Origin of the sequence: Tenacibaculum amylolyticum (genome assembly GCF_964511145.1) — a bacterium.
In the GTDB taxonomy this organism is placed as follows: Bacteria; Bacteroidota; Bacteroidia; order Flavobacteriales; family Flavobacteriaceae; genus Polaribacter; species Polaribacter amylolyticum.
In genome coordinates, this window is the sequence record NZ_CAZEFZ010000033.1 from 115,343 (window position 1) to 165,202 (window position 49,860).

At 31.2% G+C, this 49,860-nt stretch carries 51 protein-coding genes; 27 read left to right on the forward strand and 24 right to left on the reverse strand.

What is annotated here, in order from left to right:
* Positions 1 to 59 precede the first annotated feature (59 nt).
* On the forward strand, positions 60 to 1,787 hold the full coding sequence (rho, locus tag ACKTTC_RS11580; protein ID WP_408039989.1) for a transcription termination factor Rho: 1,728 nt from the start codon (positions 60 to 62) through the stop codon (positions 1,785 to 1,787).
* Between the two features lie 236 nt (positions 1,788 to 2,023).
* On the opposite strand, the gene ACKTTC_RS11585 is transcribed toward rho, so the two are convergent.
* From ACKTTC_RS11585 to ACKTTC_RS11605, 5 genes are read right to left on the reverse strand one after another with little or no spacing between them, the layout of a single operon-like run.
* Entirely contained in the window at positions 2,024 to 2,569 is a 546-nt protein-coding gene (locus ACKTTC_RS11585; protein WP_408039990.1) for a 5-formyltetrahydrofolate cyclo-ligase, read from the reverse strand.
* A 12-nt stretch (positions 2,570 to 2,581) separates the two neighbouring features.
* Positions 2,582 to 3,829: an NAD(P)/FAD-dependent oxidoreductase gene (locus tag ACKTTC_RS11590; RefSeq protein WP_408039991.1), complete on the reverse strand. Its 1,248-nt coding sequence runs from the start codon at positions 3,827 to 3,829 to the stop codon at positions 2,582 to 2,584.
* Between the two features lies 1 nt (position 3,830).
* Positions 3,831 to 4,838, reverse strand: coding sequence for a 4-hydroxyproline epimerase (locus tag ACKTTC_RS11595; protein WP_408039992.1), 1,008 nt, complete (start codon positions 4,836 to 4,838; stop codon positions 3,831 to 3,833).
* Positions 4,839 to 4,841: 3 nt separating this feature from the next.
* Positions 4,842 to 6,416 carry an aldehyde dehydrogenase (NADP(+)) gene (locus tag ACKTTC_RS11600; protein ID WP_408039993.1) on the reverse strand — a complete coding sequence of 525 codons (1,575 nt, stop codon included), beginning with the start codon at positions 6,414 to 6,416 and terminating at the stop codon, positions 4,842 to 4,844.
* A complete protein-coding gene (locus ACKTTC_RS11605) occupies positions 6,413 to 7,333 on the reverse strand; it encodes a dihydrodipicolinate synthase family protein (RefSeq protein ID WP_408039994.1) in 921 nt (306 codons plus the stop codon). Before ACKTTC_RS11605 ends, ACKTTC_RS11600 begins: the two co-directional genes overlap by 4 nt.
* Positions 7,334 to 7,488: 155 nt before the next feature.
* On the opposite strand from ACKTTC_RS11605, the gene ACKTTC_RS11610 reads away from it, so the two are divergent.
* Positions 7,489 to 8,331, forward strand: a complete 843-nt coding sequence (locus ACKTTC_RS11610) for an AraC family transcriptional regulator (RefSeq protein ID WP_408039995.1) — start codon at positions 7,489 to 7,491, stop codon at positions 8,329 to 8,331.
* A 149-nt stretch (positions 8,332 to 8,480) separates the two neighbouring features.
* Here the strand turns inward: ACKTTC_RS11610 and ACKTTC_RS11615 are convergent, their stop codons facing one another.
* Positions 8,481 to 8,846 carry an MmcQ/YjbR family DNA-binding protein gene (locus ACKTTC_RS11615; protein WP_408039996.1) on the reverse strand — a complete coding sequence of 122 codons (366 nt, stop codon included), beginning with the start codon at positions 8,844 to 8,846 and terminating at the stop codon, positions 8,481 to 8,483.
* A gap of 1 nt (position 8,847) precedes the next feature.
* A complete protein-coding gene (locus ACKTTC_RS11620; protein WP_408039997.1) occupies positions 8,848 to 9,459 on the reverse strand; it encodes a DUF4230 domain-containing protein in 612 nt (203 codons plus the stop codon).
* Positions 9,460 to 9,561: 102 nt separating this feature from the next.
* On the opposite strand from ACKTTC_RS11620, the gene ACKTTC_RS11625 reads away from it, so the two are divergent.
* The 6 genes from ACKTTC_RS11625 (at position 9,562) to ACKTTC_RS11650 (ending at position 16,176) form a co-directional block, all read left to right on the forward strand.
* Positions 9,562 to 10,407, forward strand: coding sequence for a helix-turn-helix domain-containing protein (locus ACKTTC_RS11625; RefSeq protein ID WP_408039998.1), 846 nt, complete (start codon positions 9,562 to 9,564; stop codon positions 10,405 to 10,407).
* Between the two features lie 87 nt (positions 10,408 to 10,494).
* A complete protein-coding gene (locus ACKTTC_RS11630) occupies positions 10,495 to 11,049 on the forward strand; it encodes a YbhB/YbcL family Raf kinase inhibitor-like protein (protein ID WP_408039999.1) in 555 nt (184 codons plus the stop codon).
* 124 nt (positions 11,050 to 11,173) lie between these two features.
* Entirely contained in the window at positions 11,174 to 12,310 is a 1,137-nt protein-coding gene (locus ACKTTC_RS11635) for an amidohydrolase (protein WP_408040000.1), read from the forward strand.
* Positions 12,311 to 12,845: 535 nt separating this feature from the next.
* Positions 12,846 to 13,853, forward strand: a complete 1,008-nt coding sequence (locus tag ACKTTC_RS11640; protein WP_408040001.1) for an L-tyrosine/L-tryptophan isonitrile synthase family protein — start codon at positions 12,846 to 12,848, stop codon at positions 13,851 to 13,853.
* Between the two features lie 11 nt (positions 13,854 to 13,864).
* A complete protein-coding gene (locus ACKTTC_RS11645) occupies positions 13,865 to 14,701 on the forward strand; it encodes a TauD/TfdA dioxygenase family protein (RefSeq protein ID WP_408040002.1) in 837 nt (278 codons plus the stop codon).
* Positions 14,698 to 16,176: an FAD-binding protein gene (locus ACKTTC_RS11650; RefSeq protein WP_408040003.1), complete on the forward strand. Its 1,479-nt coding sequence runs from the start codon at positions 14,698 to 14,700 to the stop codon at positions 16,174 to 16,176. The genes ACKTTC_RS11645 and ACKTTC_RS11650 overlap by 4 nt, the downstream gene beginning before the upstream one ends.
* Here ACKTTC_RS11650 and ACKTTC_RS11655 read toward each other — a convergent pair.
* On the reverse strand, positions 16,144 to 16,920 hold the full coding sequence (locus ACKTTC_RS11655; protein WP_408040004.1) for a nuclear transport factor 2 family protein: 777 nt from the start codon (positions 16,918 to 16,920) through the stop codon (positions 16,144 to 16,146). The two genes, ACKTTC_RS11650 and ACKTTC_RS11655, sit on opposite strands and share 33 nt — an antisense overlap.
* Before the next feature lie 313 nt (positions 16,921 to 17,233).
* Here ACKTTC_RS11655 and dmpI point away from each other — a divergent pair, with 313 nt between their 5' ends.
* The gene (gene dmpI / locus ACKTTC_RS11660) at positions 17,234 to 17,434 is read left to right on the forward strand and encodes a 4-oxalocrotonate tautomerase DmpI (protein ID WP_408040005.1); all 201 of its coding nucleotides are present in this window, start codon (positions 17,234 to 17,236) and stop codon (positions 17,432 to 17,434) included.
* A gap of 62 nt (positions 17,435 to 17,496) precedes the next feature.
* Here dmpI and ACKTTC_RS11665 read toward each other — a convergent pair whose 3' ends face one another.
* Genes ACKTTC_RS11665 through ruvC form a run of 5 tightly spaced genes read right to left on the reverse strand, consistent with a single transcriptional unit; the run spans position 17,497 to position 21,404 of the window.
* Entirely contained in the window at positions 17,497 to 18,159 is a 663-nt protein-coding gene (locus ACKTTC_RS11665; RefSeq protein ID WP_408040006.1) for an HAD family hydrolase, read from the reverse strand.
* A 39-nt stretch (positions 18,160 to 18,198) separates the two neighbouring features.
* On the reverse strand, positions 18,199 to 18,948 hold the full coding sequence (locus ACKTTC_RS11670) for a cyclase family protein (protein ID WP_408040007.1): 750 nt from the start codon (positions 18,946 to 18,948) through the stop codon (positions 18,199 to 18,201).
* 14 nt (positions 18,949 to 18,962) lie between these two features.
* Positions 18,963 to 20,105, reverse strand: coding sequence for a radical SAM family heme chaperone HemW (hemW, locus tag ACKTTC_RS11675; RefSeq protein WP_408040008.1), 1,143 nt, complete (start codon positions 20,103 to 20,105; stop codon positions 18,963 to 18,965).
* Complete coding sequence (locus ACKTTC_RS11680; RefSeq protein ID WP_408040009.1) at positions 20,105 to 20,845, reverse strand: DUF3667 domain-containing protein; 741 nt, start codon at positions 20,843 to 20,845, stop codon at positions 20,105 to 20,107. Before ACKTTC_RS11680 ends, hemW begins: the two co-directional genes overlap by 1 nt.
* Positions 20,846 to 20,849: 4 nt before the next feature.
* Complete coding sequence (gene ruvC / locus ACKTTC_RS11685) at positions 20,850 to 21,404, reverse strand: crossover junction endodeoxyribonuclease RuvC (protein ID WP_408040010.1); 555 nt, start codon at positions 21,402 to 21,404, stop codon at positions 20,850 to 20,852.
* Positions 21,405 to 21,626: 222 nt separating this feature from the next.
* Between ruvC and ACKTTC_RS11690 the strand changes: the two genes are divergently transcribed.
* From ACKTTC_RS11690 to ACKTTC_RS11705, 4 genes are all read left to right on the forward strand, one after another.
* Positions 21,627 to 21,968 (forward strand): hypothetical protein, encoded by a 342-nt coding sequence (locus ACKTTC_RS11690; RefSeq protein ID WP_408040011.1) that lies wholly within the window; start codon positions 21,627 to 21,629, stop codon positions 21,966 to 21,968.
* 150 nt (positions 21,969 to 22,118) lie between these two features.
* Positions 22,119 to 23,849 (forward strand): tetratricopeptide repeat-containing sensor histidine kinase, encoded by a 1,731-nt coding sequence (locus ACKTTC_RS11695; protein WP_408040012.1) that lies wholly within the window; start codon positions 22,119 to 22,121, stop codon positions 23,847 to 23,849.
* Positions 23,842 to 24,588 (forward strand): LytR/AlgR family response regulator transcription factor, encoded by a 747-nt coding sequence (locus ACKTTC_RS11700; protein ID WP_408040013.1) that lies wholly within the window; start codon positions 23,842 to 23,844, stop codon positions 24,586 to 24,588. Before ACKTTC_RS11695 ends, ACKTTC_RS11700 begins: the two co-directional genes overlap by 8 nt.
* 483 nt (positions 24,589 to 25,071) lie before the next feature.
* A complete protein-coding gene (locus ACKTTC_RS11705) occupies positions 25,072 to 25,476 on the forward strand; it encodes a DUF1842 domain-containing protein (protein ID WP_408040014.1) in 405 nt (134 codons plus the stop codon).
* A 66-nt stretch (positions 25,477 to 25,542) separates the two neighbouring features.
* Here ACKTTC_RS11705 and ade read toward each other — a convergent pair whose 3' ends face one another.
* The 3 genes from ade to ACKTTC_RS11720 form a co-directional block, all read right to left on the reverse strand.
* Positions 25,543 to 27,165 carry an adenine deaminase gene (gene ade, locus ACKTTC_RS11710; RefSeq protein WP_408040043.1) on the reverse strand — a complete coding sequence of 541 codons (1,623 nt, stop codon included), beginning with the start codon at positions 27,163 to 27,165 and terminating at the stop codon, positions 25,543 to 25,545.
* A 372-nt stretch (positions 27,166 to 27,537) separates the two neighbouring features.
* Entirely contained in the window at positions 27,538 to 29,151 is a 1,614-nt protein-coding gene (gene pckA / locus ACKTTC_RS11715) for a phosphoenolpyruvate carboxykinase (ATP) (protein WP_408040015.1), read from the reverse strand.
* A gap of 88 nt (positions 29,152 to 29,239) precedes the next feature.
* The gene (locus ACKTTC_RS11720) at positions 29,240 to 29,620 is read right to left on the reverse strand and encodes a DUF423 domain-containing protein (protein WP_408040016.1); all 381 of its coding nucleotides are present in this window, start codon (positions 29,618 to 29,620) and stop codon (positions 29,240 to 29,242) included.
* An 81-nt stretch (positions 29,621 to 29,701) separates the two neighbouring features.
* Between ACKTTC_RS11720 and ACKTTC_RS11725 the strand changes: the two genes are divergently transcribed.
* The 7 genes from ACKTTC_RS11725 (at position 29,702) to ACKTTC_RS11755 (ending at position 36,098) form a co-directional block, all read left to right on the forward strand.
* Positions 29,702 to 31,072, forward strand: a complete 1,371-nt coding sequence (locus tag ACKTTC_RS11725) for a saccharopine dehydrogenase family protein (RefSeq protein ID WP_408040017.1) — start codon at positions 29,702 to 29,704, stop codon at positions 31,070 to 31,072.
* A 111-nt stretch (positions 31,073 to 31,183) separates the two neighbouring features.
* Entirely contained in the window at positions 31,184 to 31,930 is a 747-nt protein-coding gene (locus tag ACKTTC_RS11730) for a metallophosphoesterase (RefSeq protein WP_408040018.1), read from the forward strand.
* 50 nt (positions 31,931 to 31,980) lie between these two features.
* A complete protein-coding gene (locus ACKTTC_RS11735; RefSeq protein WP_408040019.1) occupies positions 31,981 to 32,406 on the forward strand; it encodes a hypothetical protein in 426 nt (141 codons plus the stop codon).
* Between the two features lie 24 nt (positions 32,407 to 32,430).
* The gene (locus ACKTTC_RS11740) at positions 32,431 to 33,051 is read left to right on the forward strand and encodes an SGNH/GDSL hydrolase family protein (protein WP_408040020.1); all 621 of its coding nucleotides are present in this window, start codon (positions 32,431 to 32,433) and stop codon (positions 33,049 to 33,051) included.
* A gap of 116 nt (positions 33,052 to 33,167) precedes the next feature.
* Positions 33,168 to 34,382 (forward strand): NADH:flavin oxidoreductase/NADH oxidase family protein, encoded by a 1,215-nt coding sequence (locus ACKTTC_RS11745; RefSeq protein WP_408040021.1) that lies wholly within the window; start codon positions 33,168 to 33,170, stop codon positions 34,380 to 34,382.
* A 107-nt stretch (positions 34,383 to 34,489) separates the two neighbouring features.
* Positions 34,490 to 34,705 carry a hypothetical protein gene (locus ACKTTC_RS11750; protein ID WP_408040022.1) on the forward strand — a complete coding sequence of 72 codons (216 nt, stop codon included), beginning with the start codon at positions 34,490 to 34,492 and terminating at the stop codon, positions 34,703 to 34,705.
* Between the two features lie 223 nt (positions 34,706 to 34,928).
* Complete coding sequence (locus tag ACKTTC_RS11755) at positions 34,929 to 36,098, forward strand: aspartyl protease family protein (RefSeq protein ID WP_408040023.1); 1,170 nt, start codon at positions 34,929 to 34,931, stop codon at positions 36,096 to 36,098.
* 76 nt (positions 36,099 to 36,174) lie between these two features.
* On the opposite strand, the gene ACKTTC_RS11760 is transcribed toward ACKTTC_RS11755, so the two are convergent.
* The 3 genes from ACKTTC_RS11760 to ACKTTC_RS11770 form a co-directional block, all read right to left on the reverse strand.
* The gene (locus tag ACKTTC_RS11760) at positions 36,175 to 36,894 is read right to left on the reverse strand and encodes a tRNA1(Val) (adenine(37)-N6)-methyltransferase (protein WP_408040024.1); all 720 of its coding nucleotides are present in this window, start codon (positions 36,892 to 36,894) and stop codon (positions 36,175 to 36,177) included.
* A gap of 170 nt (positions 36,895 to 37,064) precedes the next feature.
* The gene (gene mnmD / locus ACKTTC_RS11765; protein WP_408040025.1) at positions 37,065 to 37,721 is read right to left on the reverse strand and encodes a tRNA (5-methylaminomethyl-2-thiouridine)(34)-methyltransferase MnmD; all 657 of its coding nucleotides are present in this window, start codon (positions 37,719 to 37,721) and stop codon (positions 37,065 to 37,067) included.
* 4 nt (positions 37,722 to 37,725) lie between these two features.
* A complete protein-coding gene (locus ACKTTC_RS11770; protein WP_408040026.1) occupies positions 37,726 to 38,226 on the reverse strand; it encodes a DUF4920 domain-containing protein in 501 nt (166 codons plus the stop codon).
* Between the two features lie 121 nt (positions 38,227 to 38,347).
* On the opposite strand from ACKTTC_RS11770, the gene ACKTTC_RS11775 reads away from it, so the two are divergent.
* Together ACKTTC_RS11775 and ACKTTC_RS11780 are read left to right on the forward strand one after the other, a co-directional pair.
* Positions 38,348 to 39,406: a branched-chain amino acid aminotransferase gene (locus tag ACKTTC_RS11775; RefSeq protein ID WP_408040027.1), complete on the forward strand. Its 1,059-nt coding sequence runs from the start codon at positions 38,348 to 38,350 to the stop codon at positions 39,404 to 39,406.
* Between the two features lie 83 nt (positions 39,407 to 39,489).
* Positions 39,490 to 40,431 carry a TlpA family protein disulfide reductase gene (locus ACKTTC_RS11780; protein WP_408040028.1) on the forward strand — a complete coding sequence of 314 codons (942 nt, stop codon included), beginning with the start codon at positions 39,490 to 39,492 and terminating at the stop codon, positions 40,429 to 40,431.
* A gap of 28 nt (positions 40,432 to 40,459) precedes the next feature.
* On the opposite strand, the gene ACKTTC_RS11785 is transcribed toward ACKTTC_RS11780, so the two are convergent.
* Together ACKTTC_RS11785 and ACKTTC_RS11790 are read right to left on the reverse strand one after the other, a co-directional pair.
* Positions 40,460 to 40,846: a pyrophosphohydrolase domain-containing protein gene (locus tag ACKTTC_RS11785; RefSeq protein ID WP_408040029.1), complete on the reverse strand. Its 387-nt coding sequence runs from the start codon at positions 40,844 to 40,846 to the stop codon at positions 40,460 to 40,462.
* 11 nt (positions 40,847 to 40,857) lie between these two features.
* A complete protein-coding gene (locus ACKTTC_RS11790) occupies positions 40,858 to 41,580 on the reverse strand; it encodes an SDR family NAD(P)-dependent oxidoreductase (RefSeq protein WP_408040030.1) in 723 nt (240 codons plus the stop codon).
* A gap of 63 nt (positions 41,581 to 41,643) precedes the next feature.
* Between ACKTTC_RS11790 and ACKTTC_RS11795 the strand changes: the two genes are divergently transcribed.
* A complete protein-coding gene (locus tag ACKTTC_RS11795; RefSeq protein WP_408040031.1) occupies positions 41,644 to 41,856 on the forward strand; it encodes a hypothetical protein in 213 nt (70 codons plus the stop codon).
* Here the strand turns inward: ACKTTC_RS11795 and ACKTTC_RS11800 are convergent.
* A complete protein-coding gene (locus tag ACKTTC_RS11800) occupies positions 41,853 to 42,776 on the reverse strand; it encodes an ion channel (protein WP_408040032.1) in 924 nt (307 codons plus the stop codon). The two genes, ACKTTC_RS11795 and ACKTTC_RS11800, sit on opposite strands and share 4 nt — an antisense overlap.
* A gap of 13 nt (positions 42,777 to 42,789) precedes the next feature.
* A complete protein-coding gene (locus ACKTTC_RS11805; protein WP_408040033.1) occupies positions 42,790 to 43,350 on the reverse strand; it encodes a DNA-3-methyladenine glycosylase I in 561 nt (186 codons plus the stop codon).
* 124 nt (positions 43,351 to 43,474) lie between these two features.
* Between ACKTTC_RS11805 and ACKTTC_RS11810 the strand changes: the two genes are divergently transcribed.
* The 3 genes from ACKTTC_RS11810 (at position 43,475) to sppA (ending at position 47,822) form a co-directional block, all read left to right on the forward strand.
* Positions 43,475 to 45,529, forward strand: a complete 2,055-nt coding sequence (locus tag ACKTTC_RS11810; protein ID WP_408040034.1) for a protein-disulfide reductase DsbD family protein — start codon at positions 43,475 to 43,477, stop codon at positions 45,527 to 45,529.
* A gap of 86 nt (positions 45,530 to 45,615) precedes the next feature.
* On the forward strand, positions 45,616 to 46,026 hold the full coding sequence (locus ACKTTC_RS11815; protein WP_408040035.1) for a DUF6146 family protein: 411 nt from the start codon (positions 45,616 to 45,618) through the stop codon (positions 46,024 to 46,026).
* 50 nt (positions 46,027 to 46,076) lie between these two features.
* The gene (gene sppA, locus ACKTTC_RS11820; protein WP_408040036.1) at positions 46,077 to 47,822 is read left to right on the forward strand and encodes a signal peptide peptidase SppA; all 1,746 of its coding nucleotides are present in this window, start codon (positions 46,077 to 46,079) and stop codon (positions 47,820 to 47,822) included.
* A gap of 82 nt (positions 47,823 to 47,904) precedes the next feature.
* On the opposite strand, the gene metK is transcribed toward sppA, so the two are convergent.
* Complete coding sequence (gene metK, locus ACKTTC_RS11825) at positions 47,905 to 49,158, reverse strand: methionine adenosyltransferase (RefSeq protein ID WP_408040037.1); 1,254 nt, start codon at positions 49,156 to 49,158, stop codon at positions 47,905 to 47,907.
* A 282-nt stretch (positions 49,159 to 49,440) separates the two neighbouring features.
* Here metK and trxA point away from each other — a divergent pair, with 282 nt between their 5' ends.
* Positions 49,441 to 49,758, forward strand: coding sequence for a thioredoxin (trxA, locus tag ACKTTC_RS11830; protein ID WP_132792606.1), 318 nt, complete (start codon positions 49,441 to 49,443; stop codon positions 49,756 to 49,758).
* The last annotated feature ends 102 nt before the right edge of the window (positions 49,759 to 49,860 follow it).

Here is a 49,860-nt window from a genome sequence, read left to right on the forward strand (position 1 = left end):
GAAGAATCTAGACGAAATCCCTTTTCTTATAATATACTTTGTAATTTAAAAATATTCTAATGTTCGAAATCTCGGATTTAAAATCAAAAAAATTAGTTGAACTACAGGAAATAGCTAAAGCTATTGGTCTTAAGAAAACAAGCCAATTAAAGAAGTTAGATTTAATATATAAAATCTTAGATACTCAAGCAGAAGCTATAAAGGAACAACCTGTAAAAGAGCAACCTAAAAAGGCTGCTCCTAAGGCGAGTTCTGCTCCTAAAAAAGAAGCAGCGCCTAAAAAAGTACAAAAAGAAGCTGTTAAAAAGGAAGTTACAGAAACAAAAACTGAGAAACCTAAAAGAAAACGTATTTCTAAGTCGGCTGAGAAACCTGCAGCTAGTGCTTCAAGTAACCATAATAATACTTCGAACACTAATACACCAGCTCCAGCAACTACTAAAGAAAATACAGAATCTACTAAGGAAGCTTCTAATAAAGATCATAAATCGCAGCAAAGAAGTCATTCTGGCTCTAGTAATAAAGACGACAAGAGACAGCATAACAACAAAAATCAGCAGCGAAACAACAATAATCAGAACCAACAAAATAGAAATAATAAGCATAACAAAAACCAACATCAGCAGCATAAGCACAAGAGTGGTAATCGTTATCGCGACCCAGATTTTGAGTTTGATGGTATAATAGAAAGTGAAGGTGTATTAGAAATGATGCCAGACGGTTATGGTTTCTTACGCTCTTCTGATTATAATTATTTATCGTCTCCAGATGATATTTATGTATCGCAATCTCAAATAAAACTATTCGGATTAAAAACTGGTGATACTGTACGTGGAAATGTACGTCCTCCTAAAGAAGGTGAAAAATATTTTCCATTAATACGTGTATCTAAAATTAATGGTTTAAGTCCTAATATTGTAAGAGACCGTGTGTCTTTTGAGCATTTAACTCCTTTATTTGCTGAAGAGAAATTTAATTTAGCAGAAAAAGGTAGTTCATTATCTACAAGAATTATCGACTTGTTCTCTCCTATTGGTAAAGGACAACGTGGTATGATTGTAGCACAGCCTAAAACAGGTAAAACTATGTTATTAAAGGATGTTGCAAATGCTATTGCAGCTAATCATCCTGAAGTATACCAAATTGTTTTATTAATAGATGAACGTCCTGAGGAAGTTACTGACATGAAGCGCAATGTACGTGGAGAGGTTGTTTCTTCTACTTTTGATGAGCCTGCAGATAAGCATGTACGTGTTGCTAATATTGTATTAGAAAAAGCAAAGCGTTTAGTAGAGTGTGGACATGATGTAGTAATCTTATTAGATTCTATTACGCGTTTAGCTCGTGCTTATAATACTGTAGCTCCAGCTTCTGGTAAAATTTTATCGGGAGGTATAGATGCTAATGCATTACACAAACCAAAGCGTTTCTTTGGTGCTGCTCGTAATATTGAGAACGGTGGTTCTTTAACTATTATAGCTACTGCACTTACAGAAACTGGTTCTAAAATGGATGAGGTTATCTTTGAGGAATTCAAAGGAACTGGTAACATGGAATTACAATTAGAACGTAATATTGCTAATCGTAGAATTTACCCTGCTATTGACTTAATTAAGTCGAGTACACGTAGAGATGATTTATTATTAGATCCTAAAACTGTACAACGCATGTGGGTATTACGTAAGTATTTAGCTGATATGAATCCTATTGAAGCAATGGAATTTATTCAAGATAGAATTAAGTTCTCTAAGAGTAATGAGGAGTTCTTAATTTCTATGAACGGATAAATAGATAACACTATATCTTATAAAAAAACCACTCGTAATTGAGTGGTTTTTTATTTAAATATTATCTAGTCTCGGAGAAAGTCATTGCAAAGAAGATATTACTTCAGCTCTCTTAAATTATTGTTCGATAAAACTCAAGGCGCACTCAGAGAATGCTTTGTAATGATAAACAACCTTAAGTAGCTAAACAATAACATATAAATTCAAAAGCCATTTCTTTCGAAATGGCTTTCTTATTATGGATAAATGACCTTTTGTAAAGGAATATCGTATTTATCCAACCCTTCAATTGTATCTACTGGACTAAAAAAGTTTAAACCAACAGTGATAACGTCTGCTTTACAGTTACTTAAAAAGCGATCGTAGAATCCTTTTCCATATCCTACTCTGTAATTCTTTTTATCGGAAATTAATAAGGGGACAAATACTAAATCAATTTTGGTTACATCAAAATCTTCTGCTCCTACAGGTTCAGGAATACCATATTCATTGATTTCTAATGTAGTGGATGGTGCAAATATATAATGTTTTAAGCTATTGTCCTTAAAATTACTTTTACTAATTATAATACTTATTTGCCTTTTTCTTAAAAATTCAATAATTGGATACGTATTAATTTCTTTTTGTTTTTCTATAGGGAGAAAAATATGTGCATTCGAAACCCCAGTAAAATCAAGGTCAGAAACTTGGTTATATATCTTATTTTGTAACTGCTCTATTTCTGATTCTGTTAGTTCTTTCCTTTTTTGCTTGTATATTTTTCTCAGTTCTTTTTTATCCATGCTGCAAAAATATTAAGAAAATCTTTCTACGTGAAAAGGCGCTATATCTATACTTGTTTTTTGTTCAGAAACTAATTCCGTAATTAATTTTCCCGTTGCTGGTCCTAAGCTCCACCCCATCATGGCATGTCCTGTAGCAACTAATACATTTGTTATACTAGACAATCTTCCTATATAAGGTAGCCCGTCTGGAGAGCAAGGACGTAATCCACATTCTGCTGCTATTTTTTCCTCTTCCTTAATAGCTAGGTTAGTATAGTAACTTTTAGCAGCATTTGTAATTGCATTCACACGATTTTTATTGATTTTGTGATTAATCCCGCCTATTTCCATAGTTCCTGCAAAGCGTGTAAATCCGTTCATTGGAGTTACTGCTACTTTTGCTTCTAGCAAAATAGAAGGAGTTGTAATTCCTGTATTTGTGTAGGTATCTATTCTATATCCTTTTCCTGCTTGTACTGGAACATTTATTTTTAATTTCTTTAAAAAGTTTTGTGTCCAAGAACCTGTAGCAACTACCAACTCATCGCATGTATGTGTTGTATTATTTGTTATTATAGATGTTAATTTGGTTCCTGACACTTCTACATCTTTCACCTCTTCTCCTAATGCAAATGTTACTCCTTTTGCTACTAAATAGTTTTTCATTTGGTACATAAAATCATTCGGAGTCATATGTCTATCTGTACTATAATGTATTCCTCCTTTTATATCTAAAGAAACATTTGGTTCTAACTTGGTAATTTCTTCCGCAGATAATTCTGATACTTTAAGACCGTATTTCTTTGCTTTTTCAGCAACTTGCAGTTCTTCTTCCCCAGCTTTATCTGTTTTATACAACATTAACAACCCTTTGTCTTTATAGAAAAAATCGAATTGATTTGTACTTTTAATTTCTTCGTATAATGTTCTGCTTAAAATATTGATATCTAATATTGCTGGAATAGATTTTTCTACCCTGTTTGCTGTTGACGCTTGTTTAAACAACCAGGACCATTTTAAAAAATCGTAATCTAACCTAGGTTTTACATAAAAAGGACTAGAAGTATTCAACATCCATTTTATTCCTTTATTAATAACTCCTGGTGCTGCTAATGGAATAATATGACTGGGCGTAATTAAACCTGCATTTACAAATGAAGCTCCAGAAGTAAAATCAGACTTATCTATTATAGTTACCTCATTTCCTTCTTGATGCAAATAATAAGCAGTACATAAACCTATAATTCCTGCTCCAATAATTACTACTTTTTTACTCATACTAAATCACTTGAAATCCATGTGCATATGGATCGTCTTCATCGTCTATTACAATTGTATTATATCCATATACTTTTGCCCATCCTTTAATACTTGGTATGATTGCTTTTTTACCATCAAGTTCAGTTTCCTTTTCTACCTTACCTATAAACTTACTACCAATAAAGCTTTCATGAACATATTCTTCTCCTAAAGAAAGTTTTCCTTTTGCATATAATTGTGCCATTCGTGCAGAGGTTCCTGTACCACAAGGACTTCTATCTATGGCTTTATCTCCATAAAAAACAGCATTTCTTCCAGATGATGTAGCATCTATTGGTTTTCCTGTCCACAACATATGAGACACATCTTTAATAGTTTCATTTTCTGGATGTATAAACCAATCAGAATATTTTTTATTAATTGCTTCTCTAACTACTTGTGAGTATTGTATGATTTTAGATGCTGATACATCTTGGATTCCAGAAAAATTCTTTTGAGGATCTACAATTGCATAATAATTTCCTCCATAAGCTACATCGAAAACAAGCTCTCCTAATTCTGGACACATTACAGTCAATTCTTCTGCTGCCAAATAACTTTTTACGTTGGTCAATTGTACCCATTTTACTTTCCCTTCTTCTTTCTGATATTCAATCTCAACCAAACCTGCAGGTGCTTCCATTTTTATTTTCCCTGGTGTTTTGGGTTGAACCAATCCTTCTTCAATGGCAATGGTAATCGTTCCAATAGTTCCATGTCCACACATTGGTAAACATCCAGAAGTTTCTATAAATAAAATGCCAAAATCATTTTCTGGGTTTTGTGGTGGATATAGAATTGAACCACTCATCATATCATGACCTCTTGGTTCAAACATTAATCCTTTTCGAATCCAGTCGAATTCTTTTAGAAAATGTTGCCGTTTTTCACTCATCGAATTTCCTAAAAGTTTTGGCCCTCCTTTAGAAACTACTCTTACCGGATTTCCACAAGTATGACCATCTATACAAGTAAAAACAGTTCTCATATTTTACGCTCTTATCTGTTTCCCATTCTCCACTCTACTAATCTGCAAAGGATTTTCATCTTTTAATTCATCTGGTAATAACTCATTAGGCCAATCTTGGTAACTAAATGGACGCACCCAACGTTTTATAGAATTAATTCCTACAGCTGTAAAACGACTATCTGTAGATGCTGGATATGGACCTCCGTGTACCATAGAAGGACATACTTCCACACCTGTTGGAACTCCATTAAAAATAATTCTTCCAACTCTATTTTGCATTTTATCTACTAAGCCAGCATAAGACGCAACTTCATTTTCATCTGAAATAATAGTTCCTGTTAGTTGTCCTTCTAATTGTGCTATAATTTGTTCCATTTCTTCAATACTTTCACACTGAACAACAATTGAAAAAGGCCCAAATACCTCGTGATGCAATGTTGGATTTTGCAAGAATGTTTTTCCGCTAACCGTAGCAATAAGTTGAGATGCATAATTTTCCTGCTTACTTTCATTAACAGCTATAATTTCTGTGTTATCTTGATTTATAGCTCTTTCTTTATTTGATTCATATGCCCTATGTATGTTTGGATGTAACATACAAGTTGTAGTTGTTTCTTTTACTTTATTCCCTAATGTTGAAATAAAAACATCTAGATTTTCTCCTGCAATTCCTAAAATTAATCCTGGATTTGTACAAAATTGCCCTGTTCCTAATGTAATTGAACTTGCATAGGTAGCTGCCAATTCTTCTTTTCTATTTTCTAAGGCTTTTGGTAATAGTATGACTGGGTTTATACTCCCCATTTCTGCAAATACTGGAATTGGCTCTTCTCTTTTAGACGCTAAGTCTAATAAAGCTCTTCCTCCTCGTATACTTCCTGTAAAACCAACTGCTTTTACTTTTGGATCACTTACCAATTGTTGTCCTGCGGTATAGTCTGATGAATTTATATTAGAAAAAATTCCATTAGGCATTCCAGTTCCCTGTGCCGCTTTTATAATTGCTGTAGCAATTAATTCTCCTGTACCTGCGTGCATTGGATGCGATTTTACAATTACCGGACAACCTGCAGCAAAAGCTGCTGCTGTATCTCCTCCTGCTGTAGAATAAGCTAAAGGGAAATTACTTGCTCCAAAAACCACTATTGGCCCTAACGGAATATTCATTTTTCGCACATCTGGTTTAGAAACTGGTGTACGTGTTTTATCTCCAGTATCTATAGAAGCTTCCACCCACGATCCTTCTTCAACTAAATCTGCAAAAGATCGTAATTGAAAAACGGTTCTTCCTCTTTCTCCTTTGGCTCTTCCTTCTGGTAAACCTGTTTCTGAACAATATACTTTTATCAGTTCTTCTCCTAAAGCTTCAATTTCATCGGCTATACTTCGTAAAAAAGATGCTTTCTTTTTTCCTGAGAACGTTTTGTATATATGAAAAGCTTCCCATGCCAATGTAACTGCTTTCTCTATTTCTTCTTCTGTAGCTTGTGTAAAGTTATGTGGGTTTTCTACATTTAATTCAGGATTAAATGTTGTGAATGTTGTATCTCCTTCTGAAGATAAAATATCTCCTATATAGTTTTTTCCAGTAATCATACTAAGTGCTTTTTATAATCTGGTAATTGTGGTCTATTTTGTAATGCTTGGTTTATTACTCCTAAAACATGTTCGCGCTCTTTTCCTACTAAAGGTAATCTTGGTGCTCTCACATTTTCTGTTCCTATTCCCGTAGCTACCTCCGCCAATTTTATATTTTGAACTAATTTAGAATTTATATCCAATTCTAACAACGGTAAAAACCAACGATAAATTTCTAATGCTTCTTGAATTCTTCCTGCTTTTTGCAATTCATAAATAGCTACTGTTTCTTTTGGGAATGCACACACCAAACCTGCAATCCAACCATCTGCTCCCATTAATAAACTTTCCAAAGCCAATGTATCTACTCCTGTCATTATTTTTAATCGATCTCCAAACTCATTTCGTATGCGTGTAACATTAGAAATATCTCTAGTAGATTCTTTTACTGCTTCAATATTGTTACAAGCTAATAGCTCTTCAAACATTTCTAGAGTAACTTCAATTCCATAATCTACAGGATTATTATACACCATAATAGGTAGTTCTGTATTATTTGCTACTTCTTTAAAGTAAGTTACAGTTTCTCTTGCATCTGCTTTATATCGCATTGGAGGCAACATCATTAATGCATTTGCTCCATCTACTTCTGCTTTTTGCGCGGCGGCTATAGCTGCTTTAGTTGTTTGTTCAGCTATATTAATAAGTACTGGAACTTTACTTGATACAATTTGTACTGTTCCTTGAGTCAGTTCACTTTTCTCTTCATCGCTAAGTGTGCTTGCTTCTCCTAAAGTTCCTCCTAATACAATTCCATGTACTCCTGCTTCTAATTGCGCTTCGATATTTAATTCAAAGTTTTCAAAATCGAGTTGATCATCGTTTGTAAACTTGGTTGTTACTGCTGGCATTACACCTCTCCAATCTATTGACATTGTAAATTATTTTTTTGAACAAATTTACACAGGCATATGTGTTCAAAAATTATCAGAATTACCTCATATTAATACAATATTATTCATTTTAATATCACATCTTATTATTTTGAATAATATATCGTTAAATTTAATGATTTAAAGAAGTCTATTTTATGAAAGCTTTGCCTTTTAAAATTCCAAAAGCAAGGAATTTAGGTGTTATTTACCAAGAAGATATTGGGGAAAAATTTTATGATACATTTCATCAACATGAGGAAATACAAATTTCTATTATTATAAAAGGAACTGGTACTTTAATTGTTGGAGATACAATTCATAATTACAAATCCAGCGATATTTTTGTTATTGGTAGTAATTTACCACATGTATTTAAAAGTGATACAACTAGAAATGATGAATCTTTTATGATTTCTTTGTTCTTTACACAGCATTCATTCGGGAAAGATTTTTTTCATCTTGATGATTTTTCAGCATTAGAAAATTTCTTTCAAAAATCTTTAAATGGATTCAAAATTACTACAAACAACAACCTCCTTCTTCAATATTTTTTAAGTCTTAGAGATACTTCTTCCTTAGATCGTTTTATTATTTTCTTTAAAATTCTTCAGGAATTAAACGTTCTTCCTACAGAAACATTAGCCAACTTTATTTATCCTAAAAAATACAATGATAACCATGGAAAAAGAATGCAGTTAATTATGGATTATACTGTTAATAATTATGATTCGGAAATAGACCTTGCTGTTATTGCCGCTAAAGCTAATATGACTAAAAATGCTTTTTGTAGATACTTTAAACAACGTACCAATAAAACATATTTCACTTTTTTACATGAATTTCGAATCGAAAATGCTTGTAAACTATTATTAGATCATAAAGATATTTCTATAAACGAAGTTGCTTATAAATGTGGCTATAACAGTTTATCGAATTTTAACAGGAAGTTTTTATTAATTAAAGGAGTTACTCCTTCTAGGTATAGAAAAGCTAACTGAACATCCATGTTAAATCATAAGTATGTTTTTAGCGTTATTCCGAATTTATTTCGGAATCTCATAATGCTATTAAATAATGGTTTGAGATGGGAGCTTGAAACAAATTCAGGTTGATATTTATTATATATTACGGATAACTATAAAGTTAATTAAAGTGCTTTTAATTCTTCTTTTAACTTCTTAGTAAGTCCTTTTACTACTAACTCGTAAGAATGATCTATTAATTCAAAAGCTAAAGCATCAGAAACATCTGCATTTATAGTAACCGTATTCCAATGTTTTTTATTCATATGAAAGCCTGGATTTACACTTTCGTAAGTTCCTCTTAGCTCTAACGATCGTTCAGGATCACATTTCAAATTGATTTTTGTTTCTCCTCTTTCCCAACTATCTAATCCTACTAAAGCAAATACTTTCCCCATTACTTTAAAAACCAAGGTAACCTCATCAAAAGGAAATTCTTCAGTCACTCCTTTTTTATGTATACAATAATCTCGTAGTTGTTCAATATGCATATTACTCCAATAACTTAATATTTCCTGTTGGTAACTCTAAAGAGGAATAATCTAATTTCCATCCTATTGTTTCTACCAAGTTCTGCATTAACAATATAGCTTCAAACGCTTCGTTATTTGCTACTTGCATTAGGTTGCTCTCTGGAATTTTTTGCAATACATGTTCTTTAGCAGCTTGGTTTACTTGTGTTAAATCTTCTGAATTAAATTTATTCAAAAACCCATCTTGAATATCATAAAAACGGATATTAGGTTCTACCGATAACACTTCTGGCTTTGGAAAATTTGATAATGTAATTGTTTTATTTTTGGTGTTAGCTTCCATTTTTATTTTTCTAAAATCGAAACCAATATGTGTTTTTGCGCTGATTAAAATAATCGCTTTTTTCTTACTAGATAACAAACCTAAGAACTTATGTTGCTTATCTTCATGATGATAAATTTCAGAAAAATCTCCTTCAACAGTAATCAATTTTGTTACTTTCTTTATTTTATCTAGTAATATAACAGATTGACTTTCGGTTAAGTGTCTACTTTTTACTGTAGAGAATCGTTGAAATACAAAATACGATACTACAGCACCAAAAGCTAATCCTATAAACAGTAATTCCATATGATAAATATAGCTTTTCTACCCTAAAGTAAGATACCTTTTTTACAACAAAGTCACAGTTTATATTTATTTTAGCAATACACTCATCTCTTAACTTTACGTATGGAAGTAGTTCATTTACCCGAAGATTTAAATATACCATCTACAGAGTTATTTTCGGTTTACGATTATACTACTCCTAATGAAAGTTTTAAGCAGATGATTACATTACATCAAAACACCTTTAGCTTTTTAATTGAAGGTTATAAAGAGGTTTTTGCAAATGAACAAACAGTAGCGATTAAACATTCTCATTTTTTATTAATGAAAAAAGGACGTTGTTTAATGACCGAAAAACTAACTCAGAGTTCTAAAGAAAACTACAGGAGTATTTTGTTTTTCTTTTCTAACAAAGCACTTACGAACTTAGTTCAGAAACATCAAATCAACTATAAACAAGATATTACTTCTAAAACAGCTGTTTTCTCTTTTAAATACGATGAGTTTATACGTTCTTTTGTTCATAGTCTTATAGCCGTCAATAAACTAAAACCTACGCTTCAAGCCAAGCTATTGACTACTAAATTTGAAGAGCTAATCACTTACCTTATTGCTACGCAACAAACAGATTTTATCGCTTCTTTGTTATTTGAAATCCAGCAACAAAATCAGCGTTTTATTGAAATAGTTGAGGCGAATAAGCTCAATAAGCTTACGATTAAAGAACTTGCTTTTTTATCGAATATGAGTGTTTCTACATTTAAAAGAGCGTTTGAAAAACATTTTAAAAGTTCTCCTAGTAAATGGTTTCTAGAAAAACGTTTAGAACATGCTGCTTTCTTACTCCAAAACCAATCGATAAGACCTTCTGATATTTTTGAAGAAATAGGATATGAAAGTTTATCTAATTTTGTTCAGGCCTTTAAAACTAAATTTGGCGTAACTCCGAAACAATATCAATTAACTTGAACTTTTAGCAATACTTTTTGAACTTTATCCTCTTAAGAAAATCTTATCTTACTCCTAATTTTGCATTATAATTAAATCGTTTCTATCATGAAAAAAATAAATCTTATCATCTGTCTTTTCCTAATGCTTTCGAGTACTCTTTATGCTCAAAAAACGTTTACTTTATCTAGCAGTACTCTAGGTGGACAAGCAACAAAAAATGAAGAATTCAATGGTTTTGGCTGTACTGGAAAAAATGAATCACCAGAATTATCTTGGAAAAACGCACCAAAAGGCACCAAAAGTTTTGCTATTACTATGTACGATCCTGATGCTCCAACAGGAAGTGGTTGGTGGCATTGGTTGGTTTTTGACATTCCTGCAAATGTAAACGAATTAAAATCAGGTGCTGGTAATGTAAAAGCGAACTTATTACCTAAAGGAGTTATTCAAAGTGTTACTGATTATGGAACCAAAGGTTATGGTGGTCCTTGTCCTCCTCCTGGTCATGGATTACATCAATATATTATTACGGTATATGCTTTAAAAACAGATAAACTTGGTTTAACTGCTGATACTAATCCAGCTGTAGTTGGCTATTATTTAGGAAGCAATACACTGGCTAAAGCAACTATTGTTGCCTATTATGAGCGTAAAAAATAAAACTGCTATAAGTTAAATTTATAATTATAAGACCTGAGAAAACATCGGGTCTTTTTTTATTAAGAAGATTTTAATATAAACCTTATTTTGAAATAAGTATTTTCATGAAATATAAATCTGCATAATGAATTCTGAGCTAATCACACTACGAAAAGAGCTTCATAAATATCCTGAGTTATCTGGTAACGAATCTAACACTGCTAACTATATTCAATCTTTTATTACCAAACATTATCCTGGAACTATCATTAGTAATATTGGTGGACCTAGTTTTGCTGTGATATATGAATTTGGAACTACTGGAACTACAGTTGCTATTCGTTGTGAATTAGACGCATTACCAATAGCAGAAGTTAATGATTTCGAACATCGATCTAAAAACAACGGAGTTTCTCATAAATGTGGACACGATGGACATATGAGTATTGTTTCTGGTTTAATCTTTTGGTTACAGCAACAAACCTTCAACAATGGTAAAGTTATATTACTTTTTCAATCGGCTGAAGAAACTGGTAAAGGTGCTTATAAAATGCTCGAAGATTCCAAATTGTCTACATTACATATTGATTATATTTTTGCTTTACACAATATCCCCGGAGTTGATTTACACACTATAATTACAATGGACAAAGGTTTTTCAGCAGAAGTAGAAAGCTTAATTATTTCACTAACAGGATTAGCTTCGCATGCTGCAGAACCCGAAAAAGGCATCAACCCTTCATTAACTATTTCAGAAATTATACAACAACTCAATGCTTATAATCAATCGAACCCTTTAGATGACGATTTTGCTGTATTAACTCCTGTTCATATAAATATGGGAGAAATATCTTACGGAATTTCTCCTGCCCATGGAGCAATTCATTATACCATTAGAACTTGGAACACCACACAAATGCAGCTCTTAAAACAACGTATTGAAAAGATTATAAATAAAATAGCTGCATTACATAAGCTTACTTATGAGTTAACTTGGCTAGAACATTTTCCTGCTAGTGAGAATAACAATTCTTGTAATACAATTATAAAAGAAGTGGCTAAAGAACATCAATTTAATGTTTTAGAAAGGCCTTACCCTTTTAAATTTGGCGAGGATTTTGGCTGGTTCTCTAAAAACTACAAAACGGGAATGTTTGGTTTAGGGTCTGGTATAAACACTCCTCCTTTACACAATCCTTCTTATGATTTTCCTGATGAAATTATTGAAACTGGAATACAAATGTTTGGAGGAATTATTAAAAAGCTTTTGACCACAAAATAGCAGTTAATATCCTTCAGAAAAATAAGATTCTTATTAGTTTTAGTACAAAACACCTAATCAAAAAAACTTAAGTCACTCACTTTCAAAATCTAACAAAAAAACCAATAAAATTATCAGTTTTCATCGTGATAAAATCATATAAAAAGTTTAAATTAGTTCAATAATAATTTACTTTTAAAATTATTATAGCACCTATTTTATTAATCCCCCATATAGTAATCCCTACCAAAGATGAATACAAAACTAACCCCAACTACATACCACTTTTTACAACACATATTAATAACAATGACTAAGAAGAATATCTAGTTTCTTGTTATTAATTTATTTGTATACAAACTCTTTTACACTTTCATATATATAAGCTTACTATATAATTTATAGTCATTTTATAATTGTTAAGAGCTATTAAAAACTTCTATTGAAGATAGATTTTCTATGCTCTAAAAAGACACTGTATACTCCAATAATATTGGCTATTTAATTGCGAGTAGTTAAAAATGAAGTCCCTAAATAACCCTTTAAATTTACCCTTATGAAGATTTTAGACGAGGAAATAAGCGCCCCTGGTCAACATGTTGAAGTTTCTGAACAAGCTGAACGTATTTTAATTAAAGTAATGCAGTATAGAAGAATGATGGAGTCTGAAGATCGTTGCGATACTGCCAATTGTACTAATTGTCATGCTCCACATTTAGATAAAGTTAGAACTGCCATAGCACAACAAGAGAAAATAAAATTTGTATTACCTGCATTTCCAGGAAAGTCACCTAATCCAGCAAAAGTACTTGGTTTTCTTCCAGATATGGCTGAAAAAAAAGCACTATCATTTTTAAACAATCTTTGCATGCAGATTCAAGAAATTTATGAGCCTGGTGCAGAAGTAATCATATGTTCCGATGGAAGAGTTTTTAGTGATGTTGTAGGAATTCCTGAGAATTATATTACAGCATATCAGTTAGAAATCGATCATATTATACGTACAATGAATCTAACTGCGCTATCAACATTTAATTTAGATAACATTTTTATTGATGCAAATTTTGATGAAGCTAGAATTGAACTGCTAGAAAATTATGGACAAGACTTAGAACATTTAAAAAGCAAAGTAAAAAAAGGAGGAAATGACTCTTCTAATCCAGAAGATAGAGAAGCACATAGAATGTATTGTGGTTTGACAAAATTTTTAGTGGAAGATCTTCTATTTCCTGGTCAAACAAGATCTAAATCTTCTATTCAAAAAGAATGCAAAACAAAAGCATATCAAGCTATTATTAGAAGTAATGCTTGGACCGATTTAATCGCTGAAAAATTTCCTGAAGCAATTCGTTTATCTATTCATCCACAAATTTGCGGTTCTAAAAAAATAGGAATTCAACTTTTAGGAACAGAAACATGGATGACTCCATGGCATGGCGTTGCAGTATATACAGGAAATGAATTCGTATTAATGAAGCATAAAGAAGTACAAAAACTTCCTGCCAAACTTGTTCAGGATGAAAATGGGCGTCCAAGTCATTATGAACTTATTCAGCAAAATTAAAAAAGTAATCTATGGATTTTAAAATCACTAAACTGCAACCATTTGGTGTCTTACTTGAGCCTATTCAAGGTAAAGAACACATTCGTGATATTGCTATTAACGAATTAAAGGAACTTTTATCCAATGAACATTTAATAGCTTTAAGAGGTTTTAAAACTTTTGATAATGTTGAGGAATTTACTAGTTATTGTGAAACATTTAGTGAAATTAGTATATGGCCTTTTGGAAAAGTTTTAGAATTGATTCAACATGAAAATCCAAAAGATCATATTTTCGACAACAGTTACATTCCTCTTCATTGGGATGGTATGTATAGAGAACAGGTTCCTGAAACACAAGTATTTCATTGTGTAAATGCTCCTGGAATAAATAATAAAGGAGGCACTACATTTGTAAATACCAAAATGATATTAGAAAATACTTCAGAAGAGGTATTAACATCTTGGGAAAAAATTTCGTGTACATACTCTCGAAAAATGGAGTTTTACGATAGCAAAACTATTGCTCCAATTCTTACCAAGCATCCTAAAAGAGATTATACTGTAATTCGCTATTGTGAGCCTCCAAGTAACAATGATGCATCATTTATTAATCATCCTGGTTTTGAAGTTACTGGTATTTCAAAAGACGAAGTTCCTGATTTTATTCAAAATTTAAATAACACCTTATATGCTCCAGAAAACTTATACACACATCAATGGGAAACTGGTGATGTTGTATTTTCTGACAATCATACATTGTTACATGGACGAGAAGCTTTCAATAAAAACGCTCCTAGGCATATACGACGTATACAATTATTAGGAGACAAACCATTAGATAATCCACATTTAATATATACCAAATGACCATAAAACACACCGATATATTTATTGTAGGAGCCGGACCAGTAGGTTTATTATGTGCTTATTTAGCCGAACTTTCGGGTTTAAAAACAATTATAATTGACAAATCTAAAGGACCATTAGAAGTTGGTAGAGCCGATGCACTTAATGCTAGAACACTACAATTATTAGAAGTAGCCGATCTTTTTAAAGAATTATATCCATTAGGTTTACCTTGTAATACGAGTTCTGTATGGCAGAATGGAGAGTTTATTTCGCGCCAATCTTCTTGGTGGAATGAGCTTGAAGGATGTTTTCATAAACACTTTTTAATGCTAGGACAAGCATATGTAGAGAAGTTATTAGATAAAAAACTTTCCTCTATTGGTGCTTCTGTGTTAAGAAAAACTACTATTGAAAATATTCAAGCTACTCCAAATAGCTGTATTAGTAGGCTTTCTAATGGCGACATTATTACTTCTGATTATGTAATTGGTGCAGATGGATCGCGTTCTTTTATTCGTAATCATTTTAATATTCCTTTTGAAATTACACGTCCTCAAATTGTTTGGGCTGTAATCGATGCTGTTTTTGAAACTGATTTTAAAAGAGTTCCTGAAATTATTGTATTCCAATCTGAAACTTCAGATGTTGCTTGGATTCCTAGAGAAGGAAATATTGACCGTTTTTATATTAGAATGGACAGAAAAGATTTTACGATGGAAGAAGCTATGGAACGAATTAACATTGCCATGACACCACATACTATTTCTATAAAAGAATTGGTATGGTTTTCTCAGTTTTCTGTAAAAGAGTCTGTTGCTGAAACTTTTCTTATTGACAATCGTATAATTCTAGCTGGAGATGCTTGTCATATACATTCTGTAAATGGAGGACAAGGTTTAAATACCGGGCTTGCTGATGCTTTTAATTTAATTTGGAAACTTAAAATGATCAAACATTACGGTGCTAACAAAAACCTTTTACTTTCTTATGAGAGTGAAAGGAAACCTGTTGCTTTAAGCGTTATCCAAAGTTCTGGGGAACTTGTGCGTTCCACTAAATTCTCTGATACAGGTACTCATGCTAAAGATTATGTAAAGATTGTAGAGAAGAGAGCAGGAAACATTACCGGAATGGGAATTCGTTATGGTAACAGCGGATTAACAGGTACGAGAGTGTATGATATTACTATAAAACAAGGAAAAACATCTACTCGATTGTATTCATTATTAAACTATACAAAGTTTACCTTACTTTATTTTGGAAATGAAAAGATTGATTTAGAGCTTCCTGAATATATTCAATTAATTCAAATTCATTCAAGCAAATTAAATATGGAGTATTGGACAAACGATAATTCTTATAAGAATCAAGCCATTATAGTTCGACCTGATTCTTATATAGCATCTGTAAGTGCTTCTAGTGAAGTTCACACTTTGCTTTCAGCATTTATCGAAAAGTACTCAAAAATTGAACATAGTATTAGTATTAGCTAACTCTGTTGCTGGGATTTCTTGAGAGATGTGCCAGTGTACTGCAATCTTATCGTCTTCCAATTTAAAAAGATCGTAAAATGCAGTATGTATTCCCAAGAGTATCCCCTCGCTTATAGATAGCACAAAATTTCCTTCACCAAAAACAACATGCTGCTTGTTGTAACGAGGAAAGTATTTGTCATCTTTAAGAGCTTGAGTTAAGCTTTGAATTCCATCAGTAAAATGGGGATTGTGCTGGTGGAATTCTTTTTTAAAAAATTGAGGTAAATGTTCTATTTGTTTTTCAATCGAATCATTTATAAAAACCTTAAATAGCTCTTTTATTTTAGCTTTATTACTTGCAGTTTTCTCTACATTTTTTATTTCTGTTTCTCCGTTCAGCAATGTTCTTCCAGAACCATTTGGTAAACCTAATTCAGCCATAACATTCCAATGTTCTGCTATACGGCCTTCATCATCAAAACGGATAATATGAAATGCAGCTGTTTCTTCGAAACCGAAAGGCGCAGCATTTATCCATTTATGATGCATAATTACATGCTTTCCATCTTCAAACATTCTAATATTTTCTATTTTACTTCCATGTTCTTTTAATTTAGGAATCATGGATACAAATGCAGCTCTACCTGTAGGTACTTTTGGATTATGTTGTATATAATCTTCTCTCACCATTGATATAATGGTTGCTTCATCATAGTTACTAACAGCTGTGTGGTACTGTTTGGCTTTTAACTTATTACTCATTTTTCTAGATTCGGGGTTATCATTTTTAAAAGATAGCGAAGTTACTATTTTGATGAAGATGCCTAAAATTTATTATTTAACTTGAGTTCGATGTTATTTTTTACTTATAAATGAGTCTTTAGTTTTTTAATTATAATTGTCAAATTGAGCGCAGTTGTGAGTTAATAAATAAGAATTAATTTCTCTTTCTTTTCCTTGATAAAAAGAAACAAAAATCAAGACTTCGAATAAGAATTTAGTAAATTCGTTTATAGAACGTCATAGTTTTAGTTATGACAAATAATAGAAGTAACCCCTAAAAATTAATAGAAATATGCCATACATTTCATTTGAAACTGGTACACTTGATGAAGACGTTAAGCAAGAACTCATTGAGAAACTTACGGAAGTGTCTGTAGCAATTACAGGAATTCCTAAACATTTATTTATGGTCTCAATAAAAGAGTTTCCTGATGATAATGTAGCTGTAGGTGGCACTACAGTTACCGAAATGAAAAAAGCTTTAAAAAAGTAACTTAAACAAGCTAGAACAACTGTCTAAAATTGAGTTTTAGACGGTTGTTTGTTTTTAATCACCTACAGTAATAATTTTAGTAAGTCTTTTGGAGTTTCTGCTAAATAATTAGGCTTTAAAGCTGTTAAATCTTCCTTAGTTCTATATCCCCAAGTTACCGCAATACTATCTATAGTTGCATTTTTGGCTGTATTTATATCTACTTCTGTATCTCCTATAAAAACTAACTCTTCAAGAGGAATTTCCAATTGCTTAGAAAGTTCAGTAACTCCACTAGGATCTGGTTTTTTATATTTTGCAGATTGACCTATTACATACTTGAATTGAATCTCTGAAAAAAAATAAGCTGCACATTTTTGAGTTAAATGGTGTAATTTATTTGATAATAAAGTGAGTTGAATTCCTTCAGTTTGTATTGCTAACAATACCTTCATAACACCATCATACACTTTTGAATGTTGATTATATGTAACTTCATATTGTGTATGAAATTCATGTAATAACTTTTCAATAAAAGCTTCGTTTCTTACTTCTAATGGAAGTGATTTTGTAATGAAATTCTTCGCTCCATTACCTATAAAGCTACCATACGTTTCCTCTGAATGCACTGGAAAATTATTTTCCTTTAAAAGCTCATTCATTATATACGTATATGTTCCAAGTGTGTTTAATAAGGTACCGTCTAAATCGAAGATTACTCCTTTGTATTCTTTATTGCTATTCATTGGGGACTATTTTAAAACAAGCAAAAATAAGATTATTACTTATTTATGAATAGCATATAAAGTAGGTTTACTTGGTGTTGCATCATTTTCGAATGGCGCAATCATTAGGTTTAAAAAGTAGGTCCCATCTTCTATAACATTAGGAACAAAAATAAACTCTGTAATTGTAGCATCTAAGCGAATATCTCCTTTGGTATTCCAAAAAGCATTGTGTGACAATAACAAACCTCCATCTTTTTCTTTATCCACTGAAGGCAAATCTATTAATAAGTGTTGAATTCCTTTTTCTCTTAAATAAATTGCAGCTTCCTCTAACACATATGGTGGATTGGTATTTGAATATTGCTTTGATTTTTTATCTTCTAAATTTGGAAGTGTTCGAATTACGATGGCGTCTCGTTTTTTATTTCCTAATGCTTTTTGTAATTGTTTTTTAGAAATCACAAAATCCTCACCATTACTTTCAGGAGCTACTGTTACTACTTCTGCTAAAAAAAAGAACTGTTTTAAATTTTTATTTATTGAATGTACTGTGTGCGTAATATGACCAACACATTCTGTATGTGTAATATGTGAATGTGGATTAAAATGAATCGTATTAAAATTAACTGCTGCTCCTTCAGACACTTTAATTACCTGTTCATCAAACTGCTCTGCAACAATTGTAGGATCATCTAAATACCATGCATTTACATTTTGCTTTGAAATATCTATTGGAATGGAAATATCTATAGGTTTTGATAAATCTATGGTATATTTCTTATTGTTATATTGAATTGTTGCAATCATACTTTTCAGTCAAATTAAGCATCCTGAATTAAATTCAAAATGAATAAGTCAGAAGCAATTCCATCGGTTAAAAACTTCCCTTTTCGTGTTGCTTTTAAAGTTTCGTTTTCAATATACAATAAATCTTCAGCAATAAATTTTTGAGCTTGCATTTTTAAATATTCCAAATATGTCGAACCAAAACTTTGTCGTATTCTTTCTAATGAAACTCCCCATATAGTACGTAAACCTGTCATTACATATTCATTATACTGATCTGTAATAGATAATTCTTCTACTTCATTTGGTAACTTTCCTTCTTGAATACCTTTTATATATTTTGCATTATTCGCAACATTCCAGCTTCGTTCGGTACCATTAAAAGAATGTGCAGACGGTCCAATTCCTATATATTTCTTCCCTTGCCAATAGGCTGTATTATTTTTACTAAAAAAGCCTTCTTTTCCAAAGTTTGATAATTCATAATGCACAAAATCTTCTTTAGAAAGTTCGTCTACTAATATTAAAAACTGCTCTTGTGCCAGTTCATCATCTACATCTTTTATAATACCTTTTGCTATGAACTTTTCTAAAGCTGTTTTTGGCTCTACTGTTAATGCATAACTCGAAATATGTGGAATTCCGAATGATAAGGCTGTTCTTATATTATCGCGCCACTCTTCATTAGAAACATCAGGGATTCCATAAATCAAATCGATTGAAATATTCTCGAAATAACGAGCTGCAATAGCCAGACACTTTTTTGCTTCAGTTACATTATGTGCTCTGTTCATTAGTTTTAAATCTTTTTCAAAAAAAGATTGAATTCCAATACTTAATCTGTTTACATCTGAATTTGCAATTTCTATAATTCGTTCTTCAGAAAGATCGTCTGGATTGGCTTCTAAGGTAATTTCTGGATGATCTATTACCTCATAATATTTGTATACAATATCAATTAGCTTATTAATTTCTTTTGTAGATAAAATACTAGGTGTACCTCCTCCAAAATAAATGGTAGCCACAGTTTCATTAGCAAATTCTTCTTTTCTTATAATAAGCTCTTCTATTAATGCAGCTAACATTTCTTCTCTTCGTTTTAAGGAAGTAGAAAAATGAAAATCGCAATAATAACACGCTTGTTTACAAAAGGGTATGTGAATATAGATTCCTGCCATTAGTTATTTTTAATCCAAACAATAAGAAATGATAATCCGTAACCTAAAACCATATAAAAAATCAACGCTAAAAAATAGGCTAGAATTGCTTTACCAATAATCTTTATTTTAGTTCCTTTTATAAAAGAACTCATAGCATAAGCTACATAAATACTCATTAACATTAATGGTAATGCTCTATATTGAAAATCTATAGTTTTTAAAATTGGAATGGATACAGTTGTTATAATTGTATAAAAACTTAATAAATAAAAAGACACCACTAAGAACTCTATAAAACGATATTTTTTATAGAAAAACAGTTTCAAAAACATGGCACATGTAAAAACAAAAACGAAAAGAATGTTGTTTATGTTGTTAGACATAAATTTACCTGCTTTGTAAGATAGCGTATTCAATTCTTCTGAATTTAAATCTACTTTAGCCATACCAGCCATAGGATCGCTATTGAACAATGTTCTTATTAGTACAAAAACTACTGTTGTAAGGATAAAGAACGATATAGGTTTATAATATTTTTTTCGTTTACCATATAAGAAATCTCTAAACAGTTTCCCTGGGTTTACAAAAAGTAGTTTCAATGTATTTACGAAAGGTCCATCTATCGAAAATAATGCTGAATAAAAATCGTGAAATGCTTCTTTAAAGGTTACTTGATCTACTGTTGTTCTTTGTCCACAATGACTACAATAGTTGCCAGTAACTTCAGTTCCACAATTTTTACAATACTTAGCACTCATTTTTCTATTTCTTTACGCGCTTTTCATTTTGTTTTACAAAAGCCGCCCAACCTGTATAATTTTTACCTCCTACTTTTGTTCCTGAATTATAAAAATGACAAACTGCTGCTGCCAAACCATCTGTCGCATCTAAATTTTTAGGCAATTCTTTTAAGTTTAACAATGACTTTAACATCATTGCGACTTGTTCTTTACTTGCTTTTCCATTTCCAGTAATGGCCATTTTTATTTTTAAAGGCGCATATTCTGTAACAGGAATTTCACGTGATAACCCTGCTGCCATGGCAACTCCTTGCGCCCGACCTAACTTTAACATAGATTGTACATTCTTCCCAAAGAAAGGAGCTTCTAATGCAATTTCGTCTGGCTTATAAGTATCTATTAACTCAATAGTTCTTTCAAAAATTAGTTTCAATTTCAGATAAGGATCGCTGTATTTTTGTAATAGTAATTCATTCATTTGCACAAATTCCATCTTCTTTCCTACTACTTTAATAATTCCGAACCCCATAATGGTAGTTCCTGGATCTACTCCTAATATAATTCGTTCTGTCTTCAAAAAAATACGTGCTTTGTATAATCACAAAGCTAATCAATAAAAAAAGAAATTATGAGATTTTGCATTCCTCTTACTCGTAAAACTCTCTTCATTAATAAAGCTTATTCCTACTATTTTCTATCTTATTCCTAAAAAACACTTACTTATTCTCTTCTTAATGAGAGTTTCAGTTTTAATTTATTACTTTGAGCCATCTAATCATTCTAAAAAAATACAAATATTATGGCAAATACATTAACTGTAAACGGCATTGAAATTACTTTAACAGCAACTGAACTTCCAGGGAATACACAATATAAACTTACAGGAACATATGATCCTAAATCAACAGGAAAGAACTTCAACTTTCAAAAACTTGATGATCCAAATAATCCTAATAAAAACGATTATAGCGGAAAATCTTTTAAAATTATTTCTGATTCTAAGAGTAGTAGTCCAATTACCATTAAACCAAATGGGAAAGTAGGTGAAAAAATTTGGGTATGGTCAGATAGTGATACAATGGGCACTATAGAGGACAATGGGTTAATGGTTCAGGTTCAAGATCCAACTCAAGAAAATTAATTCTAAATTATTAACTTGGTTTCTACATCTGTATTATAGAAACCAAGTTTAGTACATAATTAGCTACTTTCTTTCTTTATAACATCAATTTCCATTATTAGTCTTTTCCACTTTTAATTAGTATGTTAGCATTCTCTAAATTAGATAGAAATGCATCAAAAACATATTCTAAGCTTCCTTTTTATATTCCTTTTTTTTCACCGATCTATTGTTTCCCAAGAAAAATCTCCATTTCAAAAAGCAATTGAAGAAAAAAGTAATAAATATGATAAGAATTCTGAATTTAAGAAAATAAAAACTTTTTTCTTTGAAAAGCAATGGGACTCTACTTTAGTTAACACTGCCAAGCAATTAAAAAAACAAAATTTAGGCGAATTAAAAAATTACTACCATCTTTTTAGAGGCGAAAGCTTTAGAAAAAAAGGAGTTTATAATGAAGCGAAAAGAGAGCTATCTTTTATAACAAAAGATTTTGTATTTCATCCTCATGCAAACATGTATATTGGAACATGCGAAATGCAACAGAGAAACTATAAGCAAGCCATTACTTATTTACAACAGATTGAAAACATTCAAGAAAAAGACTTACTTGGAATTAAAAAAACAAGTGTTCTTCAGAATATCGGTTTATGCTATCTTTTATTAACAAAATATAATGAAGCTGAACCTTACCTTATTAAAACTTTAAAAATTCAAGAGAAAGTTAAGGATACTTCTAAATTGATTATAGGGTATATGAATTTAGCAAACCTATATTACCGACAAGATAAAAAGGAATTAGGTATAGACTTTTTTAAAAAAGCATATGACTTATCAAAACATACAAATGATTTTAGAACAAAGCGCAATACAGCATTCAATATGTCTGCTATAGAAGAAAGAAGAAATAATTTGGCTGCTGCTTTGAAATATATAAAAGAATATAAAAAATGGAATGACTCCTTAAATAATCAAAATAGAATTTACGAAGTTGCTCAAAAAGAAAAAGAATTCGCTGTTAAAGAAAAACAACAAGAAGTAGATTTATTACAGGTTGAAAATGAGTTAAAAGAAACCCAACGTAACATCTTTTTGTATTCTGCTATTGGTTTACTTTTATTTTTAGGCATTGGTGCTTATTTCTTTAGAGAAAAGGTAAAAACGAATAAAATTATTGCCAAACAAAAAGAAACTTTAGATGAATTAAACGCTACCAAAGACAAACTTTTTTCTATTGTAAGTCATGATTTACGTTCTTCTGTAAATGCTTTAAAATCGAGTAATACTGTATTATTAGATAATTTACAATCTAAAAACATAAATGCGCTAGAACATTTATTACAAAAAAATAGTGGTATTGTAAACGGCGCGTACGGTTTATTAGACAACTTACTGAATTGGGCATTATTACAAACCAATGGCGGATATTTCCATATAGAAAACCATCGTTTATTTATTCTTGTAGAACACGTTAGCTATAACTACAAAGCTCTTCTTCTTGAAAAAGCAATACATTTTGAAAATAACGTATCTAAAAAAGCTATCGTTGCTATTGATCAGGAATCTTTAAAGATTGTATTGCGTAATTTATTAGACAACGCCATTAAATTTTCAAAACCTGAAGGATCAATAACTATACATACACAAGAATCTGATAGTTATTGGGATTTAGTCGTAGAAGATACTGGTTTAGGAATGAGTGAAGATACTCGATTAGAATTACTAAAAGATTCTGCATTACTACATAAGAAAGAGCATGAGGATGTTCTTGGTACCGGATTAGGTTTAAGTTTAGTAAAATCTATGATTCAAAAAAACAATGGAAAATTTAGTATTGAAAGTGAATTAGGAAAAGGTACAAAAATGATTGTATCTTTACCTAAAACACCCCTCAATGGATAACATTCACATTTTAATCATTGAAGACACCCCCGAAGAAAGTGATAAATTAGTTAAAACACTAACAGACAACCAGTATACTGTATCTGGAATTGCGAGAAGTTTTAAAGAAGCACTCACATTATTCTATCAGGTTAAGGTTGATTTAGTTATTATTGATATCTTCTTAGACGGAGTTCCAGACGGAATTACCTTTGCAGAAACTATTAATACTGTTCCTGAAGCTTCTAAACCTTTTGTTTTTTTAACAAGCTCTACCGATCGTACTATTTTTGAACGCGCAAAACTTACCAAACCGTTTAGTTTTTTGTTAAAACCTTTTAATGAATTAGAGGTTTTGTATGCAATTGAAATGGCAATCGAAAAATTTTACGAACAAACAGATGTTTTCTTTACTGATGAAGAAGATACTGTAATTAGCGATAATTACTTATTTATTAAAAAAGGAAAATCGTTAAAAAAGGTATTATTAGCCGACATTATCTACATAGAAGTTGAAGAAAAGTATTGTAATATTATTACTTCTAAAGAAAAGTTCGTCATTTTAATTTCATTGAAAAAGATTTTACAACTCCTAGATAACAATGTCTTTTGCAGAACACATCGTAATTTTATTGTAAACATTGAAAAAATCACAGAAATTGTTCCATCTGATAATCTTATTTTATTGCAGGAAAATCATAAAGTCACTTTAAGTGAGCGTTATAAGGAAATTATTAAGCGCTTTCGCACGTTGAAGTAATCGTGTAAAAATATATAATCACTGCCTATTAAAGCAATAATACAGTTTTGATAGGCTTTTTTAATTTAACATGAAAATTCTTTTTAGACATATGTAAATCAAAGAATTATGTTACTACGATGTCTTATAGCTAAAATCATTTTACTCTTTTTCAACAGATTGCCGCAAAAAACTCCATTATATTCTATTTTTTTCGCAATGACAGCTTATTTCACAAGCTTTGAGTGATAAAACTGATACCTAAATCGATTTAGTTTAAAATAACTGTTTTATTATGTTGAGCGGTTTTCTAAGAATCTCAGGTGCCTCTCCTAAATAACAATCTGAGTCTTTTTGTTTTTTCATCTCTTCAACTACAATATCTTTTATTCCACTTTTTTATTTTTTTATGGATAAGAAAACCTGTCTTATTCCATTAAAAAAAGATGAACGCTTCTTCTCTGGTAATTTTACATCAAAATACTAACCAAAAACATAAAAATTATGGCAACTACAGCTTTAGCAACAGAAACAGTTTATTTCAAAGGTTCAATGGGATTTCTTACAAATCCATTAGGAACAATGGTTGAATTTTCATTATTAGTAGATGCAGATAAGCATACTGTAACAGGTAATATAACTATTACAGATGGAGCTACTAAAAAAAGTTATTCAGGTAAAGTTTCAGGAACTACGTATCCTGCTGGATATGGAGATATTGTTCGCTTAATCAACATTACTGGAAATATTCCAAATAGCAATCCTTTAACTCCATTAAGACTTCATTTTGAAGCAAATATGGCATTAAAGGCAGATTGGAGTGGTAAAGGTGGATTTACATTCTTAGGAAAACATCATGGTGATGTAGATGTACAAGGATCTATTTTCAAATTAGATTCAGCTAAATAAAAATCTATTGCAAAAAAAGCACAACGTAATGTTGTGCTTTTTTATAGTATAATTTCTAAGTCTAAATTACTTAACCTCTAAAGAGGTAAACTTAAATGTATTTCCATCAAATAATCCTTTATCTGATAGTTTTAAAGCTGGAATTACCAATAATGCCATAAAAGATAATGTCATATAAGGTGCTCTTAAAGTGCTTCCTAGCTTTTTTGCCATTGCATCTAATTCTGCATAAGCTTTTCCAATTTCAGTTGCAGGTTTATCACTCATAATTCCAGCCACAGGTAAGGCTACTACTTTACTATCAGTTTCAGTAACTGCACAGATTCCTCCTTTATTTTCTATTAAAAGATTTACCGCTTTGCAAATCATTTCATCAGAAGCTCCTACCGCAATAATATTATGAGAATCGTGTCCTACGGAACTTGCAATTGCACCTTCTTTTAAACCAAAGTTTTTAATAAAAGCAATTGATGGCTCAGCATTTTTATAACGATTGACTACCGTCATTTTTAAAATATCGTTTGCTACATCTGAAACTAAATTACCTTCTTTTAATAGAGAGTTTGCTTCAATTTCATTGGTTACCAACTCTCCATCTAAAGCTTCAATTACACGTATTTTTTCTGATGCTGAGTGAAATTCAAAATCTGCGATCTTCTTTTTATCTGTATCGAAATTATTTAACACTTCAAATGCTACTGGCTGCACAAAAGAAGTTCCTTTATCCGCTACCAATTCACCATTTATATACGTTTGTAATACATTAAATTTTTCTAAACTATCTACAACTATAAAATCCGCTTCATCTCCTTCTTCTAGCAATCCTACATCTAAATTGTAATGTTTTACTGGATTTATACAAGCAGCTTGTAATACTTTAAACACATCAATTCCCTTTGCTACTGCACGCTCGCATAATTGATTGATATGTCCTACTAATAAATCATCTGGATGTTTGTCGTCTGAACAAAACATCATACGCTCATAATGCTCAGGTAATAAATCGATTAATGCTTCAAAGTTTTTCGCGGCACTTCCTTCTCTCACAATCACTTTCATTCCTTTTTGAAGCTTTTCTAATGCTTCTTCATAAGTAAAACATTCATGATCTGTATAAATTCCTGCAGCGATATAAGCGTCTAAATCTTCTCCTCTTACTCCTGGAGCATGCCCATCTACGGATTTATTATAATGTTTAGCCCAAGCTATTTTCTTTAACACCTCTTCATCTTTATAAATAACTCCCGGATAATTCATCATTTCTGCTAGATATTTAATATCTGGATTCTCTAGCATTTTTTTAATATCATCTGAATCGATAACTGCTCCTGCACTTTCAAAAGAAGTTGCTGGCACGCAAGAAGGCGCACCAAAATTAAATTTCAACGGAACTTTTTTCCCGTTTTCAATCATAAAATCTACACCCGCTACACCTAATACATTTGCGATTTCGTGTGGATCAGATACTGTTGCTACTGTACCATGTAATACTGCTACTTTAGCAAATTCAGAAGGAACAAGCATAGAACTTTCAATGTGAATATGTGCATCTACAAAACCTGGAAGTATATAATTTTCAATAGTATGATTTGCTTCTCTAATAGCTTTTACTTTTCCTCCTTCAACTTCAACTTCACCTTTAAAAATTCTCTTATTTATTATATCTACAATATTTCCTTGTACCACCATATTCTTTAATTTATTTCGCAAAAATAAATAGTATTTACCGAACTCTTTTAGTCTTTTTCAATTTGCTGAAAATTATCTTATCCTAAAGAGTCCATACGACTAAAAAATCTTTATATCGAAAAATAGATTGCTTCTTTCGTTCCTCAATCGCAATGACGCAGTAATTCTCCTTCTGAAAAATCACGTCATTACGAAGCCTGAAAGGTTGAAGTAATCTCTATATTGAAAACAAACTGCTTCTTTCGTTCCTCAATTGCAATGACGCAGTAATTGTCATTCTGAACACAATGAAGAATCCATCTCTTAATGGTATTTTTTTTGAAATCTTTTCCATAAAAAAAGCATCCTTAAAAGGATGCTTTTCAATTGTTTTTATTTTTTGATAATTGGTGGTCCACCAGCCAATATCTCTTCATTTGCATATTCTTCAAACTTCTTAAAATTTTCTCTGAATGAATCTGCTAATTTATGTGCTGTTTCATAATATCCTTCATCATTATTCCACGCTTGACGTTGGCTTAATAATTCTGAAGGTACTCCTGGACATTGCCTTGGTTGTGCTAAACCAAATACAGAATGTATGTGGTAGTTTTCATGTGTAATTTCTTCTGGTAAACCTCCAGTTAACGCAGCATTAATCATTGCACGCGTATATTTCAATTTCATTCTATCTCCAACACCATAAGGTCCTGCAAACCATCCTGTATTTACTAACCAAACGTTCACACCTGTTTCTTTCATTTTCTTGCTTAACATTTCAGCGTAACGCGTTGGATGTAATGGCATAAATGGTGCACCAAAACATGCTGAGAAACTTGGCAATGGCTCATTAATTCCAGCTTCTGTACCTGCAACTTTTGCTGTATATCCAGAAATAAAGTGGTAAGCCGCTTGTCCTGGTGTTAACTTAGAGATTGGAGGCAATACTCCAAATGCATCTGCTGTTAAAAAGAAAATATTTTTAGGGTTCTTTCCTATAGAAGGAACTTGAATATTTTCGATATGGAAAATAGGATAACTTACACGTGTATTTTGTGTAATACTTGTATCATGGAAATCTACATTTCCTTTATCATCCATAATTACATTCTCAAGGATTGCTCCTTTCTTAATTGCACCATAGATTTCTGGCTCTTTTTCTTTAGATAAGTCAATTACTTTTGCGTAACAACCACCTTCAAAGTTAAATACCGTATTCTCTGAAGTCCAACCATGCTCATCGTCTCCAATTAAGCTTCTATTTGGATCTGTAGATAATGTTGTTTTTCCTGTTCCAGAAAGTCCAAAGAAAATAGCCGTATCTCCATCTTTACCAATGTTTGAAGAACAGTGCATTGGTAGTGTATTTTTGTATACCGGTAAAATAAAGTTTAAAGCAGAAAAAATTCCTTTTTTAATTTCTCCAGTATATCCAGTTCCTCCAATTAAAGCTACTTTTCTAGAAAAGTTAAGTATTGCAAAATTGTGTTGACGTGTTCCATCTTCTTCTGGATTTGCCATAAAACCAGGAGCGTTAATTACAGTCCATTCTGGAGTAAAGCTTTTTAACTCTTCTGCAGTTGGACGTAAAAACATATTATAAGCAAACATGTTACTCCATGGATATTCATTTACAACTCTAATGTTTAATCTGTAGTTATCGTCTGCACATGCGTAACTATCTCTAACAAACACTTCTTTATCTGATAAATAAGCTGTTACTTTTTCGTATAACTTATCAAATTTATCACTATCAAAAGGTATGTTAATATCCCCCCACCAAATCTCATCTTTAGTGATTTCGTCTTTTACTATAAATCTGTCCTTAGGCGATCTTCCTGTGAATTCTCCAGTATTAACAGCTAATGCTCCAAATGCAGATTCTTTTCCTTGACCTTTTGCTATAGTTAAATTCTGTAATTCTTCAGAAGTTAACTGATAACGAACCGTAGAACTCTTTATTCCTAATGCGTCCAACGAAATCGTTTTCGTTTCAAGATTTGTCATCTCTATCTTTTTTAGTTGTGTTTTATTTGCGACAAAAATAAACCTTTTTGTTTAAACTGCTGATCCTCGAATATTTTTTATCAACATTTTATTTACCGCGTGCTTTTTTAAGGAATTCGTAAAACAATTGAAACCATCCTACGATTAGTATTGTTCCTCCTAATGGCGTAATTGGCCAAATGTATTTTGCTGGTACATTTACTAATTGTATTGCGTAAATAGATCCAGAAAAAAATAAGATTCCTATCATAAATATATAAGTACTTTTTCTCTTAAATTGTTCTGAAAACCCATTATGTAAATTTATTGCGAGCAGTACTAAAACATGATACATCTGATAACGAACAGCCGTTTCAAAACTATCGAATGCAGATGGAGATAATTGTGCTTTAAAAGTATGTGCTCCAAAAGCTCCTAAAATAATTGTAATTGCTCCTAAAAGAGCAATTATTGTTAAATTCTTATACATTATTACTATATTTGTTATAAATTAAACTTTTTGATGTTTTATTGTTGAATTTAAAACATTACAAATTTACTACTTAATTTCATGAGAAACATACTAATTATAGGAGCAGGTAGATCTAGCTCCTCGTTGATAAAATATTTATTAGATAAATCTACTGAAGAAAATTTACATATCACTATTGGTGATCTTTCTATACAAAACGCACAAGAAAAAACGAACAATCACCCAAATGCTTCAGCTATAGCGTTGGATGTTTTTAATGACGAGAGTAGAAAAAATGCTATCCAACAATCGGATATTGTTATTTCTATGTTGCCTGCGCACTTGCATATTGAAGTAGCAAAGAATTGTCTTGAGTTTGGTAAACACATGGTTACTGCTTCTTATATTTCAAAAGAGATGCAAGCTTTAGATGCTGCTGCAAAGGAAAAAGGGTTGGTTTTTATGAACGAAATAGGATTAGATCCTGGAATAGATCATATGAGTGCCATGGAAGTAATTAATAAAATTCGCGAAAATGGCGGAAAAATGTTATTATTTGAATCTTTTTGTGGTGGTTTAGTAGCTCCTGAAAGTGATACCAACTTATGGAATTATAAGTTTACATGGAATCCACGAAATGTTGTGTTGGCTGGACAAGGAGGTGCTTCTAAATTTATTCAAGAAGGAGCATATAAGTATATTCCGTACCATAAATTATTTAGAAGAACAGAGTTTTTAACCATTAATGGAAGCGGAAAATTTGAAGCTTATGCCAATAGAGATTCTTTAAAATATAGAAGTATTTATGGCTTAGAGGATATTCCTACGATGTACCGTGGAACAGTTCGTAAAGTTGGTTTTTCTAGGGCTTGGAATGTGTTTGTTCAATTAGGGATGACTGATGATAGCTATACTATTGAGAACTCTGAAAATATGAGTTATAGAGACTTTACAAATTCTTTCTTAGCCTATTCACCTTCAGATTCTGTTGAGTTAAAGTTTCGATCTTATTTAAAAATTGATCAAGATGATCTAATGTGGGAGAAATTTTTAGAGTTAGATATTTTTAACGACACAAAAAAAGTTGGTTTAAAAAATGCTACTCCAGCCCAAATTTTACAAAAAATATTAATGGATTCTTGGACTTTAGCTTCTGAAGATAAAGACATGATTGTAATGCATCATAAGTTTGGTTATCAAGATAAACAAGGAAAACATCAGATAGAAAGTAGTATGATTATTAAAGGCGATGATCAAACATACACTGCTATGGCTAAAACTGTTGGATTACCTGTAGCAATGGCTACCTTGAGAATTCTAAATAAAGAAATAACTACATCTGGAGTTCAATTACCAATTCATAAAGAAGTATACGAACCTATTTTAAAGGAATTACAAGAATATGGAATTCACTTTATAGAAAAAAAAGTCCCTTATTTAGGCTACAATCCTGAGGCTGTAATAGGGTAATTACTATAACCCTATTAATAATAAAATGGCAAATACTTTTTTTAAACAGCAAAGTATTTGCCATTTTTACTTTTTAAAACAATTGCTAATAGAAAAAGTTTTACTCGAAATATGAAAATTCAAATCATTAGTGACCTGCATCAAGAGTTTGGAAAAACCAATTTAACATTTGATAATGCAGATGTCGTTGTTCTTGCTGGAGATATTAATATAGGAATAAAAGGTATTCAATGGATTAAAGAAACAATTCAACAAAAACCTGTTATTCATGTATTAGGAAATCATGAATATTATAAAGGTACTTACCCAAAAGTGCTTTATAAAATAAAGGAACTTACTAAGAATTCTAACATTCATGTTCTTGAAAACGAAGCTATAGCAATTGAACATATTGTTTTTCATGGAGCAACTTTATGGACTGATTTTTCTCTTTTTGGCAATCCAAGAGAATATGGTATCATTTGTCAAGAAAAAATGAACGATTATAAAAAGATTAGACGATATCCTTCTTATTCTAAACTAAGAACAATTGATACTTTCAATATTCATAACGAATCTGTAAGATGGCTATCTAAAAGCTTAGAGCAACATAAAGACAAGACCAATATTGTAGTTACACATCATGCTCCGAGTATTAAATCTATACCAGAAAAACAAAGATCGCACCCTCTCTCAGCTGCTTATGCTTCAAATCTTGATGATTTAATTTTAAATTATTCTCCTAAGTTATGGATACATGGACATATTCATGAGCCAAAAGATTATAAAATCGGAACTACGCAAGTAATATGCAATCCACATGGCTATATAGACGAAGCCTACAATGGTTACAAAAAAGAACTTTTAAAAGAAATTTAACTTAATAATTCTACAGAACAGTATATCTTGTTCTAAAACTATATTTCTCTATGAAAAAATACATCACTTTATTATTACTTATTCCTTTTCTATCATTTAAATCTACTACAACTAACATAGATATTGTTGGTAAATGGAAAGGTACTGATAAAGGAAAAATAGGATACTTAATTTTTGAATCTGATGGATATTTCACTATGAAAACTGGTAACACCGTTTTAGGAGGAAAAAACTTTACACTGAAAAAAAAGAGTGTTAAATCAATGTATACCTATAATGCAGATAAGAATCCTATAGAAATTGATCTTATTATATACGATACAAATGACAATATTGTGAAGAAAATGATATGTATCGCCGAATTTAAAGACGAAAACACCATGAAACTTGGCACTTCATTTTCTTCTGATAAACGCCCTACAACATTTGAAGGCATTACCTCTACAATTTTAACAAGAGTTACGAATAATAAATAACGTTATCTAAACTTTTTTCTAAACATGCGACAACTTTTTCTTTTATGCTTTCTTTTATTGAGTAGCTATACATACTTACATAGTCAGAAAAAAACAAACTCAAAAGAACTTAATATCTTGTTTATAGGGAATAGTCTTACTTATTCAAACAATTTACCAGAACTTGTTACTAAAGAAGCAAAACAAAAAGGTATGATTGTTCATACAAAAATGGTTGCATATCCTAATTATGCTATTGAAGATCATTGGAACAATGGACAAGTTCAGAAATTAATAGCTAGTAAAAAATTTGATCTTGTTATTTTACAGCAAGGACCATCTTCCCAAAGTGACGGTAGAAAAATGCTTATAGAATACGGAAAAAAGTATCAAAAACTGTGTAAAGAAAATAATACTCAATTAGGTTATTTTATGGTTTGGCCTGCTCAACTCTATTATTATACGTTTAATGGTGTTATAAAAAACTATACAGATGCAGCCAAATTAAATAACGCTATACTATTTCCCGTTGGAAAAGTTTGGAAAAAACACTTTACTACTACTAATGATTATAGCTATTATAGTCAAGATAAATTCCATCCCTCTCTAGAAGGAAGTCAAAGCGCTGCTAAAATAATTGTAGATGTATTATCTGCTAAGTTTTAGTAATAAATTTAGTTCTCTTTAGAAATCACTATTTCACTACCTTAGTAACTTTAGAATTTTATTCTAATGTATCGTTCTATAATTAAAATAAACGTTATCCCTCATATAAAACTAACATGAAACACTTACAACAATCACTTACATTACCTAATGGAACTGTTTTACACAATCGTATTGCTAAATCTGCCATGAGTGAAAACTTAGCCACTAAGCAATACAAACCTACTCCTGCATTAATAAATGCTTATAAACGTTGGGCAGAAGATGGTGCTGGACTTTTAATTACAGGAAATGTAATGGTAAATGAAACTGCATTAGGAGAACCTAGAAATGTAGTTATCGAAGATCGAAAAAACCTTGATATTCTTAAACAATGGGGCGATACAATAAAAGGAACAAATACGCATTTATGGGCTCAGATTAATCACCCAGGAAGGCAAGCTATGGAACAAATAAATAGTGAATTAGTTGCTCCTTCAGCAGTGCCACTAAAAACAGGTGGAAGAAAAAATGCTACAAAAAAAATTCCTAGAGCCTTACAAGAGGAAGAAATTATAGAAATTATTAATGCTTTTGGTCGTACTGCACTTATTTTAAAAGAAGCAGGTTTTACAGGTGTACAGATTCATGGAGCACATGGATATTTAGTCAGTCAATTTTTATCTCCATATACAAACATTAGAGAAGATAAATGGGGAGGAAGTTTAGAAAACAGAGCTCGATTTGTTGTAGAAGTATATCGAAATATCAGAAAAAATGTAGGAGCAGATTTCCCTATTGGGATTAAATTAAATTCTGCTGATTTTCAAAAAGGTGGTTTTTCTGAAGAAGAGTCTATGGAAGTTGTGAAAATTTTATCTAAAGAAGGTATCGATTTAATTGAAATCTCTGGCGGAACTTATGAAGCCCCAGCTATGATGGGAAAAGGTCAAAAGAAAAGTACAGTAGAAAGAGAAGCTTACTTTTTAGAGTACATAAAAAAAGCTCGAAAAATCACAGATACTCCTTTAATGCTTACAGGAGGATTTAGATCTGGAAACGTTATGGAAGATGCTGTAATATCTGGCAATGTTGATGTTATAGGAATTGCAAGACCTTTTGCTATTTATCCTAGCTTAGTACGCGATCTTTTCTCTAAAGAACACACCACATTTCCTACTACAATTAAAAAAACTGGTGTAAAAGGAATAGATGGATTTATGAATATAATTTGGTACGAATTACAAATAAAACATTTTGGACAAGGTAAAACTCCTAATCCAAACCTAAGTCCTTGGTATGTTTTCTTACGTTACAGCTGGTTAATTTTAGAAAAAAAATTAAGAGGCTAATAAATAGAAGTTCATGTTTCGGAAAGTTTATGCTTCCTTTGGTATATTTTTCGACTATAAACAGCAATTAAAGAATTAACTTGACCACAAATTTAAAATGATAAAAAATGAAGCAATTACTTTTTATTGGTAAAATCATATCAATTTTAATTTTTGGTTTTTTTGCAGCATTCTCAGTTATCATGTTTCCACTTTTAGTTGGAAGTCAAGATACAAGTACTGCTATTATTGGATATTCTTATCTAGGTATTTTTTTATTTTCAATCACAATTCTTTATTTAATCGTAAAATATGAGTTAAAGAATCGTGCAACATCTAGATAAAAAAAATTACATTTTTAAATAAAAGTCTTTCGTTACATTTATATAGGCATCAATACATTTGTATTGGTGCTTTTATTTTCTCTTAAAAATTATTATTCCACTCTCAATACTATTTATAGCAACATGGTTAACACTAGTTAACATTTAATAGCGTTTGATAACAATAAAACCATATTTATTTCTATAGGTTTGCTTCATATTAATTTAAAACATGTAAAAGAAAATGAGGATATTAATCTACTCCTTCTTATTATGTATCTGTATTCTTAGACTAGATGCACAAATAGCAAAAATTCCTTTCGAATTAGAAGATGATTTAATGTTTGTTAAAGTAAAAATCAATGATGATCCTAATGAAAGAATTTTTGTTTTTGATACTGGAGCTACTTCTGATTTATTAGATACTAAGGTTGCTGAAGATTTAGGCTTAGAAGCAAACTTTAGACAAAGTGCTACTGGTGCCGGAGGCACAAAAGATTACGATATTGTTCTATCGCAAAAATTAACGCTTAGCAATAACATTACAGTAGAAAATACCCATCTTGTTCTTAGTGACTTAACAAGATTAAGAAGTTCGGGAAGGAATTTTGTTGGAATTATAGGCTACAGTTTACTTAAAGATTACATTACTAAAATTGATTATGACAATAATGAAATTCTACTATTCGATAAAATTGAAAATGTAGCTACTAAAGGCTATAAAGCAATTCCTTTTAAGTTTGGAAGTGGTCTCCCTATTCCTCAATTTGATATTCGTATTACTTTAAGAAATGGTGACTCTTTTACAGGAAGAGTTTTTTTTGACAGCGGAGCTGCATTAGCATTACTTATAAATACTCCTTTTAATAAAGAAAATAATTTATCTAAAAAAGTTGAGAAAAGTCTTATTTCTAAATCTCAAAATTTACATGGAGAATCTACTTCAGAAAAAATTGCTATCAAATCAATGAATATTGGTGGATATGAACTTGGTGAGATGGCTGTAAATATTGCACATGATAAAAACGGTGTTAGTAGTTATAAAAATTATTTGGGAATCTTAGGTGGTGAAGTTATTAGTAAATTTAATATCATTTTAGACTATTCTACTTCTATACTATACTTAAAACCCAATAGTAATTTTAATAAATCATTTGAATTTCCAGTTAGTGGAATTTACCTTCGAAAAAGCAAAGGAACTATTATAGTGTATCAAGTAGAAAAAACGAGTCCTGCTTATAAATTAGGCATTAGAAAAGGAGATCAACTCATTGCTGTAAACAATGATAATTCAGGAAATATTCAAGTGTATAAAAACTATTTAAGAAAAGAAAACAGTACAGTTTCTCTAACAATCCTTGATATTGAAGGAAAAACAAAAAAAGTAACATTGAAGCTTGAACGATTATTATAGTTCACTTTCAATAATCAATAAAAAAGGTAAGTATCTAAATACTTACCTTTTTCTTTTTATACTATAGAATTCTCACTTACATCTTCAAGTAGAAATCTTTTGTAAGTTCTATATACGCATCTGTGTATTGATGTCTTTCTTTTTCTATCACCAACGTTTCTTCAACCATTTCTTTTTGCTGAAACGAAAATTCTAGTAAGCTTCTTTTAATTTCGCTATTAGGATTTCCTTTTACATGGCAACCTCTGTTTACATATAATCCAACTTCTTTTGCTAATGCTATAAAACCTTGCTCCTCCTTATAAGGAATAATTGTAGCAAAGACTCCTTCACTAGCTAAAGTCATAGAAACTCCTTGTAATAATTCCCTGAAAGTTAAAGAAGAAGTAAATCGAGCTTCGTTGCGAGCTTTATCTTCTGTTTCATAATCATCTGTATAAAAAGGCGGATTAGAAACAATCAACTCATATGTTTCTTCTTCCTCTTTTATTTCTTCAGCAAATTCCTGAAAAGAAGCATTGTAACAAAATAATCGATCTCCCCAATCGGATCTTTCAAAATTTTCGACAGTTTCCTCGTAAGCATCTTCATTAATTTCAACAGCATCAATAGTCATTGCTTCTGTTCGTTGTGCTAACATTAACCCAATAACGCCTGTGCCAGCTCCTACATCTAAAATAGTATCTGGATAATTAGCTATGGAACACCAAGCTCCTAGTAATACTGCATCTGTACCAATTTTCATCGCTGTTTTCTCTTGATAAACAGTAAACTCTTTAAATTGAAATGGTTTCATTTAAAAAAAACGTGCTAATATATTTTCAGTATTAAAAAATAAGTACAAAATAACCACTAACAAGACAATTAACATTAGTCCTCTTTGCGGGTTTGTTCTTTTTCTATTTCCGAATCGCTTTTGAAATTTCATTGTAATACGTTTTAAATCAAAATATTTTTTGAATGATTTTACGATTTTGTTGCTCGTAACATCTCTCTTTTTCCTGGTGGGCCAGGTAAACGTTCAACAGTAAATCCTACTGCCTCCATAGCTCTGCGCACACTTCCTTTGGCCGCATAAGTTACTAAAACACCATTATCCTTTAATGCTGTATACATTTTTTGGAAAATTGCTTCGGTCCATAATTCTGGTTGTACACGTGCGCCAAAAGCATCAAAATAAATTAAATGGAATGCAGCTTCATCTGCTATATCCTTAAAAAATTGTTCTCGCTTAGTAAGGGAAAAATGAGGATTTATCTCATGTTTTTCTTCCCAAGAAACTTCATGCAACTTATTAAAAACCGCTTCGTTTTCTAATGCATTTAATTCTGAAACATAATTTAGTTTCTGAACTTCTGCTATTGCAACAGGAAACGCCTCTACTCCAACATAATTTATGTGATGTGTACCAGATTCTAAATACGTAATAAAACAATTTAGCCCTGTTCCAAAACCTATTTCTAAAATTGAAATGTCTTTTTGAACAATATGCTCTAAACCACTCTTAATAAATACATGATAAGCTTCTTGTATGGCTCCATGTTTAGAATGGTATTGTTCATTCCAATCGGGTAGATGAATCGTAGTAGAGCCATCTGATGTTATGATTATTTCTCGCTTCAATTATTTATTTTAATAAAACTCCGTGCGCTAAAAACGCCATTTCTTTTTTAGGTTCTGTAATCTTTGCTATTTCTTCTTCAGACTTCCCAGCATCTTCTGCATAATGACGTAATTCATCTACTGGTGTTACTTTTACAAAAGCTTTCCCTTCTACAATTACTTCTTTTCCCTTGCTATCTAATGGCATAAAAAATCCGTAATCTTTAAATCGTACCATTACCTCTTCTGTATCAGAAACAGGAACTTTCATCCAGCATCCTTTCTTTTTACATACATTGTTTATTGTAGTCGCAAATTTTACCAAAGCAGTATCTCCTACTTGTAAAGTATTATACTTCTCAAACGCTTCTGTTTTTGTTAAAGCCCCATCTTCAGAAATTTTTTCTCCAAATGAAACAAATACTGTTTTTGGTGTTTCTTTTTCTTCATTTTTTTCTTTTTTTTCAGTTTTACAAGACGTTAATGTTAAAATAAAACCAAAAAATAATATAAGTAAGTTTTTCATTGTAAGACAATTAAATAATTAGAGACTACAAAGATACAATTTTACAATACTTTGAAACTGTATAATCTAACTGCAAACTCGTCACTATTTTGTACTTTTGCAGCAAACCAAATCTTTCTATATGAGTTCTTCAGACATTCAAATCACACCAATTAAGCAGTCAAAAATTAATTCGGTAGACTTTAATAATTTAGTTTTCGGAACCGTTTTTTCCGATTATATGTTTGAATGTGACTACAAAGACGGCAAATGGCAAACGCCTGTTATTAAGCCTTATGGAGATATTTCTATTTCTCCTTCTGCTCGTGTTTTTCATTACGGACAAGCTGTTTTTGAAGGAATGAAGGCTTACAAGGATGATAATGATGATATTTTCTTATTTAGACCAGAAGAGAATTTTGTTAGAATTAATAAATCATCTGAACGTTTGGCTATTCCAGAGTTTCCAAAGGAGTACTTTTTTGATGGACTTACTACTTTATTAAACCTTGATAAAGATTGGATTAAAAAAGGTATTGGTAATTCTATGTATATAAGACCTTTTGTTATTGCTACACAGCCTGCAATTTCTGCTTCTCCTTCTGAAGAATACAAATTCATGATTTTACTTTCTCCTGCTCAAGCTTATTATGCTGGAGAGGTTCGTGTAATTTTTTCTGAGAAGTATAGTAGAGCTGCAGATGGTGGTGTTGGTTTTGCAAAAGCTGCAGGAAACTATGCTGCGCAATTTTATCCAACGAAATTAGCACACGAAAAAGGGTATCAGCAAATTATTTGGACAGATGCAAGTTCGCATCAATTCTTAGAAGAAGCAGGTACTATGAATATTTTCTTCCGTATTGGAGATACGTTACTTACTGCTCCTAACAATGATAGAATTTTAGATGGTGTTACCAGAAAATCTGTTATTCAGTTAGCTAAAGACAATAATATTGAGGTTGAAGTAAGACGTGTTTCTGTTGTAGAAATTAAAGATGCTGCAAGAAAAGGAACTCTTAAAGAAATTTTTGGTTCTGGAACTGCTACTGTAATCAATCCTATTTTAGGTTTTAGCCATGGAGGAAAAGAATATGAATTACCTACTGTAGAAAATTCATATGCTTCATTCTTCAAAGAAAAGTTAATGAATATTCAGTACAACATCTCTGAGGATCCTTATGGATGGAGAGTAAAAATTTAGTCTTCTCTAAGTAATTGATTAACTAAAAATTAACATATATTATGTTTTTTATATATTTGTAATAGTGACTCGTAAACTCTATTATGAAAAACTTTCTAATTACCATAGTTACCATAGCCGTTGCTTTTAGTATTACTTTTTATGTTTTAACTAATTTTTATAAACATGAAAATGAACTAGAAGATCTTTCTGCGAGCACTAATACCGAGTTATATTCAAACTCCAATGAATCAGACGATACTAACACTAGTACTGATGATTCTGATTCAACTACAGATAGTGCGACTGTAAATAGTGACTTACTTCCTGACGTTGATAGTATTTTAGGAGATTTACAACAATGGGAGAGTTATTTTAATGAAGATATTAATCTTTCTTCTGATTTTATTCCATTAGACATGAATGGTGAGGAAATTGAAAAAGATGCGTTTTTAAAAGAGTTAACTACTGGAGATTATGTTCCTGTAAAATTAGCTTCTGGAGATGTAATGTATCAGTTGTATGAATTAGGAGGCGATGAAGATGAGAGTATTAGCGATGCTATTAAAGATGCAGGTACCGTTGCCTACGATTATTTTCTTAAAGAAGGAACACCATTACCAGAGTTTAATGTTGTTGACTTAAACGGGACTACTTTTACTACTGATAATACAAGAGAAAAAATTCTTATTCTAGAATGTTGGTATGTAGATTCTAAACCTTGTATTCAAGAATTTCCAGAGTTAAATGAATTATACGATAAGTATGAGGCTTATGAAGATGTAGTTTTCTTAAGTTTTGCTTTTGATAATGCAGGAAAGCTACGAAAGTTCTTAACTAAGAATGAATTTAGATACCCTGTTGTAGCAGATCAAAAATCTTATTTAGAAGATCAACTAGAAGTAAAACAATATCCTACTCATTTAATTGTTGATGAATATGGTAATATTGAAAAAATGGTAACTAGTGTAGCGCAATTAAAGGAAGCTCTTGCAAAAATTGCAGAACCAGATCTTACTCAATTTGATGATCAAGAAGGAATGTAAAATCACTCCTTCTCAATAATCTATCTTGTTAGCGCTCTAACACTTCTTTTATATTTGGCTTAAAGTAATTAGGTCCTTTCATAACTTTACCATCTTCTCTATGAATTGGTTTTCCATCTGCACCTAATTTACTCATATTGCTACGTTGAATCTCTTCAAAAACTTCATCTATTTTATATTGCATTCCATGCTCTATAATAGTACCACACAATATATACAACATATCTCCTAGTGCATCTGCTGTTTCTACTAAGTCATTGTTTTTAACAGCTTCTAAGTACTCTTCATTTTCTTCTTTCATTAAGTTAAAACGAAGTAATTTTCTATCTTCTCCAATAGCTACTGTTGGCGTTTCTTTAACTCCTAACCCAAATGCTTCATGAAAAGCTTTTACTGCTTGAATTTTTTCTTTCATTGATATACTTATTATGTTGCTTGTTTTAATAACCAAGATGGAACTATTTTCAATGCAAAGGCAATTAAAGCCCATCTTTTAGAAATGTATGCCACACGTTTTTTCTTACGAATTGCATTATAAATTTGTTTCGAAGCTTTTTCTAAAGGTACCATCCAGAAGATTCCATCTCCTAATGCCATTGCTGTATCTACAAATCCTGGTCGGATATCTGTAATAAATACCTTATTCGTTTTAATCGTTTTGGTTTTGATATACAAACTCTCCAAATAAGCTTTTTGGTACGCTTTAGATGCAAAATAAGCTGGAGCAGCTCTATTTCCTCGTAAAGAAGCAATAGATGAAATTCCTACCAAATGACCAAAGCCTTGTTTTCTAAACAAATTATAAGCTAAATCATATAGTTTTGTAACTCCAACTACATTTGTTAGTATGGTTTCTTCTTCTTTGCTCCATTCTAATTTTTGGTTTACAGAACCAACACCAGAAGACTGAATAACCAAATCTATTTTCTCAAATTCTTGAACTATTGTATTAAATACTTTTTCGACATCTTCAGTTTTTTGAATATCGTTTTGCTGTATAAATATTTGATCTGGATATTGTTTCTGAAGTTCTTGTAGTTTTTCTAACCTTCTTCCTGTAATGGCTACTTTATAATTATTTTCTATTAAAATTTCTGTTAGTCTTCTTCCAATACCAGAAGTAGCTCCAAAAACAATTGCTGTATTCATTAAATTAGTACTTTTGCTAAAAGTACAAAGTTTGCAGTACATTTATAATATAAAAAGTAATTTATGTCCTTATTAATAGCGCTTAAAATGTTTACAACTGGTAGAATTATTTTTGCTAGTATTTTTGTTGTTGCCTTCGTAATCCTAATGATTTTCAGCTATAAAAAAGATGCTAAAAACAATAAAAAGTATTACCAAAACTCTGCTTTATATGTAGCTATAGGTTTAGCGGTAACTATTGGACTATTATTTTTATCTAAGCTTTTAATACACTAGTCCATTTTTTCTACATCACTCAGTTTTTCGTGATCTAAAATAGTGTACCCTTCTTCATCTATACCAGAAGATGGTGCATATTTTACGTTTGTAACTAACTGCTTGAATTTATAAGAAGTTGTTTGATATACTTTTTGTCCAAACGATTCTTCATGGTATTGTATTAATATATATAAACCCGCATTTAACTTCTCTAGCTCTTCGTTAGAATATGTATACAATGGGCTTTTATCATTTATAACATGTACTATTGTCCAAATAGTAGGTAAGTACATTATTTTTTCACGTTCAAGTTTTAGAGCAAAAAAGCTTCTTTTATATTTTCCAGTCTCCTTTTCTTCTTCATTTATAGCCAACGTAACAGAAACTTCAGGCTCAATCATTATTGTTTTTCTACTATTCATTAATCGGAACATTAATGCTCTTTCCCCATTAAAATCTCTAACAATAATATTATCGCTAAAACGAATAGATGCCTTCGGCTTTGAAAATCTTCCATACAAAAGTCCTGTAATAAAAGAGAAACTTAACAGACCTATCATTGCTTCAAAAGCAGCTATGATATTCGCTGTAATTCCTTGGGGAGCAATCCCTCCATACCCCACAGTAGTAAGTGTTTGAGCACTAAAGAAAAATCCATTTAGAAAATCTTTAAGCGTATCTCCAGTAGAGGGAGTTATTTCGTCAATTCCTATGAGTGTGTATACAATTCCAAAAAGAACGTTTAATAAGGTATATCCTAAAAAAACAAAAGCAAAGAATTTCCACCAACTTACACTAATAAACAACGTATATAAATCGTCTATTTTAAACTTTCTGTTGATATGAATAATATTAGACGAGCCATCTTTATTAATAACTCCTCTTACGTTTTCAGCAGACGAATATCCGAATCCAGGATCTTTAGTTTTTTTAGCCATTTATTTTTATCAATTAAACTTCGTTATATCGAAAACAGTCTGTCGTATGATCGTTTACCATACCAGTAGCCTGCATGAATGCATAAATTACTGTTGAGCCTACAAACTTAAAACCTCTTTTCTTTAAATCTTTAGAAATAGCATCTGAAAGTGGTGTTGTAGCTGGCACTTCTTCTCTTATTTTGAAAACATTTTTTATAGGTTTTCCATCACAAAATTCCCAAATATATTTTGAGAACGAACCAAACTCTTCTTGCACTTTCATAAACGCTTGTGCATTACTTATTGTAGCTTTTATTTTTAGTTTATTTCGTATAATACCTTTATCCCCTAGTAACTCTTCATATTTCTCTTCTCCATAATTTGCTATTTTCTTATAATCAAAAGCATCAAAAGCATTTCTGAAGTTTTCTCTTTTCTTTAACACAGTAATCCAACTCAAACCCGCTTGAAAAGTTTCTAAAACTAAAAACTCAAATAAAGTCGTATCATCATATACTGGAACTCCCCACTCATTATCGTGATAAGCAATATAAAGAGGGTCGTCACTAACCCAAAAACAACGTTTTTTCATGGATAAGATTTTGATTTAAAAGTAAGAAATTCTAGTGGTTTCTTCCTATACATTATTTAACAGCTATTATTTGTATGAAAAAGGTTACTTTTACGTCTAATAGCAACAAAATTATTCTATTACTATGAAGAAATATTTCTTTCTGTGTATATGCTTACTTTCTAGCTTTTTAAGCTTTTCTCAAATATTTGAACCTGTTAAATGGAAAACTAATATTGAAAACATTTCAGGAGACGAATACTATTTAGTAACTACTGCTACTATTGATAAAGGTTGGCATTTATATTCTCAAGACGTTCCTAAAGGAGGACCTAGACCTACTGTTTTTACTTATAAACCTAATGAAAATTATGAATTGATAGGAACTACAATAGAAGAAGAAGGAATTACTGAAGAGGATAAAACTTTTAAAATGCGAATAAAATATTTCGCAAAGAAAACAACCTTTAAGCAACGCATAAAATTACTTAATAAAGATGCAAAAATTGATGGAGATGTGCAGTTTATGGTCTGTGATGATGAACGTTGTCTTCCTCCTAAAGTTATTGATTTAACATTTTCTCTTGGTGCTAAAAAAAACACCGAAAAGAAAGAGAACACTACTGCACAATTAAGCGACTCGGAAGCTTCAATGTTATTATACGGAATTACAAGCGATGAACTACAACAACCAGTAGTCGATATCAATGCTTTAGACACTAATAATTCAGATGTAGCTAAAGAAAATGATTCTTCTTCGTTATTAAGCATTTTTGGTTTAGGGTTTCTTGGTGGTTTACTTGCCTTATTAACACCTTGTGTGTTTCCTATGATTCCTTTAACCGTAAGTTTTTTCACTAAAAAAGACAGCAAAAAAGGAGCTGGTATTTCCAAAGCTGTACTATATGGTTTTTTCATATTGGCAGTGTACTTACTTTTAAGTATTCCTTTTCACTTATTAGACTCTATCAATCCTGATATTTTAAACGAAATTTCTACCAACATTTGGCTAAACATTATTTTCTTTATTGTTTTTGTGTTTTTTGCTGGTTCTTTCTTTGGTTTTTACGAATTAACATTACCTAGTAGCTGGACAAACAAAACAACACAAGGAGAAAGTTCTGGAGGCATAATTGGTGTCTTTTTTATGGCATTAACCTTAGCTATTGTTTCTTTTTCATGTACTGGACCAATTTTAGGTTCTTTACTTGCAGGTTCGTTATCATCTGATGGTGGTGCATGGCAATTAACAGCTGGAATGGCTGGGTTTGGTGTGGCACTTGGTTTACCTTTTACACTTTTTGCTATGTTCCCTAACATGCTAAAATCCTTACCAAAATCTGGAGGTTGGATGACCACAGTAAAAGTTGTTTTAGGGTTCTTAGAATTAGCACTAGCTTTCAAATTCTTATCAAACGCCGATTTAGTTGCACACTGGAATTTATTAAAAATTGAACCTTTCTTAGTTCTTTGGGTTTTAATATTTGCAGGATTAGCTTTATATCTTTTTGGTTTAATAAAATTCCCACACGATAGTCCTTTACAAAAAATTGGTATTCCAAGAATTGGATTAGGAATACTTGTAGCTGCTTTTACAATCTATTTAATATCTGGTTTTAGAGTAAATAAAGAAACAAATACTTTTACACCATTATCTTTATTAAGTGGATTAGCTCCTCCTGTAGGATATAGTTTTGTTTATCCTAATAGTTGTCCTAATAATTTAACTTGTTTTAAAGATTTAAAAGAAGGTTTAGCATATGCTAAAAAAACAAACAAGCCAATTATATTAGACTTTACAGGTTATGCTTGTGTAAACTGTCGTAAGATGGAAGAACATGTATGGCCAATACAGAAAGTAGATGATGTATTGCGAAACGATTACGTGCTTATTTCATTATATGTAGACGATAAAAAAGAACTCCCTAAAGAAGAGCAAATTATTGTTAACAGAATTAATGGTGGTACAAGGCAATTAAAAAATTACGGACATAAGTGGTCTCACTTTCAAACCATATTTTTCAAAACAAACACACAACCATACTATGTACTTTTAAGTGCTGATGGTAAACAAATATTGAACGATCCTGTGGGATATACTCCTGATGAAAACGTATATTTAGATTGGTTAATAGATGGTAAAGAGAAATCTAAAAACACCTTAAATAATTTCTTTAACCAATCAGATTTATTGAAATAACAACTCAACATTATATTAATTAACAAAAAGATACATCATAAAGGTGTATCTTTTTGTTATCTTTATAGTATAACAACGGTATTCTTATGAAAAGTACGGCGCATTATTATCTTATTATTTTGCTATGCCTAGTTACTGTTTATTCCTGTAATATGACTAAAATAAAACAGGACGCAAACACTAACGAAGAGCCTGTTGTTATTAAAAATGATAGTCTATCTTATGAAATTACTATTATAGATCCTGGATTTACTAATTATTTAAATACCGTAGCTAGACCACCAGGATATCATTCTTTAATTTTCTTAGAAAACAAAAATAGATTGTATGTCTCTGTTTGGAACTCCAGAGTAAATAGTCCTACCAATTTCAATCCGAATGTTTACAGTAATATTATAGACTATGATCCTTTTATTAATTATGGGTATGATGTAAATTATAAGCTCTTCAATTATTTTGAATTTGCACAACGAAAATACCGAATGCGTTTGCGATGAACAGCTCGTGTTAAAAACGTATATTTGCCCTAGAATTTTAACAATATAAAATGAAATTTTTACGCAATTTATTAGCCTCTATTTTAGGCTTTTTCATAAGTATTTTTATTCTATTTTTTCTATTTGTAGGTATTGCCTCTTTAATTGGAAAAGAAGATGCAGTTGTAGTAAAACCTAACTCTGTTTTAGAATTAGATTTAACAACTTCTATTAAAGATTATGCTCCAAAAGAATCGAATCCGCTTGGAGAAGTATTGGGCGTTGAAAATCCATCTCTTTCTTTAGAAGCTATTTTAAATGCAATAGACAATGCTCAATTAGACGAAAAAATTAAAGGAATTAGTATTCAAACTAATTTTATAAATGCTGGAATTGCACAAACACAAGCGATTAGAAAAAAGTTAATCGACTTTAAAGAATCGGGTAAATTCATATATGCTTATAATGACAACTATACACAGAAAAATTATTATTTAAGTTCTGTTGCAGATAGTTTATTTCTTAATCCTGTAGGTCAAATCGATTTTAAAGGTTTGACTTCTGAAGTTTTGTATTATAAAGATTTTGAAGATAAGTACGGAGTAAAAATGGAAGTAATTCGCCATGGTAAATATAAAAGTGCCGTAGAACCTTACTTAGATAATAAAATGAGTGAAGCTAATAGAGAACAAATTTCTTCTTTTTTAAACTCTATTTGGTCTGAATACACTAAAGAAATTAGTACTGCTAGAAATATCTCTGTAGCTGAATTAAATACTATTGCAGATAATTCTGATGGTAGAAATGCGACATTAGCGCTTAATAACAAGTTAATCGATGCTAGTATTTATGAAGATCAATATTTAGATAAGTTAGACAACGCTACCAATTCAAAATCGAAGACTATTTCTATTGCTGACTATATAAAATCTGGAAAAGGTAGAATTTCTTCAACAGCCAAAGACAAAATTGCAGTTATTTATGCTCAAGGTCAAATCATATATGGAGAAGGAAATCAAGAAATTATTGGCCAAGGAATTATTAATAAAGCGATTAAAAAAGCAGTAAAAGATAAAAACGTAAAAGCAATTGTATTACGTGTTAATTCTCCTGGAGGAAGTGCACTAGCTTCTGAATTAATTTGGAGAGAGTTAGAATTAGCTAAAAAAGAAAAGACACTCGTTGTTTCTATGGGTAATCTAGCAGCTTCTGGAGGATATTACATTGCTTGTAATGCAGATATTATTGTTGCTGAGCCTACAACTATTACAGGTTCTATTGGTGTATTTGGTGCAATTCCAAATGCTTATGAGCTTTCTAAAAAAATAGGAATAAATGCAGAACAGGTTGCCACAAACAATAGCGCTAATTACAGCTTATTTGAGCCTATGGATAAAAAGTTTTACGATGTTACTAAAGAAGGTGTAGAACAGATCTATACAACTTTTGTTAATAGAGTAGCCAAAGGTAGAAATATGACTTTTGAAAAAGTAGACGCTATAGCACAAGGGAGAGTATGGACAGGTAAAGAGGCTTTAGAAAATGGATTGGTAGATGAATTAGGTAGTTTAGATGATGCTATTAATGCTGCAGCTCAATTAGCAGAATTAAAAAGCTATAAAATTCGCAATTACCCTAATTACGAAGTAGATTATAAAAATATGTTTAAATTTTCTCCTTTTATGAGTGTAAACAAAGACGATATTCTTAAAGAAGCTTTAGGAGATGAAACCTTTAAGTTATTTAAACAAATTAATGAATTTAAAAACTTAGAAGGCATACAAACTAGACTTCCTTATATTATGGAAATCAAGTAATTTTTGAATTCTTCAAAAAAATAAAAAAGGGTGAAATATAATATTTCACCCTTTTTTCTATCCTATATTTTAGTAGCAGCTTTTATAATTTAAAAGCTTCTTTTACTTTCGCTACATAATCTAACTTTTCCCAAGTAAATAGCTCAACATCTAAAGTTTTACTTTCTCCATTAGGCTGCACAAATGTTTTAGATACTATTTCGTTTGTACGTCCCATATGTCCGTAAGCAGAAGTTTCGCTATACATTGGCGTTCTTAATTTTAAACGCTCTTCAATAGCATGCGGACGCATATCAAAAATCTCAGAAACTTTTGCAGCAATCTCACCATCAGTCAAATCTACTTTTGCCGTTCCATAGGTATCAACAAAAATTCCCATAGGCTCTACAACTCCAATAGCATAAGAAACTTGTACTAATATTTCGTCTGCTACACCAGCTGCAACTAAGTTTTTAGCAATATGACGTGTTGCATAAGCAGCACTTCTATCTACTTTACTTGGATCTTTTCCTGAAAAAGCACCACCACCGTGAGCACCTTTTCCTCCATAAGTATCTACAATTATCTTTCTTCCTGTTAAACCTGTATCTCCGTGTGGTCCACCAATAACAAATTTTCCTGTTGGATTGATATGATACTTGATGTCATTGTTAAATAACGCTTGAATCTTTGCTGGTAATTTAGCAGCCACTCTTGGTATTAAAATATCTTTAATATCCGCTCTAATCTTCGCTAACATTTCTTCATCTCCACCAAAATCATCGTGTTGTGTAGAAACTACAATAGCTTCGATTCTCTGTGGCACATTATCGTCTGAATACTCAATAGTAACTTGACTTTTTGCATCTGGGCGTAAATATTTAATTTCATTTCCTTCGCGTCTTAAAGCCGCTAATTCTTTTAAAATTAAATGTGATAAATCTAATGCTAAAGGCATGTAGTTTTCAGTTTCGTTCGTTGCATAACCAAACATCATTCCTTGGTCTCCTGCTCCTTGCTCCTCTTTACTAGCTCTATCTACTCCTCTATTAATATCGTCTGATTGTTCATGAATTGCAGAAAAAACTCCACAAGAATTACCATCAAACATATATTCACTTTTGGTATAACCAATTTTATTAATTACGTTTCTTGCAATTTTCTGAACATCTAAGTAGATGCTTGACTTTACTTCTCCAGCTAATACTACTTGCCCCGTAGTAACTAATGTTTCACATGCTACTTTTGCATCTGGATCAAAAGCTAAAAAGTTATCAATTAAAGCATCACTAATCTGGTCAGCTACTTTATCTGGGTGCCCTTCAGAAACACTTTCAGATGTGAAAAAATATGACATATTTCCTTTTGTATATTTTAAATTAAATAGAGGGTTTTGCGTTGATTGGTCGTAAAAGAAGCTAAACATTACTGCTTTAGCATTTTTTTATGAGGTTGCAATCAATTCAAATCTTTCCTCAAAAGTTGACAGCAAATTTAAGATTATTATCTAACTTAAAAAATACATCACTGCACATATTTATAAAATTGATTTATAGATAAAAAAAACCAATCTACTTAAGATTGAGAATAGGAAAATAAATTCTTACATTTGTGAGCAATAACGTATAAAGACAAAAGAATGGCATTAGAAATTACAGATACAACATTCGAAGAAACAGTCTTAAAATCAGACAAGCCTGTTTTAGTAGATTTTTGGGCAACTTGGTGTGGACCTTGTAGAATGGTTGGACCAATTATTGACGAAATCAGCAAAGAGTATGAAGGAAAAGCTGTTGTAGGTAAGGTAGATGTAGATGCAAATCAAGAATTTGCTGCTAAGTATGGAGTTAGAAACATTCCTACAGTATTAGTTTTTAAAAATGGTGAAGTTGTTGCTAAGCAAGTAGGTGCTGCACCAAAGAAAGCATACACTGACAAGATTGATGCTGCTTTATAATTGAAAACAAAATTATTTTTTATAAAAAAGGTTTGACAAATGTCAAACCTTTTTTATTTTCGGTAAATGGCAATTAATCTTTCTGAATTACAATCTTCTGAA

Bases quoted from the DNA above. Each gene is read 5' to 3' on its own strand.
- ACKTTC_RS11740 (WP_408040020.1), top strand. From the start codon at position 32,431: ATGCGACAACTTTTTCTTTTATGCTTTCTTTTATTGAGTAGCTATACA.
- ACKTTC_RS11695 (WP_408040012.1), top strand. From the start codon at position 22,119: ATGCATCAAAAACATATTCTAAGCTTCCTTTTTATATTCCTTTTTTTT.
- rho (WP_408039989.1), top strand. From the start codon at position 60: ATGTTCGAAATCTCGGATTTAAAATCAAAAAAATTAGTTGAACTACAG.
- ACKTTC_RS11700 (WP_408040013.1), top strand. From the start codon at position 23,842: ATGGATAACATTCACATTTTAATCATTGAAGACACCCCCGAAGAAAGT.
- ACKTTC_RS11735 (WP_408040019.1), top strand. From the start codon at position 31,981: ATGAAAAAATACATCACTTTATTATTACTTATTCCTTTTCTATCATTT.
- ACKTTC_RS11815 (WP_408040035.1), top strand. From the start codon at position 45,616: ATGAAAAGTACGGCGCATTATTATCTTATTATTTTGCTATGCCTAGTT.
- ACKTTC_RS11745 (WP_408040021.1), top strand. From the start codon at position 33,168: ATGAAACACTTACAACAATCACTTACATTACCTAATGGAACTGTTTTA.
- pckA (WP_408040015.1), bottom strand. From the start codon at position 29,151: ATGACAAATCTTGAAACGAAAACGATTTCGTTGGACGCATTAGGAATA.
- ACKTTC_RS11805 (WP_408040033.1), bottom strand. From the start codon at position 43,350: ATGAAAAAACGTTGTTTTTGGGTTAGTGACGACCCTCTTTATATTGCT.
- trxA (WP_132792606.1), top strand. From the start codon at position 49,441: ATGGCATTAGAAATTACAGATACAACATTCGAAGAAACAGTCTTAAAA.
- ACKTTC_RS11600 (WP_408039993.1), bottom strand. From the start codon at position 6,416: ATGATTACTGGAAAAAACTATATAGGAGATATTTTATCTTCAGAAGGA.
- ACKTTC_RS11595 (WP_408039992.1), bottom strand. From the start codon at position 4,838: ATGAGAACTGTTTTTACTTGTATAGATGGTCATACTTGTGGAAATCCG.
- hemW (WP_408040008.1), bottom strand. From the start codon at position 20,105: ATGGCAGGAATCTATATTCACATACCCTTTTGTAAACAAGCGTGTTAT.
- ACKTTC_RS11590 (WP_408039991.1), bottom strand. From the start codon at position 3,829: ATGAGTAAAAAAGTAGTAATTATTGGAGCAGGAATTATAGGTTTATGT.
- ACKTTC_RS11705 (WP_408040014.1), top strand. From the start codon at position 25,072: ATGGCAACTACAGCTTTAGCAACAGAAACAGTTTATTTCAAAGGTTCA.
- ACKTTC_RS11795 (WP_408040031.1), top strand. From the start codon at position 41,644: ATGTCCTTATTAATAGCGCTTAAAATGTTTACAACTGGTAGAATTATT.
- ACKTTC_RS11655 (WP_408040004.1), bottom strand. From the start codon at position 16,920: ATGAGTAATAAGTTAAAAGCCAAACAGTACCACACAGCTGTTAGTAAC.
- ACKTTC_RS11640 (WP_408040001.1), top strand. From the start codon at position 12,846: ATGAAGATTTTAGACGAGGAAATAAGCGCCCCTGGTCAACATGTTGAA.
- ACKTTC_RS11680 (WP_408040009.1), bottom strand. From the start codon at position 20,845: ATGAGTGCTAAGTATTGTAAAAATTGTGGAACTGAAGTTACTGGCAAC.
- ACKTTC_RS11770 (WP_408040026.1), bottom strand. From the start codon at position 38,226: ATGAAAAACTTACTTATATTATTTTTTGGTTTTATTTTAACATTAACG.
- dmpI (WP_408040005.1), top strand. From the start codon at position 17,234: ATGCCATACATTTCATTTGAAACTGGTACACTTGATGAAGACGTTAAG.
- ACKTTC_RS11720 (WP_408040016.1), bottom strand. From the start codon at position 29,620: ATGTATAAGAATTTAACAATAATTGCTCTTTTAGGAGCAATTACAATT.
- ACKTTC_RS11780 (WP_408040028.1), top strand. From the start codon at position 39,490: ATGAAAAACTTTCTAATTACCATAGTTACCATAGCCGTTGCTTTTAGT.
- ACKTTC_RS11785 (WP_408040029.1), bottom strand. From the start codon at position 40,846: ATGAAAGAAAAAATTCAAGCAGTAAAAGCTTTTCATGAAGCATTTGGG.
- metK (WP_408040037.1), bottom strand. From the start codon at position 49,158: ATGTCATATTTTTTCACATCTGAAAGTGTTTCTGAAGGGCACCCAGAT.
- ACKTTC_RS11750 (WP_408040022.1), top strand. From the start codon at position 34,490: ATGAAGCAATTACTTTTTATTGGTAAAATCATATCAATTTTAATTTTT.
- ACKTTC_RS11625 (WP_408039998.1), top strand. From the start codon at position 9,562: ATGGAAGTAGTTCATTTACCCGAAGATTTAAATATACCATCTACAGAG.
- ACKTTC_RS11635 (WP_408040000.1), top strand. From the start codon at position 11,174: ATGAATTCTGAGCTAATCACACTACGAAAAGAGCTTCATAAATATCCT.
- ACKTTC_RS11620 (WP_408039997.1), bottom strand. From the start codon at position 9,459: ATGGAATTACTGTTTATAGGATTAGCTTTTGGTGCTGTAGTATCGTAT.
- ACKTTC_RS11725 (WP_408040017.1), top strand. From the start codon at position 29,702: ATGAGAAACATACTAATTATAGGAGCAGGTAGATCTAGCTCCTCGTTG.
- ACKTTC_RS11585 (WP_408039990.1), bottom strand. From the start codon at position 2,569: ATGGATAAAAAAGAACTGAGAAAAATATACAAGCAAAAAAGGAAAGAA.
- ACKTTC_RS11645 (WP_408040002.1), top strand. From the start codon at position 13,865: ATGGATTTTAAAATCACTAAACTGCAACCATTTGGTGTCTTACTTGAG.
- ACKTTC_RS11605 (WP_408039994.1), bottom strand. From the start codon at position 7,333: ATGTCAATAGATTGGAGAGGTGTAATGCCAGCAGTAACAACCAAGTTT.
- ACKTTC_RS11690 (WP_408040011.1), top strand. From the start codon at position 21,627: ATGGCAAATACATTAACTGTAAACGGCATTGAAATTACTTTAACAGCA.
- ACKTTC_RS11650 (WP_408040003.1), top strand. From the start codon at position 14,698: ATGACCATAAAACACACCGATATATTTATTGTAGGAGCCGGACCAGTA.
- ACKTTC_RS11755 (WP_408040023.1), top strand. From the start codon at position 34,929: ATGAGGATATTAATCTACTCCTTCTTATTATGTATCTGTATTCTTAGA.
- ACKTTC_RS11730 (WP_408040018.1), top strand. From the start codon at position 31,184: ATGAAAATTCAAATCATTAGTGACCTGCATCAAGAGTTTGGAAAAACC.
- ACKTTC_RS11790 (WP_408040030.1), bottom strand. From the start codon at position 41,580: ATGAATACAGCAATTGTTTTTGGAGCTACTTCTGGTATTGGAAGAAGA.
- ACKTTC_RS11665 (WP_408040006.1), bottom strand. From the start codon at position 18,159: ATGAATAGCAATAAAGAATACAAAGGAGTAATCTTCGATTTAGACGGT.
- ade (WP_408040043.1), bottom strand. From the start codon at position 27,165: ATGGTGGTACAAGGAAATATTGTAGATATAATAAATAAGAGAATTTTT.
- ACKTTC_RS11630 (WP_408039999.1), top strand. From the start codon at position 10,495: ATGAAAAAAATAAATCTTATCATCTGTCTTTTCCTAATGCTTTCGAGT.
- ACKTTC_RS11775 (WP_408040027.1), top strand. From the start codon at position 38,348: ATGAGTTCTTCAGACATTCAAATCACACCAATTAAGCAGTCAAAAATT.
- ACKTTC_RS11610 (WP_408039995.1), top strand. From the start codon at position 7,489: ATGAAAGCTTTGCCTTTTAAAATTCCAAAAGCAAGGAATTTAGGTGTT.
- ACKTTC_RS11800 (WP_408040032.1), bottom strand. From the start codon at position 42,776: ATGGCTAAAAAAACTAAAGATCCTGGATTCGGATATTCGTCTGCTGAA.
- ACKTTC_RS11670 (WP_408040007.1), bottom strand. From the start codon at position 18,948: ATGATTGCAACAATTCAATATAACAATAAGAAATATACCATAGATTTA.
- ACKTTC_RS11810 (WP_408040034.1), top strand. From the start codon at position 43,475: ATGAAGAAATATTTCTTTCTGTGTATATGCTTACTTTCTAGCTTTTTA.
- ACKTTC_RS11615 (WP_408039996.1), bottom strand. From the start codon at position 8,846: ATGCATATTGAACAACTACGAGATTATTGTATACATAAAAAAGGAGTG.
- sppA (WP_408040036.1), top strand. From the start codon at position 46,077: ATGAAATTTTTACGCAATTTATTAGCCTCTATTTTAGGCTTTTTCATA.
- ACKTTC_RS11760 (WP_408040024.1), bottom strand. From the start codon at position 36,894: ATGAAACCATTTCAATTTAAAGAGTTTACTGTTTATCAAGAGAAAACA.